Origin of the sequence: Streptomyces xylophagus, from assembly GCF_000716435.1 — a bacterium.
Classification (GTDB): Bacteria; Actinomycetota; Actinomycetes; order Streptomycetales; family Streptomycetaceae; genus Streptomyces; species Streptomyces xylophagus.
In genome coordinates, this window is record NZ_JNWO01000004.1 from 1 (window position 1) to 57,172 (window position 57,172).

Genomic DNA, 57,172 nt, shown 5'->3' on the forward strand with positions numbered 1-57,172 from the left:
CCCCCAGCAGCGGGCCCGCCAGGCCCCCCTCCCCGTGCTCCCCTACCGCAAGCCCACCAAGGGCCGCGACTACTGGGTGCTGAACGACGTGCTGCCCGACGTGGACGCCGTACGGGAGCGGTGTCTCGCCAAGGACGACTGGGTGAAGGGGTATCCGTACACGTCGGAGACCTGGCCGGGGCTGCGCACCATGCCGGGGCTGGAGCCGTCCGAGTTGGGGCGGATCGAGCGGCTGGTCAAACAGGCCACCGGGGCCAAGGAGTTGTGGGTGCAGAAGGCGCCCGGGGGCGGGACCCTCAACCACAACTGCATCCAGGTCGTGGGGGAGGGCGAGAGCGAGCCCCGGCCGCACACCGACTCCCGCGCCCTGTGCCGGTACGCCGCCGTGCTGTACCTCAACCCCTCTGTGCCGAAGGACTGCGGGACCAGTTTCTACCGGCAGCATCTGCCCGGCGGACGGCTCGGCGGCAATGTCGTGCAGGCTCCGCACAACAACCTCGTGGACGCCCTCGGGACGCGGTTCGTCGCGCCCGACGCCTTTGAGGAAGACGTGCGCGTGCCGCACAAGTACAACAGCCTGCTGCTCTACCACGCCAACCTCGTGCACAGCGCGACCAGTTACCACGGCAGCACGCTGGAGGAGAAGCGGATGACCGCCGTCTTCTTCTGGATGGCCTGACTCCGACTCCCTTTGGTGGGAGGGGACTTGCGGGACGGGTCAGTACCGCAGTGCCGTTCCGACCGCCGCCCGCACGCCGCCCGACAGGTCGCGGTTGCTGCGGGCGGTCGCCGTGGCGGACTTGCCGGCCGGGACGTCGGAGACGGTGACGACCACCGTGTCGAGCAGATTGCCGCCGGTGTCCTTGAACTCGACCTGTACGGCGAAGGACTTGGCCGAGCCGGCGCTGTTGTCGACGGTCACCTCGACGGTGCTGCGCCCGCCCGAGTCGGTGGCCGGCGAGCCGAGCTTCACGGCCTCCTTGGCGTCGACGCCGTTCTTCACCTCGTCGAGCCTGCGGCCGGCCTCGGCGGTCGCCGACGCGATCGCACCCGTGGCCTGCGCGCCGATGGACGCGACGGCGGACGCGGCCTTGCTCGCGACGGAGGAGGGACTGCTGTCGCCGGAACAACCGGTCAGTCCGGTGAGACCCGTCAGTCCGAGGGCGACGACCGTAGCGAGCGTCGCACCACCCCTGTTCCAGGCCATGTCGCCTCCATGAGTCGAGTCGCCGCTTCTCCGGGCCGTCCCTCAAGTGAAGGTCCGATGCCGTGCGCCCGCATGCCGGCGTCACCCGAACGGCGCGGCCCTGCTCGCGGACCCGGGCCATCGGGGATGCGCTGACAGGCAGTGGCGCGGAGGAGGCAGGGGTGACGGAACTCGACCGACTGCGGGCGAGGGTGGCCGAGCTGGAGGCGGGGCGGTCGCGGCACCGGGTGCGTTCGCTGGTCGCCGTCCTTCTGGTCGTCATCGGGTGTGTGCTCGCTCCGCTGGGCGCGGTGGCCGCGTGGACGGCGGACACGGTGGGCGACACGGGCCGCTACGTGAAGACGGTGGCGCCCCTCGCCTCCGACCCGGACATCCAGAACGCCGTGGCGAACCGGGTGACCACGGCCGTGATGGACCACCTCGACCTCACCGCACTCCTCTCCGGCGTGGCTTCCGCTGAACGCCCGCTGCTGGAAAGGGCGTTGGGGGCGCTGGGCGGTTCGCTGGAGGACGCGGTCCGCGCGTTCGTCCACGACAAGGCGCAAGCCGTCGCCGCGTCCGGCGCCTTCGCCACGATCTGGAAGGAGGCGAACCGCCGTGTCCACAGCACTGTGGAAAAAGCCCTGACCGGCAGCGGCGGCGGTGCGGTACGCCTCGACGACGGCGCGGTGACGCTCGACGTGGGTCCGGTCGTGGACCAGGTGAAACAGCGGCTGGTCGACGACGGGATGACGGTCGCCGGGAAGATCCCCGAGATCCACACGTCGATCACCCTGCTCAGGAACGACGACCTCGCCAAGTACCGGAAGTACTTCCGCCTCCTCCAACTCGCGGGCACCTGGCTGCCGTTGGTGGCCGTGGCGCTGGTGGCGGGCGGCGTACTCCTGGCGGTCCGCCGACGCAGGGCACTGGTCACCGGCGCCCTGGGGGTGGCCACCGCGACGGCCGTCCTCGGCATCGCGCTACGGATCTTCCGCGCCCTGTACCTGGACGCCCTCCCGGCGGGAGTCTCACCGGCGGCGGCCGCCGCGGTGTACGACGCGCTGACCCGCTTCCTGCACACGACGGTACGGATGGTCGTGGCACTGGGAGTGGTGGTCGCGCTGGGCGCCTGGCTGACGGGTCCGGGGCGCCGGGCGGGTCTCGTACGGCGGCTGTGGACGTCCGGGATCGGGGCGGTGCGGGCGACGGCGGACGGGGCGGGGCTGCGTACGGGGCCGGTGGGGCCGTTCGTGCGGCGGTACCGGGCGTGGATCGGCTGGGTGCTGGTGGGCGCGGCCCTGCTGGCGTATCTGCTGTGGTCGCGTCCGACGGGGTGGGTGGTGGTGGGGCTGGCGCTCGCGTTGGTGTTCGCGCTGGCGGTGGTGGAGTTCCTGGCGACGGAGCCGGGGCCGGGGCCGGGGGCCGCGCAGGGTGTCACCCGGATGGCGTAACTCCCCTGGTGGAGGCAGTGCCACGGCCGGATGGTCGAAGCACCGAAGCACCAAAGCGCCAAAGCACCCACGGGTGAAGCACCACGGACCACAGAGAGGTGGGGCACGGCCATGACGCAGCAGCCGCACTCGACACAGCAGCCGCACTCGACGTCCACCGGCGGCGAGGAGAAGTCCTCGGCCTGGAACGACTCCGGCGGTCGGCCCGGCCAGGCGCCCGGCACGCGCGGCCACGGCGCGCCCCCGTCCGGCGGCGGTCTGGCGGTCGGCGGTGCCGTGTTCGCCGGTGTCCTGATGCTGATGAACGGCGTCATCGCCATCCTCCAGGGCATCTCCGCACTCGCGAAGGACGACGTGTACACCCGCGTCGGCGACTACGTGTACAGCATCAACCTCACCGGCTGGGGCGTGATCCTCCTCTGCGTCGGCGCCGTCGGCGCGGTCACCGGCTGGGGCATCCTCCGGGGCATGAGCTGGGCCCGCGTCTGCGGCATCGTCCTCGCGAGCCTCAGCGCGATCCTCCAGTTCATGTTCCTCCCGTACGCCCCCATCTGGTCGGTCATCATGATCGCGGTCGACGTGTTCGTGATCTGGGCCCTGGCGGTGTACGACCCGGCGGCTTCGATGTCCGGGGCGAGGCGGTAGAGAAGGACAACGGTCGCCGTCGGTGTGCATGATGCCCCGATGGCCCGACTCCGCGACATCGTCATCGACTGCGCCCGTCCCGCCGCCACGGCCCGCTTCTGGGCGGCGGCGCTGGACGGGTACGCCGTAGCCCCTTACGACGAGGCCGAGTTGGCCCGTCTGCGCGCGCTGGGCGTCGCGGGCCCGGACGACGACCCGACGGTACTGGTCGAACCGTCCGGGGGCGGCCCGCGCGTCTGGTGCCAACTCGTACCGGAGTCCAAGTCCGGCAAGAACCGGCTCCACCTGGACCTGCTCGCGGAGGATCCGGAGGAGGAGACAGGGCGCCTGGTGGGACTGGGCGCGAGCGTCCTCGCCCGCCATGAGGACCACCACGTGCTGGCCGACCCCGAGGGCAACGAGTTCTGTCTGTTCCCGGCGCGATAGTCCGCAGGGGGTTCGGCTGAAGCCTCCGGATCTTACGGAACGCGGACGTTCCGCGCTCTGAGCCGGTGCGGGGCGGTATCGGTGGCCTGGTGGTGCGAGGCTGGCCGTATGCAGCAGTCGTACGAGAAGGTCGGGGAGGTCGACGGGGCCGTCGGCGCCCGGGTGCTGGTCGTGGATGACGATCCGACCGTCGCCGAAGTGGTCTCCGGGTATCTCGACCGTGCCGGGTATGTCGTGGAGCGGGCCGGGGACGGGCCGGAGGCGCTCGCGCGGGCCGATGCGCACTGGCCCGACCTGGTGGTGCTCGATCTGATGCTGCCGGGGATGGACGGGCTTGAGGTCTGCCGGCGGATGCGGGGGCGTGGGCCCGTGCCGGTGATCATGCTGACCGCCCGCGGCGACGAGGACGACCGGATTCTGGGGCTGGAGGTCGGCGCCGACGACTACGTCACCAAGCCCTTCAGCCCGCGCGAGCTGGTGCTGCGGGTGGAGTCGGTGCTACGGCGGTCCCGGTCGCCGGTGGGGTCCCCGACCCCGCTCGGGGCCGGCGGGCTGGCCGTCGATCCCGGTGCCCGGCGCGCCACCAAGGACGGTGTCGAACTCGCCCTCACCCACCGGGAGTTCGACCTCCTCACCTTCTTCCTCCGGCATCCGGGGCGGGTCTACGCGCGGGAGGACCTGATGCGGGAGGTGTGGGGGTGGGACTTCGGTGATCTGTCGACCGTCACCGTGCATGTGCGGCGGCTGCGCGGCAAGGTCGAGGACGATCCGGGGCGGCCCCGGCTCATCCAGACGGTGTGGGGGGTGGGATATCGCTTCGAGCCGACCCCGGCCGCCGGACCCTCGGCGGAGGGCTGATCATGCGCGACATGCTGCTCATCGCCCTGTTCGCCTTTCTCGGGGCCGCCGCGACCGGGGTGCTCGGTGTGGGCGCGCTGTGGTTGCTGCGCCGGCGTTCGCTCACCACGTCCGTGTCCGTGGTCGCCGCCGTCGCCGTGACCGCGATGCTCGCCGGGACACTGGCCGTGGCGCAGGCGATGTTCCTGTCCCGGCACGACCTGTCCGTGGTCACGACCGTGGTCGCGATGGCCGCCGTGGTCTCCCTGGCCACGGCCCTGCTGCTCGGCCGCTGGGTCGTCGCCCGGAGTCGTGAACTCGCCCGCGCCGCCCGCGACTTCGGCGACGACGGCGACTTCTCCGCCCCGCAGGGCGCCGCCACCGCCGAACTGGCCGACCTCAGCCGCGAGTTGGCCGCCACCAGCGCCAAGCTCGCCGAATCCCGGGACCGCGAACGGGCGTTGGAGTCGTCGCGACGTGAACTCGTCGCCTGGATCTCCCACGATCTGCGCACCCCGCTGGCCGGTCTCCGCGCGATGTCCGAGGCCCTGGAGGACGGCGTCGCCGCCGACCCCGACCGCTACCTCCGCCAGATCCGCACCGAGGTCGAACGCCTCAACGACATGGTCGGCGACCTCTTCGAACTCTCCCGCATCCACGCCGGCGCCCTCGCCCTCACCCGCTCCCGGATGTCCCTCTACGACCTGATCGGCGACGCCCTCGCCGGAGCGGACCCGCTCGCGCGCGAGCACGGCGTACGGCTGGTCGGCGAGCTGATCGAACCGGTGCCGGTCGAGGTGGACGGCAAGGAGATGAGCCGGGTGCTGGGGAATCTGCTGGTCAACGCGATCCGGCGGACACCTGCCGACGGCACGGTCGCCGTCGCCGCCGAACGGACCACCGAAGGCGTCGTCCTGTCGGTGACGGACGGCTGTGGCGGTATCCCGGAGGAGGATCTGCCGCGCGTCTTCGACACCGGGTGGCGCGGCACACACGCACGGACCCCGCCGGCCGGGGCCGGGCTGGGGCTCGCGATCGTGCGCGGCATCGTGGAGGCGCATCAGGGGCGGGCCGCCGTACGGAACGTGTCCGGTGGCTGCCGCTTCGAGGTGACGCTGCCCGCGGCGGAGGCCTGAGCCACCTCCGCGGAACCCCTAAACCCCGAGAAACCGCAGGTCAGATCACACGTGGCCGATGCCGCCCCCGCCGAAGGAACCGCTCCTTCCCGGCAGCCAGCGGTGTCGGCTCTGGTCCTTGCCCGTTCGGCTCCCGGAGTGGTGGAGCTGGTACGGCATCAGCCGCTCCTTCTCCTCCGAGGCGACGGGCATCTCGTCGGGCTCCCGCATCTCGCGCATCTCGTGGACCGCGCCGGTGGCGGGGAGGTGGGGCTGCTCCTCGGGGAGCGGCCGTGGAAGTTCCTGGTCCCGGACCTTCATACCGAAATGTATGGCCCAGACCAGCGCGCCTGCGATCACCAGGCCACCGAGGAAGGCGGCGGCCACGTCGAGATTGTTGTGCGACGACGCGGCCAGTAGTTCATACGCTGCCGTGCTCATACTCCGAGTATCACTCTTTCGGCGCAGATGTGGCGATGCGCGCCAAATAAGCGGCTATCTCGGCGGGGTCGGTGGTGAGCAGTGCGATGTGGTTGTCGGGGCGTACCAGGACGAGTGCCGGGTCCGTTACGCCGTACGCCCGCCGGGCATGTCCCTCGTGGTCGCGCAGGTCACCGGCGTCCACCGCGAACGCCTGCACCAGACCGTCGTACTCGGCCGCCAACTTGCCCACCGCGCCCGCGACTTCGGTGCCGAAGCCGAGCAGGGTGAAGCGCGGGTCGGCGTACAGCTGGAAGAGCCGGACCGGGCGGCCGGAGGCGTCCAGGCAGGGGGCGTCGGGGGCGCGGTCGCCGGGGCGCAGGACGTCGGGGTCTCCGGTGGTGGCGGAGGCGGAAGGGGTGGCCAGGGAACTCCAGCGGTATCCCGTGCCCATCGGGGGCGGGGCGGCGGCCTCGACGCCGGTGCCGGGTTCCTTGACCGCTTCCTGCACTCGGGCGTACAGCTCCGTGCTGATGCCCAGGGTCCAGGCGGCCACCGGGAGGCGCTCCTCCTCGTAGGTGTCCAGGAGTCCGGGGGCTGCCTGCCCGGCGGTCGCGAGGGCGAGCTTCCAGCCCAGGTTGTAGGCGTCCTGGATGCCGGTGTTCATGCCGAGTCCGCCCGCGATCGGATGGATGTGGGCGGCGTCCCCGGCCAGGAAGACCCGGCCGACGCGCATCCGGTCGACCATGCGGACGTTGACCCGCCAGAGGGAGAGCCAGGTGGGGTCGGTCAGCGTGATGCCGGGTACGCGCGCGTGCCGGTCGAAGATCCGCTGGAAGCTCTCCAGCGTCGGCGGCAACGGGTCGCCGTTCGCGTCGAGTTCGGGGCCGGCCTGGAACTGGAAGGAGTTCGTGCCGGGTATGGGGCACAGCATCACGCCCCCGTCCGACGTGAACCACTGGTGCCAGACGTCCCGGCTGATCCCCTCGGCCGCCACGTCACCGACGACCATCGACTGCGCCTCGTTGGTCGTGCCGTCGAAGCGCACCCCCATCGCCTTGCGCACCCGGCTGCGCCCGCCGTCGCAGCCGACGAGATAGCCGGCCCTGACATGCTCCCCGTCGGTGAGGAAGGCGGTGACACCGTCCGCGTCCTGCTCGAACCCGATGACCTCCGTGCCCTGTTCGACGCCGACCCCGAAGTCTGCGAGCCGCTCGCGCAGGAGTTCCTCCACCTGCCACTGCCCTATGAGGACCCCGCCCGCGTACGGCGCGTCCGGTGTCGGCCGGGCGTCCTCGAAGCGGTCGGTGTCGTTCACGTGCACGCCGTCGAAGTACTTGCGGTACCGCAGCCGCGTCCTCCCGGTGGCGAGGGCGCGCTCGGTGACACCGAGGTCCTCCAGGACCTCCAGGGTGCGCGGCTGCAGGCCCTTGCCCCGGGATTCCCGGTGCGGGACCGGGGCAGCGTCCACGATCCGCACCCCCGCACCGCGCCGGGCCAGCTCGATGGCGAGCGTGAGGCCGGTCGGCCCCGCGCCCACGATCAGGACGTCGTCGTCGCTCATGGCGGTCCCCTCGTCGTCGTTGCGTCCAGTCGCATCGAACTGCTTCCAGGGAACACCGAACGAAGAGAAAATGCAACCAGGTCTCAGAAGATTCTCGGTCTCATCAGAGTCCGAGTCTCACCTGCCTGGTAAAGTGATCGGCATGGACGAACCCGCCGGTCTGCGCGAGCGCAAGAAGGAACGCACGCGGAACCTCATCGCGCAGGAGGCCCTGCGTCTGTTCCGCGAGAAGGGCTTCGACGAGGTGTCCGTCGTCGAGGTCGCGGCGGCGGCCGAGGTCTCCAAGGCCACGCTGTTCCGGTACTTCCCGACCAAGGAGGACCTGGTCCTGCACCGCTTCGCCGACCACCTCGGCGAAGCTGCCCGCGTCGTGGGCGAGCGCCCGCCCGGCCAGACCCCCGCGGCCGCCCTGCGCGCCCACTTCCTGGCCCGCCTCGCCGCCCGCGACCCGATCACCGGCCTGAACGACCATCCCGACGTGCTCGGTTTCATGGACCTGCTGTACGGCACGCCGAGCCTGCAGACCGGCCTGGTCCAGCGCTACCGAAGCCAGGAGATCGACGCGCTCGCCGCCGCCCTCCCCGACTCCGGGGACTCCACCCCGTTCACCCGCCGCCTGGCCGCGACCCACCTGATCGCCGCACAGCAGGAACTCGCCCTGGAGAACTGGCGGACGATGGCCTCCGGCCGCACCGCCGACGAGGCGTACGCCGACGCCGTCACGGTCGCGGAGCAGGCGTACGCGCAACTCATGACGGGACTGGACACGGCGTTCTCGGCCATATGAGCGCCCATGTGAGAGCGCATGTGAGAGCCCGTTGCCGGGAGGGTGCGGTACCTCCCGGCAGGCTCGGCCCGCGTCAGTTCTGGTGGACGACGTTCCGGCCCGGGCCGCCGGACAGGACGTCCGTGCCCGTGCCGCCCCACAGCGTGTCGTTGCCGGAGTTGCCGTAGATGGTGTCGGCGCCGGCGTTGCCGTAGAGGACGTCGTTGCCCGTCCCGCCGTAGATGAAGTCGTTGCCGGCGCCGCCGCTGATCCGGTCGTTGCCGGCGCCGCCGGTCAGGCTCTGGTTCCCCGCGCCGGCGGTGATGACGTCGTTGCCTGCGCCGCCGTCGGCCGCGTCGCCCACGGTGGTGATGGTGTCGTTGCCGTTGCCGCCCTGGGCGATGGTCCCGGTGCCGGCGTGGAGGGTGTCGTTGCCGTTGTCGCCCCAGCCGATCGAGTACTTGCCGAGGGTGAGGGTGTCGTTGCCGGTGCCGCCCGAGACGTAGTTGCCGTCGACGCTGCCGTCGTCGGTGGACTTGTCGTTGCCGGCGCCCAGGTCGATCGAGGCGAAGTAGTACGTCTGGTCGGTCTTGTTGTGGTAAGTCAGGGTGTCGTTGCCGTCGCCGAGCTTCACCTCCAGGGTGGGGTACGGGTCCTGGCTGTCGAAGGTGGTGACCGTGCAGGTGACCTTGGTGTGGTCCGAGGCGGTCGGGTACGCGCAGCCGGCGCCCGGCTTGATCGTGACGACGTCGTCGATGACGTAGGTGATGGTCGAGAGGTTGGTCGTCGACGCGGTCACGACCGCCTTGTTGGTCTGGCCGGCGGCGGCCGTGTACAGCACCTCGTTGTCGCCGTTGCCGAGCGCGGCGGTGGCAGGGGCGGTGGCGGCGCCCGCGGTCCCGGCGAGGAACAGCGGTGCGGCCAGACCGGCGCCGAGGGCAAGGGTGACGAGGCGACCGAGAGGACGAGAGGACATCGCACAACCTCCGTGGAACGTAAGGGGAGTTGGCGGAAACCGAGGAGTTCGGGTTCCGGCACAGCGTCTGACCCTCCCCTCGGAGGCTTGGTTGTGCGTCCTCGCGCACGGGTGTCGTATCACCGTGAACTGTCAGCCGTGATTCAACGCGAATTCACGAAACGGCCCGCCGATCCACCACAACCATCGCTAGGGACGGGCGAGTTCGGCGGCGTCGCGGCGGAACGCCCAGCGCATCTCCGGTTCCATCGCGCACCGGAACGCCCGCCGGACCGGCGGTGTGCACAGGGCGGTCACGACGGCGGCGGCGACCACCGTCACCGTGATCTCGCCGAGGGGACCCCGCACCCACGAAGGGTCGTACCAGCCCCAGGACTTGGCGCCCTGCGCGACGAACCCGTGCAGGAGATAGCCGTAGAGCGTGCCCGCGCCCAGTGCGGTGAACCAGGTGCGGCGGCGCGGCACCCAGGCGAGGAAGCAGGCGACCAGGAGGGTCGAGCAGGCGAACAGGGCCAGCGTCATGACCGGTCCTTCCCAGTAGGGCACGCCGAGTTGCCGCGCGCTCGCGTTGTGGAAGAGCCAGGCGTAGTCGAAGCGCGGGACCGACCAGTAGGCCGCCGCGAGCGCGCACACGAACACCGGGACCGCCAACTGCCGTACCTCCGGCCGCCGTACGAGCTGGAAGTGCTCCGGCTTCAGGGAGAGACCGAGCACGAAGTACGGCAGGAACTGCAACACGCGTTGCAGGTCGAGGTCGTCGCCGATGGAGGGGGAGAGCGTCGCCAGCATCGCGATCGCCAGGGCGAGGGGCAGCGGGTGACGGACGTGGTTCCAGATCGGAGTCGTGAGGCGCCAGACGAACAGGGCCGCCAGGAACCACGTCAGGTACAGCGGGTCCAACAGGCTGATCGCGCGGTCGGGTTGGTGGTCGGTCCAGCGCGTGAACAGCGTGTACGCCGTCTCGAAGACGACGTACGGCACGACGATTCCCGTCAGCAGGCGCCTGATCTGCGGCGGGCTCGCGCGGAAACTCCGGGAGAAATAGCCGGAGATGACGATGAACGCCGGCATGTGCACGGCGTAGACGAGCGTGTACAGCGCGGTGACGCTGCGGCTGTCGGAGCGCAGCGGTTCCCAGGCGTGGCCGATCGCCACGAGGACGATCGCCAGGTACTTGGCGTTGTCGAAGAAGGGGTCGCGTTGCTTCCCGGGGACGGGCGCGGCAGCCGGGACGGCGGCCGGGGACAGCCGTACGGGGGTGTCGGCGGAGGCGGTGGGAGAAGCACGCATCCCGCTCGCCTCACCGCTTCCCGACGATCCAAACCCCTCGTTCATGTGACGTGTGTGACACGTGTGGCGCGTGCGTGACGTGTGTGACGCTCAGCCGAAGCGGCCCGCCACGTAGTCCGCCGTCCGCTGGTCCTTCGGGGAGCCGAAGACGTCGTCGGTGGCGCCGGCCTCCACGATCCCGCCGGGGGTGCCCTGTTCGGCGAGGAAGAAGGCGCACTGCTGGGAGACGCGGGCGGCCTGCTGCATGTTGTGGGTGACGATGACCACAGTGACCTGTCCGGCCAGCTCGTGGATCGTCTCCTCGACCCGGCGGGTGGAGGTGGGGTCGAGCGCCGAGCAGGGCTCGTCCATGAGCAGGACCCGGGGGCGTACGGCGAGCGCGCGGGCGATGCACAGCCGCTGCTGCTGGCCGCCGGACAGGGCGCCGCCGGGCTGCCGCAGCCGGTCGCGGACCTCCTTCCACAGGCCCGCGCGGGACAGGGACTCCTCGACCAGCTCGTCCTTCTCGCGCCGGCCCACCCGCGTGCCCGTCAGGCGCAGACCGGCCACCACGTTGTCGTAGATCGACATCGCGGGGAACGGGTTCGGCTTCTGGAAGACCATGCCGATACGGCGGCGGGCGTCCGTCAGCCGCCACGAGGCGTCGTAGATGTCCTCGCCCTCGAAGAGCACCTCGCCGCCGAAGGCCGCCGACGGGATCAGCTCGTGCATGCGGTTGAGGGTGCGCAGGAACGTCGACTTGCCGCAGCCGGACGGGCCGATGAGCGCGCTGACCTGGCCCGCGGGCATGGTCAGCGACACCTGGCCGAGCACCTGGTGGGTGCCGAACCAGGCCGAGACGGCGCGGGCCTCGAGCGTGGCGGGGGCGGTGGTCGCGGTGGTGACGGGCAGGACGGCGGTGTCGGTCTCGGTCATGTCGGGATCCCTCGGTTCACAGCAGGTTCGGCAGCAGTTCGGTGGTGCGCGTGGCGACCTGGAGGCCCAGGACCGCGACGAGCGGGGCGAAGACGATCCACGTCTGGTGACGGCCCCAGCGGTGCCAGGCCCATACGGCGGCTACGGCGGCCAGCAGCAGCGCCTGCAGCCACATCACCAGGGGCCACGGCACGCCGTCGGGACGGGCGAGGGGTTCCTCGGAGGCGGGCAGGGTGCCGGAGCGGATCACCGCGGCCGGGGTCGTGAAGGCGGTCGAGATCAGGTCGGCGTCGACGCGGAGGACGCCGGAGGGCATGTAGTGCGGGCCGGTGGCGGTGACCAGGACCAGGCGGCCCTTGCCCGAGGCGAGGGCGGCGGGTGCCGGGTCGCCGGCCCGGCGGACGTCGGCTACTTGGTAGGTCGCCTTGCCCTGGCCGGTGGTCACGGAGAACGTGACGCCGGCGCGCAGGTCGGCCAGCCGCCCGAACGGGCCGCCGTAGGCCGCCGCGCGGCCCATCAGCACGCTGGTGCCGGACTGGCCGGGCAGCGGGGTGTCACGGCGGTGGCCGGGGCCGTCGGTCAGGACGGTGGAGTCGGTGCCCTCCAGGACGACCTGGCTCAGACCCAGGGACGGGATACGGATCAGGGCGACCGGGGTGCCGGGCGCGAGGAGCCTGCCCTGCTGGTCGGTCTGGGACACCGGGGCGGTGCCCAGGGCGAGTTGACCCCGCAGCGCGTCGAACGAGGCGTGCTGCGCGGAGTGTTCCTGCGCGCCGCTGAACACCAGCAGCTGCGCGGTGATGCCGAGCAGGAGGGCGGCGAGGCTGAGCAGGCCGCCGCGGGCGAGGTGGCGGACGGCGGTGACGCTCCGCGCGCTCTGGACGCTCCGGACGAGCGTGCGCGGCACGGTCGGAGCGGGCCTGACGGGGGTGGCGACGGTCACGGCGGCCCGCCTCCTTTGCTGTCGTCGTCTGCTGTCGTCGTCGTAGGGGCCGCCGGGGAGACGGTGAGGTCTCCCCGGCCGCACGGTCGGTCAAGCGGTCAACTGCGGTTGGATCAGGTGGACTTGATGACGAAGTTGGCGCTGCTGCGCGCGTTCACCGTCGCCGAGCCGGCGTAGGAGGCGTGCAGGGTGTGCTTGCCCTTGGCGAGCTTCGGCAGGGTGATCGTGACCTTGCCGGCGCTCAGGGTGCCGGTGGCGAGGAGCTTGGTGCCCTCGTAGATCCGCACGGTGCCGGCCGGCGTGGTGCCGGTCGCGGTGACCTTGACGGTGACCTTCGCGCGGGCCGTGTGGGCGATCGAGGCGGGCGCGGTCTTGGTGACCGCCGGGGTCGCCTTGGTGATCTTCAGGGAGACGGTCGCGGAGGAGGCGTTGAGCTTGCTCGCCCCGGCGTAGGAGACGGTCAGGCTGTGCGTGGCGACCTTGAGGTGGTTCGACACGTTGACGGTGACCTTGCCGGAGCTGTTCAGCGTGCCGGTGCCGACGACCGTCGCGCCGTCCTTGACGGTGACCTTGCCGCTGGGGACGACACCGTGCGAGCCGGTGACGGTGACCGCGACCTTCGGGGTCGTGCCGTACGCGGTGGTGGCGGTGGTCGCCTTGGTGGTGCTCGCGTACTTGACCGCGCCGGTCCACGTGGCCGCCGTACCGGTGCCGTTGACGTTGTTGGCGGTGACCGTGGCGGTGTAGGTGCCGGTCGCGAGACCGGTGAAGGAGTACGACGTGGTGGAGGCCGGGACGTCCTTGCTGGCGACGACGCCGCCGTCCGCACCGAAAAGCGTGACCCGGTAGTCGGTGACCGGCATGGCCGGGACGAGGACGTTCGGGGTCCAGCCGATCTTGAGGCTCGCGTCGCCGACCGTGGACTTCAGGGCGGGCGCGTTCGGCACCGAGTGGTCGAAGGAGCTGGACTCCTCCAGGCCACCGAGCTTGGCGTGCTTGGCGACGGAGACGGAGCCGTTGTAGGACTCGTTGACGAAACCGAACTTGGCGATGACGGACTCGGCGGCGTCCGACGCCAGCTGCGCGGTGTGGCTGCCGCTGGTGACGAAGACGTCGTACAGGTCCTTGTCGTAGAAGATGCTGGTCGGGTCGATCGCCCGGCTCGGCACGACGTTGTAGACGTCGCGGCCGAAGGTGGCGTTCTCGTAGTAGGCGTTGACCGGGGCCAGCTTGCCGTTCACCGTGGTGACCGGGCTGGTGGCACCGTCGTCGCCGGGCAGCTGCACGGAGGCCAGGTGACCGCCGGCGGCCGCCGCCGTCTTGCTGTAGTCGGGGGAGACGCCGTTGTTCTGGGCGATCCAGGAACCGACGGAGAACGGGACGAGCGCGCCGTCCTCGGTGAGGGCCGCGTTGGCCTGGTTCTCCTGGACGACGCCGATGCTCACGGGGACGTCGTTGTCGGCCACGCCGATCGCGTTCAGGAAGAACTTGCGGGTGCCGGAGTTCTGCTGCGGGATCTTCGGGTGCACGGTCTGGCCGTTCACCACGGTCAGGCGGCCGATGTAGATGTCGTGCAGCTGCTGCACGGTCAGGGTGTCCAGGCCCGAGCCCTTGACCGCGACGCCGACCGCGTCACGCGCCATCGGGATGTAGGTGAGCGAGGTGCCGGAGCTGGACGGACCGCCGGAGGAACGGGCGAAGTCGACCTGGCCCTTGACCGAGGCACCGGACGAGTCCAGGTCGCCGGTGAGCGACTCGCTCAGGGCGGTCCGGCCGGAGCCGGAGCCGTTCGGGCGCAGGAAGGTCGTGCCGCCGGAGCGGGTGGTGATCTTCGTGCCGGTGGCGCCGGTGCCCGGCTCGATCGCGTCGTAGGACGCGATGCCCGCGCCGTTCGCCGACTTCACGCCGGTGGCGGAGTAGCTGGTGCCGTTGACGGTGTCACCGGCCAGGGCGTTGGTGACGTCCTGGGTGGTGTCCGAGCCGACGCCGACGAGCTGGCGGAAGGTCCCGGCGGGAGTGGGGTCGGCGGACGCCGGGCTCGCCAGAGCCAGCGTGCCGGACACCACGGCGGCGGCGACCATGGCCGCCGAGAGGCGCATTCTGCGCATTGCGGTTCTCCAGAAGGTGTGCGAGGTGACGTGCCATCGGATGGATCAGGTGAATCTGAGATGGTGGTGCGAGCCGCCCGCCCCGACTGCCTTTCGGGGCGGACGGCGGTCTATGGGGAGTTCTCAACTCCGGTAGGGGTAGTGCTTTTAGGGGCGCGGGGAACTGCGCGACCAGCCACGACGGGCCCGCAGCCGACGAACAACCGTCTGTGCCGAGGCGAGAGACAACCGCCCCCCGCCGGCGAACGGCGCACCAACACCGGCGAAAGCACCAAGCGCCGCACCAACCGGCACCGCATAGCGCAGCGGACTCGCAGGGTCAGCAGGCGTGGTGCCGGCCGCCGTAGTCGCAACGGCCTGACCTCCGTCGTACGACGCCGACGCGCTGGGCGAGACACTGGCACCGGCGCCCGCGCCACCGGCACCCGTACCGGCACCGCCCGCCGTGCCACCGGTCCCCCCGGCGGAGCCACCCGCGCCGCTGCCCGAGGTGGAGGTACCGCCGCCGTCGGCCGAGCCCCCGCCCGTGGACGTCGGACCGGTGTAGGCGACGAGCGCGTCGGCGGCCTTGCCGGCCTGGGCGCGCAGCTTCTTGGAGAGCGGGGCGTATCCGTACGGCAGCCTGCCCGGATCGGCCCCCTGGGTCTGGCCGGCGCCGGAGGCGTACCGCAGCAGCGCCGCGTAGTCCTGGCGCGCGGCCTTGCTCACCTTGCCGGGCCGCACCGCCGCGTACACCAGCTCGGTCAGCGGATACGCGCCCTTCGCCGTGGCGTTCGCCGGGGTGACCTCGGGGACGCCCGAGCCGGTGGCGGTCGCGGCCGCCGCGGTCAGCGCGGCCGTGGTCGGGGCGACGTACTTGCCCGCGCTGTTCTGCAACTGGGCGGTCTGCAGGCCGTAGCGGGCGGCGGAGGCCGCGTCCGTGACCGTGATGACGAAGCGCGAACCGACGATCTGCGGGCCGGAGTTCTTGTACGCCGGCGGAGTGGCCAGCGGGTCCCAGGTGGACTTCCACAGGGTGTCCGCGCGGCGGGCGTGCAGGGCGCCGGCGTGCATGTCCTCCACATAGGGGTGGAAGTCGATCATGCACTGCTTGTTCGTCGCGGGCGCGCCCGAGCCCGGCGGGATCGTGCACCACGGGTCGCTCTTCGGGTAGTCGTCGGTGCTCGACGGGTCGAAGGCGGTGCCGGTCGGGTTCAGGTCCGCGTTGGTGCTGTAGTACGGGTTGACCCGCATGCCGTCGTCGTCGGGGACACCGGAGAGGAACTGCCGGGAGTCCCTGTCGGCGAGGATCCACTGCCAGATCGCACGGGCGGTGTCGGAGTGGCCCAGCGAGGTCAGCAGATCGGTGTCGGTGGCCGGGGTCTCGGCGACCGACAGATAGGCGAACTCCGGGTTCAGCGCGATGAATTCGGGGTCGGTGGCGAGCCCGGAGGGGTTCTTCCGCGCCCAGCCGTACCCCTTGACCGCCGTGCCGCTGATGACCGAACCCCAGGTGGAGCTGCGGTACGACTCGGTGAGCAGCTTGGCGACCAAGCGGGCGTTCAGCTTGATGGACTCGATCTTGGTGCCGTCGAGTTTCTCCTCGGACGCCGGTGCTCCGGACGAGGATCTGCGTTCGATCGTGAACCCGATGACGGCTCCGGAGAGGGCGACCGGCGCGTACGTCGTCGTACCCGGTGGCGCTGTCGTGCCCGTGTCTGCCCCGAGCCTGCGGGTGGTGAACGCGAGGCCCGTCGAACCGTCCGCGATCAGCCGGGACCGGGTGTCCGGTTCGCCGAACTCGGTGTAGCTGTACACCTTGCCGGCCGCACAGAGCTTCGCCTGCCAGCTGGTCATCGCGTCCGCCACCAACTCGCTGCCGGTGGTGGGGCGTTCGTCGGCGCCCAGGGGGCAGTTGGTGCCCACGCTGTTGAAGTCCAGCTTGACCGCGATCCGGTTCTGCCAGTTGGTGGAGGAGACCGGGGAGCCGGCGTTGACCTGGCTCTGGTCCGCGTACGGCTTTCCGTCCAGGTCCAGATGACCCTGCGGGACGATCACCAGCCAGCAGGAGCGGGGTTTGGTGACGCCGGCGGTGGTGACGGGTACGCCGCAGCCGAGGTGGGGGGCCTCGTTGGCCGTCTGGACCTCGAAGAACTCCTTGCCGGTGCCGTCGGCGCCGGTGCGGGCGAAGTCGACCTCGTTGGTGGTGTTGCGGCTGAAGAACTTGTTGTTCTGGGTGCCGGTGGTGATCGTCGTGCCGTCCACCGACTTGAAGGGGACCTCGCCGGGGGCGTTCGGGTTGGCGGCGCCGTAGCGGTTGTCCTGGCCGTAGTTGGTGGGGTCTGCGCTGTAGAAGATCTGCCGGGTGTCGTCCTGGCCGTTGCCCGGCCAGCTGCTGCGGTCGGTGGTCGGGGAGGCGCCGTACTGGCACTGGGTGCGGGACGGGCCGGGGTTGGCGGGGACGGTGCCGTCGTCGTCGCCCCAGCACTGCATGATCTGTACGAAGTCGGTGTTGAACTGCGTGCCGGCGAACGTGGTGGGGGTGCCGCCTGTCCAACTCACGCTGATGGCCTGGCTGGTGAGGTGGGTCGTCTGGTCGACGGTGAACTTCATGTCCTTGAACTCGCCTCGGCCGGAGACGGTGACGCTCGCGTTGGCCGGGGCGGCTGTGGCGGGCGGGGCGGACTGTCCTACGGCGAGGCCGGCCAGGGCGCCGATGGCTCCGCCGGCGATCAGGCGGACCAGCAGCCTCGGCTTCGCCATCGCCTTCCGATTTCCCACCCGCACCGCCCGTGATGCTTTCGTCGTCGGGTGCGGGTGGCCCCTGTGGGGCGGAATCGCCGTCGGCGGGTGCGGGTGCTTCGTGGTTTCCGCGCGCGCTCTCCGTGTCGGCTTCGCCGCCACTGCGTGCGCTGGGCGTGGCGGGTTCGTCGTCGGGTGCGGGTGGGCCTTGTGGGGCGGATTCGCCGTCTGCGGGTGCGGGTGGGCCCCGTGGGGCTCGTTCGCCGTCTGCGGGTGCGGGTTGTCGGGCGTGGTGGTCATCGCGAACTCCCCTCGTCCTTGCGGTCGTTGGTGCGGGACGTGATCAGGCGGGAGGCGATCGACGGGAGTAGGAGGAGGCCCAGGATCAGGACGGCTGCCAGGAGCATCAGGGTTTGGGTGGTGGTCCAGCCGTGTTGCGTGGAGACCGCTACCGGCTGGGCGAGGGCGATCGTGCCGTCCGCCGCGGCTGCGGCCGTGCCGGTGCCCGTGCTTGTGCCGCCGGTGCCGGTGCCGCCCGAGGTCAGGGCCTGGCCGGTGTCCGGGTCGACGGACGGTGGTGCGGAGTTGCCGCCCGTGGTGTCACCCGTGGTGGTGCCGGTCGCGGTGCCGCCCGTCGTGCCGCCGGACGTGGTGCCGCCCGAACCGGTGTTGCCCGTCGTCGACTTGGCGCCGCCGCTGCCCGTCGTGCAGGCCGTCGCGCCCTGCTTGTCGCAGGGCGAGGGGTAAGGGGCCGTCTCCGCCAGCTTGTTGCGGCCGTCGGTGGTGAAGGTCGGGTTGTTGCAGTTCTTGATGTTGATGTTCTGCGCCCGCACACCCGGGATGCGGCGGATCTGGTCGAAGCCGGCCTTCACCAGGTTGATCGGGAGGGGCGAGTAGCCGAGCGACGGCGCCTGTTGCTGGCCCTGGCACATGAAGTAGTAGGAGAAGGCGCCCAGCGTCTTGCCCTTGTCCTTCGTGAACGTGCCCTGCACCTTCAGCGGCAGGATCATGTACGAGTAGCTGGAGAGCGGGTAGTTGCGCTTGTCGGTGTCGTTGTAGACGCCGTTGAGCTGCTGGGTGAGGTAGTCGGCGGAGCTCTTGTTCGTGTTGATCTTCGCCTTGAGCAGCGAGACCGCGACGTTCTTCGGGGTCGGCTCGGTGTAGTAGCCCGCGTGGTTGAGGACCTTGGCCACCGGATAGTGCGCGTTGAGGGCGTAGGAGTAGTTGACGTAACCGATCGCGCCCTCGCCGTAGTTCTGGGCGATGTAACCCGCCACGCCCAGGTCGCCGGACTGGGCGATCATGCCGGAGACGGTGGGGTAGTACGAGGTCTGTCCGCAGGCGCCGGAGCGGCCCACCTTCGCGCAGTACGCGTTCCAGAGGGACTTGTGCTGGGCGGCCATCCACATCGTGAACTGGGCGGTGGAGCCGGAGCCGTCGGAGCGGACGACGGGGACGATGGTGCGGTGGGGGAGCGCGAGGCCTGGGTTGTCGGCCTTGATCACCGGGTCGTCCCAGGTCTTGATTGCCCCCGTGAAGATCTTGGTGACCACGGCGCCGGAGAGGCGGAGGTTGGTGACCCGCTTGCCGTTGACGGTCAGGTGGTACATGAAGACGGTGCCGCCGGCCACGATCGGCATGTAGGCGTACGAACCCGAGCCGGGGCGTTCCGCTGCGCTGCCGTCGGTGGGGTGGGTCTGGAACGGGATGTCCGACACCGCGAAGTCGACTGTGCCGCTGAGGAATTGGCGGCGGCCGTCGGAGGAACCGGTGCCGGCGTAGCTGATCCGCATGCCGTACTGGTTGACCGCGCGGCGCCATTCGTCGACGGCGTTCTCCGCCCAGGTGGAGCCGGCGCCGGCGATGGGGGTGTAGGTGTCGGCGGCGGCGGGTCCGGCGAGTGGCCCTGCCAGTAGGGCGGCTAGGGCGGTGATGACCCCGGCCAGGGTTCCCAGTGCGCGTAGGCGGCGGAGAGGGGCGGTGAGGTGGCTGGGCATCAGTCGGTCGTCTCTCCGGGTGCGGGCGCGGCTTCGGGTGCGGGCTGGTGGGTGGAGTCCCGGCCTCCGGCCGGGTTTTCGTTCCCACCCGCACCACCCGTGATGGGTTCGTCGTCGGGTGCGGGTGGCCCCTGTGGGGCGGACTCGCCGTCGGCGGCCGCGGGTGCTTCGCCGCTTCCGTGCGCGCCCTCCGTGTCGGCTTCGCCGCCACTGCGTGCGCTGGGCGTGGCGGTCTCGTCGTCGGGTGCGGCCGGCCCTTGTGGGGCGGACTCGCCGTCGGCGGCTGCGGGTGCTTCGCCGCTTCCGTGCGCGCCCTCCGTGTCGGCTTCGCCGCCACTGCGGGCGCTGGTCGTGGCGGTCTCGTCGGCGGGTGCGGGTGGCCCCTGTGGGGCGGACTCGCCGTCGGTGGGTGCGGGTGGTTCGGGTGTTGGGGTGGGCGGGGTTGTCGGCGATTCGTGGGGAGGCGCGTCGAACAACGACAGGCCCGGCCGCCGGAGTTCGGCGAACCGGGCCGCGTCCCGGCGGGAAGCGCGGGCTGTGCGGCGGGCCTGGCTGCGGGTCTGTTGGCCTGGGCCCCGGCCGCCGATGACGCGGGCGATGACGAACAGGACCAGGACCAGGGCCATCAGGACCGCCGCCGCGCCGAAACCGCGGGCGATCATCGCCGGCTCGGGGGAGCGGACGAAGCTGAAGACCGCGAGCGGCAACGAGATCATCGGGCCGTGCAGCGGGTCGTAGTTCGTCGCGGCTGTGAAGCCTGCCGTGAGCAGGACCGGGGACGTCTCGCCGATGCCTCGGGCCGTGCCGAGGATGACCGCCGTGGCGAGTCCGGAGCGCGCGGTCGGCAGGACCACGTGCCAGACCGTCCGCCAGCGCGGCGCGCCCAGCGCCTCCGCCGCCTCGGTGAGCGTGCCGGGGACCAGCCGTAGGACTACGTCCGCCGCCCTGATCACGATCGGCAGCATCATGACGCTGATCGCGAAGCCCGCCGCAAGTCCTGATTTCTCCATGCCGAGTTGGAGGACCCAGACGGCGTAGACCATGAGGCCGGCCACGATGGACGGCAGCGCGGTCATCGCCTCGACGATGGTGCGGACGAAGCGGGAGAAGCGGCCGGGGATCTGGTTGAGGTACACCGCGCAGGCCAGGCCCAGCGGGACGGTGATCAGCAGCGCGATGGTGATCATCAGCAAAGTGCCGATCATCGCGTGGGCTATGCCGCCTACGCCGAGCGGGTCGAGCGGGCCCGCCGCCTGCATGTCCTGGTGGAAGAAGTTGAGGTAGGTGAGTGCTTCGCGGCCTCGCCAGAGGGTGAAGCCGACGACCATGGCGAGGGCGGAGAACAGTAGGCCTGCCGCCGTCCACAGGACCACCGTCATCACCCGGTCCCGTACCGCCTGGCCGTTCTCCTCCAGGCCGGTGAGCACGCCGTAGACGACGAGGAAGACGGCGTACCAGGTGACGGCGAAGCCCAACGCCCCTGAGAAGGGGGCCAGTTCACCGAACAGGAGCACGCTCACGCACAGGCCGGATATCGCTGCTCCGCACAGCGCCAGCACCCCGGAGCGGGTGGGACCGCCGATCCGCCGTGGAACGTCCGGGAGTTGGGCGGTCGCGGGCTCCGCCTCGACGGGTGCCGCGAGTTCTTCTACGACCGTCATCTCATGCCTCGCTCTGCGCGCCGGACCGCGAGCGGGCCGCGATCGTGGAGGCGGTGAAGTTGACCGCCAGGGTGAGCAGGAACAGCGCCAGGCCCGCCGCCATCAGCGCTGACATGCCGAAGGAGGAGGCGTCGCCGTAGTGCAGGGCGATGAGGGAGGAGACCGAGTTCGAGCCGGTCTGCAGGATGTGCGGCTGGATCACGAAGACCGGCGAGATGATCATGTAGACGGCGATCGTCTCGCCCATCGCCCGGCCGAGCCCCAGCATCGTGCCGCCGATCATGCCGCCCTTGCCGTACGGCAGGACGACCGCGCGGATCATGCCCCAGCGGGTGGCGCCGAGCGCGTAGGCGCCCTCGCGTTCGCCGGCCGGGGCCTGGGCGAAGACCTCGCGCATCACCGAGCACTGGATGGGCGCGACCATCAGCGCGACGACGATCCCGGCGACGAACGCGGACGCGGTGTACACGCTCGCGGAGGCGAGCGGATCGCCCGGGTGGGTGCCGTCGACCTTGAAGAGCGGGAACCAGCCGAACCAGTCGGACAGCCAGCGCGACAGGCCGATCACGTGCGCCTGGAGGAAGAAGAGACCCCAGAGGCCGTAGACGACCGAGGGGACGGCCGCCATCAGGTCCACCAGGCTCACCAGGGTGCGGCGCAGGCCGCGCGGGGCCACGTCCGAGATGAACAGCGCGGTTCCGACCGCGAGTGGTACGGAGAGGGTGACCGCGACCGCGGCGATCAGCAGGGTGCCGGTGAGCACGGCCGCGATGCCGAACTTGTGGACGTCCGGCTGCCATTGGGCCGTCGTCAGGAACGACGGTCCGGTGGCTCGGAGCGCCTGCGCCGCCCTCAGTAGCAGGAACAGGCCTACGGCGGCCATGATGCCGAGGACGACGACCCCGGTGGCCGTCAACTGGTAGCGGAAGACGCGGTCACCGAGGCCGCGAGCGGCCGGTGGCCGCCCGGGCGGCGGATCGAGCACGGGTCCGTGCGGATCGAGCACGGGTCTGTGGGGCTCCGGTCTGCCGGAACCCTCCTGCGCGGACACCACGTGTCCCCCCACATACGGAAACGATTCGTCCCGCGACTCCGGCTGGATGCCGCGCGGAGTGAGTCAATGGCCGGATTCTTTCGGCGCAGAGCTGTGAATGTGGAGGGTTGGTGAACGGTCCATGTCACTTCGGTGAGGCTGCTGTGAGAAAGCGTCTCTGGGCAACTGTCGGAGAAGGGAGGAGGGAAGCGCCTCACGATCGGCCCCGAAAGCGCCGCCCGCACCTTGCTTCCCCCGGGCAACCTGGCAGGCCGCAACACTGCCGGAGATCGCACAAGCGCTTGCCGCACGGGCCCTGGCACAGTCGCCGGTATGACCGAAGTCCGTGACGTGATCTGCCGCCCCGGTTCGCCGCGCGCCCTGTGGTTCTTCGCCACGTGCACGGCGGCGGGGGCGGTCGCTGCGGCGGGGTGGGCCGTGTATCGCGGGCCGTACGTCCCGTGGTTGACGGTCGCCGCGTCGCTCGTGCTCATCGGCCTCTTGACGGTCCACCTGGTCACGGCCCGGGTCGACGCCGACGCGCGCGGTCTGCGGTCCCGGACGCTGCTGCGCCGCTGGAGTGTCTCGTGGGACGAGGTCGCCGATGTGCGGGTGCGGCTGAGACGGTCCAACTTCGCGCGGGGGCAGGAGAGTTGTCGTGTGGGTGTAGTGCTGCGCGACGGGCGTGAGCGGGTCCTGCCCCTCCCCCTCGGGCGGTCTCTCCCCGACCCTGAGGTGCAGGAGAAGCTGACCGCGCTGCGCGCGCTGCACAGTCATCATGGTGTACCGGTGTCGGACCACCTCGTGGTCGTCAGCGGCCGTACCGCCGGGCGCGGTTGGGCCGGATCAACTGCCCTGTGCGTGCTGCTTCTTGTGTGCGCGGGTGCGGTCGGGTGGTTCGTGCCGGGGGCCGCGGCCACCGAGCGGGCGTGGCACGCGGCCAAGCCGTGCACCGAGGCTACGCCCGCCACGCAGGTCCGGGAGTGCGTGGACACCCTGCCGGCCGTGATCGAGCGGACCGACGTCAACGAGGCCCGGCACGACAGCTGGTTGTACTTCACCGACGGCCGGCCCCTCACCCGCCTTCCGGTGTCGCGCGAGGCGGCTGAGGGGTTCCGGCCCGGCGACCGGGTCCGACTGACCGTCTGGCGCGATGAGGTGATGGCGGTCTCCGGCGCGCACTACGTGTGGCACGACGGCGTCACCCACACCGGGGGCGTCGCCGACATCGCGGCCCTCTTCGTCCTTGCCGCGGGTTACCCCGCCGCGCTGACCCTGCTGACCCTGCGCGGACGCCGCCTGCCCGCCGACGAAGTCCTGCCGTCCGCAGGCCCGTTCACGTTCGTCCTCGCCGGTACGGCCCTGTGGCTGTTGCCGCTCTGCTATCTGTATCCCACGCGTCTGCTCTCCTCCCTCGTGGCGATCGCCTGGGGAGTCGCGGGTGTGCTCGCCACGTCGGCCCTGTTCACCCGGGCCTGGCGCGCCACCCGGCCGCGGACGCCCCAACAGGTGGCGGTGGACGACGAGTTGGCGGGGGAGGTGTTCCTGGCCGCCCGCTTCCTGGACCACACCGACTACAACCCGCACGGCTACGGCACCCACATCGCCCTCGGCGACGGACCGCCCGCCGTGGCCCCCGGCCCCGGCCGGTTCGCCGCGCGCCGGATTCCCGTGGAGCGGCTCACCGTCAGGAACGTACGGCGTGCGCACGGCGGTGACGGCGAGACCGTCCCCCGGCACTGGAACGTGGCCGAACTCGACGACGGGGGCCGCCGGGTACGCCTCGCCGCCGCACCGGCGGACCTGGCCCGCATCCTGCGCGAGCTGGCGAGTGAGCGGCACCTGGCGGGCGAGCGGGACTGACGGTTGGGCGCGACTGACGGTTGAGTGGGACTGACGGCTGAGCGGGAGCTGTCGTCGTTCTGTGGCCTTCTTTTTGCCGGGCCATGACGAGGGTGGCCAGCTGCGGGAGTTATCGTCCGACCTGCTTGTTCACACTTTCAACAGGAGCTTCATGCGCCTCAAGCAGGTCTCGCTCACGGCGGCGATATCGCTCGTCGCCGGGCTGACCACCGCCGCGGTCGGCCTCACCGGCCCCGCCGCCTGGGCCGACAGCACGGCCGCGCTGCCGTTGTCCCACTACGCGCACATGCTGGTCGACACCGCTCACCAGCACATTTTCTTCAGCCAGGGCGCCGGTTCGACCGGCATCGTGGTGACCGACCTGGCGGGCGACCCCGTCACCACCCTCACCGGTGAACAGGGCGCCACCGCCCTGGCGTTGTCCCCGGACGGCGGCACACTCTACGCGGCCCTCGCCGACGGCGACGCGGTCGCCGCCATCGACACGGCGACGCTGACCGAGTCCACGCGCTACCCGACCGGCACCGGCAGCGGGCCGGTCTCCGTCACGGTGGCGGGCGGCAAGGTCTGGTACGGCGCCACGGTGGACGGCCACGGTGCCGTCGGATCCGTCGACCCGTCCGCCGCCGCACCGGTCGCGACACCGGTGGCCGTGTTCTCCAACTGGCCTTCCGCACCGCAGGGATTGGCGACGGGCGGTGGCGTCCTCGCGGCCGGGGAGACCAGCCAGTACGACACCGACGTGGCCACCTTCGACGTCTCCTCCGGCACGGCGGCCGCCATGACCGAGATAGGGGTCTCCCCCGGTCCGGCGACCGGCTTCCGGGTCACCGGCGACGGCAAGAAGGTGCTGATCGCGGCCACCGGCGACGTCGCCCTGCGGGCCTACCGCACGGCGGACATGATGATGGCCAACCCCTCCGTGTACTACACGGGCGGCATCCCCTCCGCGCCGAATTCGCTCGCCGTCGACACCGACGGCACGATCGCCGTCGGCAGCACCACGGGCTCGGCGCCCGGCCTGTACCTCTACGCCGGCTCCCAACTCCGTGAGAACTACGTCCCGTTGGCGTCCGGGACGCTGGCTCCCGACGGCCTGGAGTGGGGCGGGGACGGTACGACGCTCTACGGTGTCACCCAGGACTCCGCGGGCGCCTACACCCTGAACGTGCTGGCCTCTCCCAAGCTCACCGACACCCAACTCGCCCTGAGCGTCTCGGGATACGCGGTCCCCACCAGGGAGTTCACGCTCAACGGCACGTTCACCACCAACGGCTTCGTCCCGGCCGGCGCGAAGCTCCAAGTCACCCGCGACGGCGTCCAGTTGCCCGACGTCACGCTCGGCGCGGACGGCACGTTCGCGGTCAAGGACACCCGGGCCGACGAGGGCACGTACACCTACGAGGTGTCGTACGACGGCGACGCGACGCACCGGCCCGCGACCGCCTCGATGAAGCTGGATGTGGCACGGCTGGCGACCGACCTCGAGTTCCAGGAGTTCAGCTCGGCGACACCCCACTCGGTGGTCCTCACCGGCACTCTCGGCACGCGGGACCTCAGCACCTTCCCCCAGGGCACCACCGTTCAGGTGACCCGCACGAACGCGGACACCCAGGAGTCGGTCCCCCTTCCGTCGGTCCCGGTCGATCCGGCCACGGGCGTGTTCACGGTCACCGACGCCCCGGACGCCGCGGGGTGGTTCACCTACGGGCTCTCCTACGCGGGCGACGCGGCGCACCAGCCGTCGGTCAACGCACCGTCCGTGATCGTCAAGCCGTACACCCCGGCCCTGACCCTCAAGGCCCCGGCGACCGCCACCCGCGGCGCCGCCCTCACCTTCGGCGGCACGCTGGGCGACGCCCCGTACACCGCGGGCGAGACGGTCACCGTGTCCCGCACGGACGCGGCCCACCCGACGACGCCGGTCACCTGGACGACCCCCGTCGGCACCGACGGGAAGATCACCGTCAAGGACACCCCGACCATCGGCGGCGCCGACACCTACACGGTGAGCTACCCGGGCGACGCCGCGCACGAGGCGGCCACCGCGTCCGCGACCGTCCAGGTGTCCCGCGCCGCGACGACCGTGTCCGTCACCAGCAACGTGTCGACGTACACGTACGGCGCGACGGCCACCGTCACCGCCCACCTGGGCACGACGTACAACAGTCGTACGGTGTCGATCTGGGCGACGCCCGCCGGTGGCAGGAAGACGCTGGTGAAGACCGCCGCCGTGGACAGCAAGGGCAATCTGAGGGCGACGTACAAGGTCACCCACAACACCACCTTCACGGCGTCCTTCGCCGGCGACTACCGCTACGCCCCGGCGACGGCCACGCACGCCGTCCACGGACAGGTCAACATCGCGGAGAGGCTGGGCAGTTACTACACCAGCACCAAGTACGGCACGGTCACCTACCGCGTCTACCACCACACGGTGAAGCCGCAGGTGGTCGGCACCGTGACGCCGGACAAGTCCGGGCAGTGCATGCGGTTCCAGGCCCAGGAGTACTACAGCAAGGCCTGGCACACGCTGACCACGTCGAGCTGCTTCTCCATGACCGCCGACAGCGTCGGGGTGACCCTGCTGAGCCTCACGCACGCGGTGGGCCAGAAGTTCCGGGTGCGTACCGAGTACGTGGCCGGCACCAAGGACACCACCAACGTGAGCACGTGGGGCGGCTGGCTCTACCTGACGGTCAGGACCTGACCGTCAGCTCTCCTTCGGCCCGGCCTGCTGGACCACCTCGAAGGTCCACAGCGTCGCGTCCGTCGCGGCGGGCTTCGGCCGCTCACCCTGCGGGGCGCCCTCCTTGGGGCCGCCGCGGTGGGCGGCCTGGCCCATCCCGGACATCCAGTTCTGGAAGTCCTCCTCGGCACGCCAGCGCGTGTAGACGAGGTAGGTGTCGGTGCCCTCGACGGGCCGCAGCAGCTCGAACCACTCGAAACCGTCCGAGCCGTCCACCGTCCCGGCCCGGTTCGCGAACCGCTTCTCCAGCGTCTCGCGCTGCTCTTCGGGGACGGTGAGTACGTTGATCTTCACGATGCTCATGGGCCCATTGTCACAGTCGCCGCCGGGCTCGATTCGTCGCGGGTCACCCGCCGCACCAGGTCCACCCAGGTGGCCTGGAGACGGGCTACGGGGACGCCGCACCCGACGTGCAGATAGTCCCCCGTCTCGAAGTTGGCGAAGGCGAGCAGCGCGTGGGCCAGCATGTCGTGGTCCCCGTCGACTCCCGCTTCCGCCACGAGGGTTGAGACGTGGTGGTGGAAGGCGCGTCCGGTGTCGGAGGCGTGCCGGCGTTCGTGGAGGACCTGGCGGCCCAGCGCGGCGCCGAGGTCCGCGTCGGCGGCGACGCGCGCGATCAGGGCACGGCCGAACGCGGTCAGCCGGTCCCTCGCGGCGGCCCCCGGTCCCAGGGGCGGCGGACCCGAGGTGTACGCCTCGTGGAAGTCGGCCTCGGCCTCGCCGAGCAGCGCGAGCAGCAGCCCGTCGCGGTCGCCGAAGCGCCGGAAGAGCGTGCCCTTTCCCACCCCGGCCGCCTCCGCGACCTCGTGCATCGTCACGTGCTCCGCGCCCCGCTCGGCCACCAGCCGGGCGGCGGCCTCCAGCAGCCGGACCCGGTTGCGGGCGGCGTCGGACCGCTCGGCGGGGACGTCCTCGGGTGTCACGCCCGGACGCCGCTGAGCTGCGCGAGGACGGTGTCGTAGGAGCCGTTGGCCTCCGCTTCGCGCACGAACCGGGCGCGTTCCACGACGAGTTCCCTCGCGTCGGGGTTCTCGCGCAGCAGGTCGAGGGTCTCGGTGAGGAAGTCGTCCAGCGGCATGGAGTTCTCGTCGTCCTGCTGGCCCAGCAGGGTTGTGCGCACGCCGGGCGGCGCGACCTCGATCACCTGGACGCCGGTGTCGGCCAGTTGGACGCGCAGGCTCTCCGAGAAGGAGTGCAGCGCGGCCTTGGTCGCGTTGTAGGTCGGGGTGACCGGCAGCGGGACGAACGCCAGCGCGGAGGTGACGTTCATGACGGCCGCGTCGTCCTTGCCGGTCAGCAGCGGCAGGAAGGCGTACGTCATCCGGATCGTGCCGAGCAGGTTGACCGTGACGTGGTCCTCGGCGACCGGGAGGGAGGCCGGGTCGAGGAGGTTCTCGCGCAGCATGATGCCGGCGTTGTTGACCAGGACGTTCAGCTCCGGGTGCGCGGCCCGCACCTGCTCGGCGGTGCGGGTGATCGACGCCGGGTCCGTGACGTCGAGGACGAGCGCCTCGATGCCCGGGTGCTCGGCCGCGATCTCGTCCAGCAGCTCCTTGCGCCGGCCGGCGACGATCACCTTGTTGCCGGCCTCGTGCAGGCGCAGGGCCAGGCCGAGGCCGATGCCCGAGGTGCCGCCGGTGATCAGGATCGTGTTGCCGGTCATCTTCATGGGGGTCTCTCCTTGGGGATTTCTCCTCGGGGGGGCGCTGCTCCGACCGTAGGAGCGGTCTCGCGGGGGCGGGAGAGGAAGGCTTATCCATGGATCGGGGATCCCTGGCTGGGTCGGCGGAAAGCGGCGACGATGGAGGTCACGGACGGGAGAGGGCGATGGCGGGCATGGAGAAGAAGGCGCTGGCGGAGTTCCTGCGCCGGCGGCGCGAGGCGCTGCGCCCCCATGACGTCGGGCTGGTCGAGGGCCCGCGCCGGCGGACCCGGGGGCTGCGCCGCGAGGAGGTCGCCCAGCTCGCCGGCATGTCCACCGACTACTACGCCCGCCTGGAGCAGCAGCGCGCCCCGCAGCCCTCCGTGCAGATCACCACCGCCCTCGCGCGGGCCCTGCGGCTGACCCCGGACGAACGCGACCACCTCTTCGCGCTCATCGGCCACAACGCCCCGGTCCGCTTCCAGCGCTCCGAGCACGTCAGCCCGACGCTGATGAGGGTCCTGGAGCGCCTGAACGACGACACCCCGGCGATCGTGCTGACCGACATGGCCGACACCCTCGCCATGAACCCGATCGCCACCGCACTCCTCGGCGACCAGACACGGCACACGGGACTGGCGCGCAGCGCCTACTACCGCTGGTTCACCGACCCCGCCGACCGGCTGGTGTACCCGGCGGAGGACCACCCCCGGCACAGCCGCACCCAGGCGGCCCGGCTGCGCGCCGCGCTCACGGCCGACGGCGGCGACCCCCGGGCGGCCCGGATCGTCGCCGAACTCCGCGAACGCAGCCCGGAGTTCGTCCGCGTGTGGGAACTCCAGGAGGTCGCCCAGCGGTACGGCGAGAGCAAGACGATCCTGCATCCCTCCCTCGGCCGGATCGACGTCGACGCCCAGGTCCTGTTCACCGAGAACCGCGCCCAGACCCTGGTGGTCATGACCGCCCGCCCCGGCACCGAGAGCCAGGGCAAGCTCGAACTGCTCTCCGTCATAGGGCACCAGCAGCTCACGCCCTGACCTCACCCTTCGACGCGCCGGGCCCGCCCGTCCGCGCGGAACGTGCGCCGGTACGTCTCCGGCGGCACCCCTCCCGAACTGCCGCCACCAGCACGGGAGTCGGCTCCTCAGCGACCTCGTGGCAGGCCGGGACGACGACCGTACGGGCGCCCGTGAGCGCGTCGAACCCGACCCGCACCGCCCGTCTGGAGTGCTCACCCTCGGCGTTCTCACCGACGCCCGCGACGTCCTCGCGGCGCTGGATCTTTCGGGTGATCTGTCGGCAACATAACAGACGTAACGTTTCCTCACTTCGGGCGCTGAGCTGGGCTTTTGTGGAAAATCGGCCGGAACTGTTCAAGTGTTCGGATCGCGTCACGTTCCCGACCCGATCTTGATCCGATCTACAGTCGTGCCGCTCGTCCAAGATCACTTCCGAACGAGGCGTGTGTGACCCTCCGACTGCCCAGCGCAGCCCCCCACTTGACGACGCCGCAGACGGCCGTCCTCGAGAGCATCGCCGGTTTCGTCCCGCCGGACGCGGTGGCGAACGACGCCCTGCCCGCCGCGTGGGGCGTCGACGACGCCTGGGTCCGCAGACGCACCGGCATCGGCGAACGCCACCGAGCGGCACCGGGCGTGGCCACCGGCGACCTCGCGCTGGAGGCGGCCCGCCGCGCACTGGCGGTCGCCGGCCGGCCCCTCGTGGACGCCGTGATCGTCGCCACCTCCACACCGGACCGCCCGATGCCGGCCATGGCACCCCGCCTCGCCACCCGCCTCGGACTCGGCGGGACCGCCGCATGGGACGTGTCCGCCGCGTGCAGCGGATTCGTCTACGGCCTCGCCGCCGCCGTCGGCGCCCTGAACTCGGGGTGCGCCGACCGTGTCCTGCTGGTCACCGCCGAGGTGTACTCGACGCTGCTCGACCCGCGGGACCGTTCCGCCGGAATCCTGTTCGGCGACGGCGCCGCGGCGGTCGTCCTGCGGCGCGGTGAGCGGGGCGAGCCGGGGAGCGTGCTGGCGCTGGACCTCGGCAGCGACGGCTCGGGCGAGGATCTGATCCAGGTGCCCGGTGGCGGTGCGCTGGAGCGTGCCCGCTCCGACGAATACGCCCCGGACGACCGTTATTTCCGTATGCGGGGACGTGAGGTGTTCCAGCACGCGGTCACCCGTATGACCCAGTCCGCCCAGACCGTGCTCAAGCGCGCGAGCTGGGCGGCCGAGGACGTGGACCGCTTCTGCGCCCACCAGGCCAACGCCCGCATCCTCTCCGCCGTCGGCGACCGCATCCCGGTACCGCCCGACCGCCACATCACCAACATCGAGCGGGTCGGCAACACCGGCGCCGCCTCCATCCCCCTGGCCCTCGCCGACGCCGCCGCGTGGGGCGAACTCCACGCCGGTCAACGGGTGTTGCTGACGGCCTTCGGCGCGGGGCTGACCTGGGGCTCGGCGGTCCTGGTATGGCCGGAACTGCCGAGCGTGCCGCGCATCGAGGCCGTCGACCTGGCGGTGGATGCGGGCGCGGACCTGGTGGTGGATGCGGGGGCCGACCTGGCGGTGGTGGCCGGCGCGGACCTGGCCGCCGACGCCGTTGCCGACCTGGCAGTGGGGGCTGCCACCGACTCGGCTGTGGGTGTCGCTGCCGACCCGGCTGTAGATGCTGCCGTCGGTGCGGTCGACGACCTTGCCGTGAGTGCCGCTGCCGAAGCGATCACGGATGCCGTCGCCGATCCGACCGTGGGTACCGCTGCCGATCCGGCCATGGGCGCCGTTGCGGACCCGGCCGCCGGTACCGCTACCGACCCGGCGCTGGATGCCCACCCCGACCCGGCCGAGGACTCCGCCCCCGACTCCTCCGTACAGATCCCGATCGTCTGAGACCTCGCCCGTCCCCGGGCGGCCCCGCTTTCCGACCGGCGTTTGACCTGCTCGAAACAGGTCAAGCGTCCCGATTTCCGCGCTTGTCGCGCTCGTCGCGCCCGTCGAAAGGAACGCCATGTCCCCCGTGCAGACCGCCGTGACCGCCGTACTCACCCAGAAGTTCGAGGTCAGCCCCGAGAGCATCCGGCCGGAGGCCACCCTGGAGAGCCTCGACCTGGACTCCCTCGCGCTGGCCGAACTCGCCCTGGCGCTCCAGGAGGAGCTGGGGGTTCCGGTGGCGGAGGAAGAGGCCGCCAAGAACAGCACCGTGGGTGGACTCGTCGCCGCGCTGAACGCCAAGCGGGCGTGATGCCGGCATCCCGCACGCCCGTCTCCGTCACCGGCCTGGGGCTCATCACCCCGGCCGGGGTCGGCCGTGAGGAGACCTGGGAGGGGGTCCTGAGCGGGCGGTCCCGCGCGGACACGGACCCCGAACTCAAGGGCTGCGCCGTCGACTTGTCCTGCCGTATTCCCGTCATGACCCCGGAACAGGCCCGGATCGGCGGCGGCAAGGCCTGGCGCATGGGCCGCTTCAGTCAGCTCGCCGTGCTCGCCGCGCGCGAGGCGGTCGCGGACGCCGGGCTCGACCCCGCCGGGTGGGACGGTGCGCGGGTCGCCGTCGTGATCGGTTCGGGTCTCGCCGGGGCCATGCACCTGGAGGACCAGACGCTCCGCCATCACCAGGGCGGCCCCGACCTCGTGTCGCCCGCGCTCGTGCCCATGCTGATCTCCAACATGGCCGCTGGGGAAGTGTCGTTGGACCTCGGCGCCCACGGCCCGTCCATGGCGACCGAGACCGCCTGCGCCTCGGGGGCCAGCGCCCTGGCCGTCGCACGCCAGTTGCTGCTCGCGGGGCTGTGCGACATCGCGGTGGCGGGCGGCACAGAGGCGGCTGTCACCCCGGTGATTGCGTCCGGCTTCCAGCGGATGGGCGCGCTGTCGACCCGTGTCGACGAACCCGGCGCGGCCTCCCGGCCCTTCGCGGCGGACCGGGACGGGTTCGTGATCTCCGAGGGCGCCGCCGTACTCGTCCTGGAGCGGGAGGCGGACGCATTGGCTCGTGGACAGCGGCGGTACGCCCGGCTCGCGGGAGTCGGCCAGACCTCCGACGCGTATCACCCGACTGCCCCTGATCCCAGGGGAGTTCATGCCGAGGCCGCGTTGCGGGTGGCGCTGGCGGAGGCGGGACTCGGCCCTGTCGACGTCGATCACGTCAACGCACACGGCACCTCGACCCTCCTCAACGACCTGACCGAGGCCGAGTTGATCGGGCGCGTGCTGCGGCGGCGGCCAAGTGTCACCGCCGCCAAGGGAGTTCTCGGGCACAGCCTCGGCGCGGCCGGTGCGATCGAAGCCGCGCTCACCGCCCTCACCGTGCACCGCTCCACCGTGCCGCCGATCGCCAACCTCACCCCGGACAACCTCCCTTTCGACCTGGACTGCGTGACCGGCGCGCCCCGCCCACAGCGCGTCCGGGCCGCCGTCAGCCACTCCTTCGGCTTCGGCGGCCACAACGTGGTCCTGCTCTTCACCAACGAGGACTGACGACCGGGGACTGACGACCGAGGGCCGAGGGCTGTCGGCCGAGGACCGAACAGAGGCCGGCCTTGACCGAGGAAGGACCAATGACCGTTCACAGCACCATCGTTCACGCCACCGTCCACATCCCCGAGGGACGCCAGAGCGTGACCGCCGTGGAGGACCGGTTCCGCGCGGCCAGTCCCGCCGTACCGCTGTCGCGCGGAGTGCTCCAGCGCATGTACGGCCTTGCCGAGCGCACCGTCGCCGACGACCGGGAGCAGCCCTCCGACCTGGCCGTGCACGCGGCCCGGCGCCTGTTCGAGGACACCGGCACCGATCCGGGCGGCGTCGACCTGCTGCTCTACGCCGGCATCCTCGCCGACATGGAGGAGCCGGCCACCGCCCATGTCGTCGCCGACAAACTCGGCCTGGGCTGCCCGGTGTTCGACCTGAAGAACGCCTGCAACGGAGTCCTCAACGCCCTGGAGGTCGCCGACGCGTTCATCCGGGGCGGCCAGTACCGCCGGGTGCTGGTGACCACCGCCGAGGTCAGCACCCGGGAGAGCCGCTGGCAGGTGGACGACCCGGCCGACCTGCTCACCGCGCTGCCGAGCCTCAGCACCGGTGACATGGGCTCGGCCCTGCTGGTGGAGGCGGGTGAGCGGCCCGGCATCCTCGGCTCCCGGTTCTTCGCCAACTCCTGGGGCTGGCGGGCGGCGACCCTGCCCAACCCGTACGCGCAGCACCGCACGCTCGGCCATCTCCGTATCGACTCCGCCCAGTTGGTGGGCTCCTTCGACGGGCTTCCTCGCAAAGTACGGGGTGCCCTACGGGAGTTGGGCGTCAACGGCGACGACCTCGACCTCGTCTGTGTGCACCAGCCGTCGGTGCCGTTCACCAAGGTCGCCTGCGACTGGATCGGCGTCGACCCGAGCCGCGTCCTGGCCACCTTCCCCACTCACGGCAACGTGGCGACCAACACCATCCCCCTGCAACTTGCCGCCGCCCTCGACAGCGGACGCCTCCAACGCGGCGACCTGGTCGGCATGTTCGGCTTCGCGAGCGGCGCCAGCGCGGGAGTGGTCGTCTGCCGCTGGTGAACCACGACAACGCCCCGGCCCACGGCACCGTACGAAGGTGAAAGCACCATGACCACGACTCCCACCCCCCGCATTCCGCCCCTTCCACCCGCCGAATGGCCCCCGGTCCTACGGGCGTTGCTCGCCGACTCCCACCAGGACGGCCCCGGCCGCGAGAACCTCTTCGGCACCCTCGCCCACCACCCCGCCCTGGCCCACGCCTGGCTCTCCCTCGCCCGCGTCCTCACCCACGAGGGAACCCTCGGCCACCGCAGACGCGAGCTGATCATCCTGCGCGTGGCCCACCGGCTCGACGCGCCCTACGTCCACCGCCGGCACCGCACACCGGCCGCGGACGCCGGGCTGACGGACGTCGAGATCGACGCCACGGCGGCCGGACTCGACGCCCATCCCTGGGCGGAAGAGGACAGCGCCCTGCTGGAGGCGGCCGACCTGCTCGCCGTCAACTCCCCGGTTCCCGACGGCCTTTGGGGCCGTCTCGCCCGGTCCCTCAGTCCCGGTCAACTCGTCGAACTCCTGGTCCTGGCGGGCCAGACCGCCACCATGTGCGCCACGCTCAACACCCTCCGCACCCCCTCCGACCGGCAGCCCTCCCTCCTCGTACTCCTGGACCGGGAGCGCTGTTGCAGCGCGGGCCAGTGCGTCGGTGCCGCGCCCGAGGTGTTCGAGCAGGGCGAGTCGGACGGCCTGGTCGGCCTGCTCGTACCGGAGCCGGATGCCCGGTACGCCGACGAGGTGCGCTTCGCCGCCGACCTGTGCCCCAGCGGAGCCATCACGCTCGTCGACCACGAGGAGGCCACCCACCCATGACCGTCACCAGCCCCTCCATGACCGTCACCCCCCTCGATCTCCCTGCCCCTTACGGAAGTTGCCCCTTCGATCCGCCGCCCGCCTACACCGCCGCCGCCCGCGAGGCCGCCGTCACCCGTGCCGTGCTGCCGGACGGCACCGCCTGCTGGCTGGTCACCGGCTACGACGAGGTGCGGGCCGTGCTGTCCGACGCCCGGTTCAGCGCCGACGCGCGCACAACCGGCTTCCCCTTCCTCTCCGCCGGACAGCGTGAACTGGCCACCGCCAAGCCGAGTTTCATCCGCATGGACGACCCCGAACACGCCCGGCTGCGCCGCATGGTCAGCAAGGACTTCCTGGTCAAGCGCATCGAGGAACTCCGCCCTGGCATCCAGGACATCGTCGACCGGGCCGTGGACCGCATGACCGAGGGACGCACCTCGGCCGACCTGGTGGCGGACTTCGCCCTGCCGATCCCGTCGCTGGTCATCTGCCTGATGCTCGGGGTGCCGTACGAGGACCACGACCTGTTCCAGTCGCTCAGTCGCACCCTCCTCGACAACCGCACCACCCGACCGCAGGCGGAGCAGTCGCACGCCCAACTCATGGGGTATCTGGCGGAGTTGGCCGAGCGCAAGCGACGGCACCCCGCCGACGACATCCTCAGTCGGCTCGCCGCCCGCGACGACCTGACCGCCCAGGAGACGGCGTCGCTCGGCTTCCTGCTGCTGGTCACCGGGCACGAGTCCACCGCGAACATGACCGCCGTCAGCGTGCTCGCCCTGCTCCAACACCCGGCGCAGAGGGACCTGTTGCGCGCCGCACCGCACCTGGTCCGCGGGGCCGTGGAGGAGCTCCTGCGCCACCTCACGATCATCCACCTGGGCCTGGGCCGCGCGGCGACCGAGACCGTGCGGGTGGGCGAGGTGACGATCCCGGCCGGCGAGGGGGTGATCTGCATGCTGTCCACGGCCAACCGCGACGAGCAACTCTTCGGTTCCGCCGATGACTTGGACCTCACCCGGGACGCCCGCCGCCATGTCGCCTTCGGCTACGGCATCCACCAGTGCCTGGGCCAGACCCTCGCCCGCGTGGAACTCCAGACCGTCCTCACGACCCTGCTCCGTCGCCTGCCGACCCTGCGCCTCGCCTCGCCCGGAGATCAACTCGCCTACAACCGGGAGAACATCGTGTACGGGCTGCGCGCCCTCCCGGTGACCTGGGCCTGACCCGGTCAGAAGACCCGGCCGAGGTCCTGCCGCACGATCGTCCGCATGCTGTGCTCGGCGAGCGCGGCGATCGTCATGGACGGGTTGCAGGCGCCGGTGGAGCCCGGGATGCGGGCGCCGTCCAGGACGTAGAGACCCTTGTGGCCCAGGACGCGGCCGGTGAGGTCGACGGCGTCTCCCATCGGGACACCGCCCAACGAGTGCCAGGTGGACGGGGCTTGGGCGTTGGTGTCGATCATGATGCCGCCGCCGGCGGTCGCGATGTCCTGCATACGGGCCGCGATCAGGGCCTGCAGTTCGGCGTCGGTGTCCGTCGGCCAGGTGAGGACTGCGTCGTCGCTGTCGGCGTCGTAGGCCCAGGTGCCCGCGCCGTCGACGATGCCGAAGCCGACCACCGTCAGGGCGGTGACGCCGGGCTGCTGGATGGGTGATCCGGCGTGCACGACGGTGAGCGGGATCGCGCTGTTCGGGTCGCGTCCGCCGACGCACGCCGGGCCGCCCTGCTGGGTGCCCGCGTCGCCGGTCGGGTTGATCCAGGCCCAGATCCGGTCGCCGTTGTTGCCCCAGCCCGTGCCGATGGCGTCGGGGAGGTCCGGAATCAGGCCCTTGGCGCGGGACTTGACCAGGAGGCGCGTGGTGCCGGGCGAACCGGCGTTGAGGAACACGGCGTCCGCGGTGATCCGGATCTGCTCCTGCACCGCGCCCGCTGTGTCGATCCGGTCGACCGACAGCACCCACTTCTTGTTCGCGTCCATCGCGAGGTCGCGCACCACGTGCAGCGGTGCCACCCGCACCAGCCCGGTGGACTCCGCCTGCGCGAGATAGGTGACGTCGATGGAGTGCTTGCCGCCGTTGTTGACGCCGAAGGCGATGTCGCTGGTGGTGTACGTCGGGTCGTACAGACCCTCCAACTCGCCCCGGACATACGCCCAGTCGATGGGCAGCGGCACCTTGAACGGCGTCAGACCCGCCTTCGGTGCGATGTCCTGGAACAGGCGCGAGGACTTGTAGGGGTCCGAGGCGAGGATGTCGTAGGGGACGGTGGAGATGCCCAGCATGCGGGCGACGGTGGGGTAGGCCCAGAGGTCGAGGTCGTCGTAGAGGCCTGCCGCCTGGGGGATGGAGGTGGCGAAGTCGGCCTTCGTGGGTTGCAGGGTCATGCCGTGGTACATGATCGATCCGCCGCCGACCGCCGCCCCGCACATGGCGGTCATGCCGTTTCCCACGACGGCTTCGAGCACGCCCGTGTACGGCGTCCAGGTCTGGTCGCCGCCGCCGACGATGGCGTGGTCGGTGAGCCAGGCGGAGCGGTTGTCCATGTTGGCGAAGCGGCAGAACGTGGTCGCGTCCGGGCCGGTCGGCCAGCGCAGTCCGCGCTCCAACACCAGGGTGGAGACGCCGGCTTGGGCCAGGCGTAACGCGGTGACGCCACCGCCGAAACCGGTGCCGACGACGACGGCCCGTTCGCGAAGTTCCGTGCCGGCGGCCCGGGTTGAGGCGGCGGCCCGGGTCTGTCCGGTGGCGGCCAGGGCGACCGCCCCGAGGGCCGTCGCACCGAGCAGGCTGCGGCGGCTGAGGGTGGGGTGGGGGGAGGTGTGTTCGGGCATGGGGGGACTCCGGCAAGCCGTAGGGGAGTGCGAGTCGCCGGGAGCGTAGCGTGGATGAGCATGTCATTGTCAACAAACGGAAATGTAATTCTCGGAAGGGAGAGTCTCGCTACCGTAGAAGAGTGTGGTGGTTCGGGGTGGGTCCCTCTGAAGTCCCGTGAATCCGATCAGCGCCAAGTGGCCTCTCTGTACACTCCGTTACCCGTCAGGACCGTGAGTGAGGGGTGGGGCGGTGCGGGTGACACCAGCGGCCGGGGACAGGATCGACGGCCGGTATCTCCTGCACGAGCCCATCGGCACGGGCGGGATGGGCGTCGTGTGGCGGGCGTGGGACGAGCGGCTGCAGCGGTGGGTCGCGGTCAAGTGCGCACGCCTGGACGACGATCGGGCCACCCGGCGGCTGATGGGCGAGGCCCGCAACGCCGGTCGGCTGCACCACCCGAACATCGTGGCCGTCTTCGACTACGTCGACGAGGGCACCACCTGCTGGATCATCATGGAGTACGTCCCCTCCCGCAGCCTCGCGCAGATCATGGCGGAGCGCGGCCCGTTGGCGCCCGAGGAGGCCGGGTCGATCGGCTGTCAGATCGCCGACGCGCTGGTGAAGTCCCACAGCGCGGGTGTGGTGCACGGCGACGTGACGCCGGAGAACATCCTCGTCACGGAGGAAGGGGTCGCGAGACTCACGGACTTCGGGATCTCCCGGGCGCTGGGGCACGACGTCACGCAGAGCACCACCGGCACGGTTCGCGGCAAACCCCGTTATCTGGCGCCCGAGTTGGCCAAGGGGCAGGCCGCGGGCGAGAAGGCGGACGTGTTCTCCCTGGGCGCCTCGCTGTTCGCGGCGGTCGAGGGGCAGTCGCCGTACGGGGAGGCCGAGCATCTGATGACCTACCTCGCCCGTGCCGTCGAGGGGCACATCGAGCCCGCGCGCCGGGCCGGTCAACTGGCCGAGCCGCTCGCCGCGTTACTGGCGGTGGAGCCCGGGGACCGGCCCGACGCCGCGCGGGCGCGGAAGCTGCTGACGCGGGTCGCACCACCGCCCGCGCACATCCAGGAGCGGCTGGACGACCGCCGCACCCTGGACCTCGCGTCCTCGACACTCCGGCTGGGACGGCTCTCCCGCCGCACCCGGGACGTCCTCACCCTCCCGCTGCCGAGGCGGGTACGCCGCCGCCCCCTGGCGATCGCGGCGGTGGCGCTGGTCACGACGGGTGCGGTCGCCGCCGGGCTCGTCCTCCTCGACCCGTGGGGCTCGAAAGGCGCGCAGCACAAGGGAGTTGACCTCGCCGACGCGAAACCCTCGGCCTCCGCCCGGGCCGGGACCATCGGCGACGAGCGTACGGCGGACCCCTGCGCCCTGATCGACGCCGCCTCGCTCAGCCGCTTCGGCCACACCGTGCTGGACCCGGACTACGGGGAGATCGACCGGTGCGACGTCCTGGTGCGCAACACCAGCGGTGACGACACCGCCGACGTCCAGGTCAACCTCGACTCGGACCGGGACGACTTCGACGACATCCGCTCCACCCGTCTGGTCGGCGGGCTCACGGTCGTGACGCTCGACCGGGACGGGAAGAGCTGCGAGCGGGCCGTCCTGACCCCCGACGGCAAGCAGATCCGCGTCGACGGGCGGCAGTTGGCGACCGCGTCGCCCGACCCGTGCCAACTGGCCGACGCCGCCACCGATCACGTGGTCGGCGTCCTGGCCGACGGCCCGGTGCCGAGGCGCGCGTCGGCACCGGACGCGAACTCCCTGGCCCGGCTCGACGCCTGCACCCTGCTCGACGCCACCGCCCTCGCGCGACTGCCCGGCGTCCAAGTCGCCAACCAGGACCGGGGGTTCGGCTCCTGGGACTGCGACTGGTCCAGCGACGACGGCAAGCGCGAGGTGGAGATCCAGTTCAGCCGGGACAACTCGCTCGACGCCGACGACGGACACCCGGTGGACGTCGCCGGCGTCAGGAGCTACTCCGTCGCGGACGAGGCGGAGGACGACAGCTGCACCGTACGGACCCCGCACCGCACCTACCCGGACTCCGTCGGCGAGAACACCACCGAACTGTTCCATCTGACCGTGTACGCACCGCAGCCGAGCAGGCAACTGTGCGACACGGCAGCGGAGTTGGCCGGGACTGTCGTGGGGAACCTCGCGAAGCGGCTCCCGGTGCGGTGACGACGCGCCGCCGAGCGGTCAGGGCTGTACCGGCATGGTCCAGCAGTTGGAGACGGTCGGCCTGCCGGCGAGGCGGTCGGTGAGCCAGGAGATGGCGTCGCCCTGGTCGGTCAGCAGGGGTGCGAAGTGGTTGAGGAGCGCGCTGCCGACACTGGGCAGGACGACCGCCTTGTACGTGACGTCGGCGCCCTTCGCGCACCAGTCGAGGGCGAGTTGGCGGGCCTGCGCGTGCGGGACGAGGTTGTCGCTGACGCCGGTGGCGAGGCGGACGGGCCCCGACGGCTTCAGCGTGCCGATGCGCTGGCTGTCGAGGAAGGCCCGCAGCGCGGGAGTCGAAGCGATGATGGCGCTGATGGACTGGCCGTCCGTGGTCCAACTGGTGCTCTGCGCATAGGCGTAGCCGAAGAGCGCGTCGCCGACGCACATCGTCGACAGGTCGGTGAGCGCGGCCTTTCCGGCGTCGTTGAGATGCGCCTCCGCGAGGGGCTTCAGCGCCGGGTCGGACTGGAGGAAGCCGTTGAGCGACCAACCCAGCGCACCGGCGAGTTCGCTGCCGTCGATGGCCTTGGTGACGGAGGTCAGGTCGGCGGGCGGGGCTCCGGCGTAGGTCCCGGAGAGGGTGACGTCGGGGGCGTAGGAGGACTGGAGTTCGGCGGCTGCGGCGGTCGCCCCGCCGCCCTGGCTGTAGCCGTACAGCCCGACCGGCGAGTCGGCGGTGACCGAGGTGCCGGAGAGCGAACGGGCGGCGCGTACGGCGTCCAGGACCGCGTGCGCCTCGTCGATCCGGTTGACGTAGGTGTGCAGCCGGTCCGTCGCGCCCAGGCCGACGTAGTCGGTGACGACCACGGCGACGCCCTCGGCGAGGAGGCGGTAGATCGCCAGGTCCTCGTAACCCACCGACAGGGTCTGGCTGTTGACGGCCAGGGGGTGTTCCAGGCCCATGGACGCGGAGCACTGGTCGCCCTGTCCCAGCGTGCCGGGGGCGACCGCGACGAGGGGGCGCGGGCCGGTGCCGGACCAGTCGGCGGACGGTTCGATGTAGGCGCCGGTGACGGCGACGGGCTGCCCGTTCGAGTCCGTGGACTTGTACATCAGGCGGGTCGCGGTGCCGGGCAGGGTGCCGTCGAGGCCGGGCAGGCTCAGGGCGAGGGGGAGGGGCTCGCTGCGGACGAGGGCGCCGTCGGCGGCGGGCAGGGTGGTGGGCGGGTTGTAGAACGCCGGGATGGTGACGCCTCTGGACACGACCTCGTCCGACGCGCCGGCGACGGTGGCGGTCGTGACGACGAGGGCTTGAGCGCCGAGGCAGGCGGCTGCGGTGACTGCGGCGGCGAGCAGGTTTCGTTTGCGTGCGGGCATGGCGAACCTCCTGTGGAGCGGCCGTCCGGAGAATGGTTCGCCTGGAACTTACCTGCGGGTAAGTTACTCGTGATACCTGTCGGTAGGTTACGTTTCGGTAATGTGACGGGCTGTCAACTCGCGGCGACCAGCTCCAGGAACCCGGCGACGGCCTCCGGCTCGCTGACCATCAGGTCGTGACCGGTGTCGATGTCCCACAACCGCCCTGCCGCGCGCGCCGGTTCGAGGTCCGCCGGGTCGCGGTACGGCAGGGTCGCCGTGCAGACGATCTGGGACTGCGGAAGCGCCCGCACCCCCGCCTCGTGCGTGAGCCGCAGCGGCTGCTCGAAGCACTTCCAGGGGTGCGGCGTGATCTTCGGCGCCAGCCAGGCGATGTCGTCCGGATCGGTCAACCCGTAGGAGGGCATGGGCCCTTCGCCCGGGAAGTTCACCAGCTCCACCCCGTCGACCTCCCGCCCCATGGCGCGCGAGGCGGCCATCAACTCCGGTGCCAGATCGGCGAGGGACTGCCCGTTCGCCGGGGTGGCCGCGTCCAGGTAGACGAGGTGCCCGACGCGGTCGAGGGCGCGGTCGGCGGCGCCGGTGATCACCATCCCGCCGTAGCTGTGCCCGACCAGGATCGCGTCGAACAGCCCCTCGTACCGCAGGAGTTGGACGACGTCCGTGATGTGGGTGTCGAGATCGATCCCCGGCCCGAGCAGATGCGCCCGCTCGCCGAGCCCGGTCAGCGTCGGGGCGTACACGTCATGACCGGCCGCACGCAGGAGTCGCGCGACGCGCTGATAGCACCAACCGCCGTGACTGCCGCCGTGCACGAGAACGTACGTGGCCATGCGGGGGCCTCCTGTTGTCCGGCGCGGGTCGCGCTCAGCTCGTAAACGACAACTGTCGGATAACCATCAGGTGTTGGAGAGAATACTGTTGCCGCATGCCAGCGCAACCCCTTGAACCGCACGGCCTCCCCGACCCCCGGGTCCTCCGCTCCCGCGCCGCCCTCGAAGCCGCCCTGCGCGAACTGGTCACCGAGCGCGAGCTGCGCCAGATATCCGTCGCCGACCTCACCAAACGCGCCGGCGTCAACCGCTCGACGTTCTACGAGCACTACGTCGACGTCCACGACCTGGCCGTCGCCGCGTGTACCGCGACCTACGACCAGTTGGTCGCCGTAGCCCCCATCCCGCACGGTCAACTGGCCCCGGACGGTGGCCCGTTGCCGAACCCCATGCCGGCCCTGTTCACCCATGTCGCCGAGCACGCCCCGCTATACCGGGCCCTCCTCTGCGACGAGGGCAGCGCCCGCATGATCAACCACCTCCTTCACCGCATCACCCTCGCGGCCCGCGTCAGCCGCGGCCTGCCCACGGAGACCGGGGCCACCGACCCGGTCTCCGCCTTCCTCGCGGGCGCCGTCCTGGGCACGGTCATCGACTGGCTGCGACACGACTGCCCCGGCACACCGGAGGAGATCGGCGCGGCGATCTGGCCGTATGCGCTGGCGTGCGCGGAGGTGTGACGGGGGTCCGGTGCGGCTCGGCGAGGGTGCCGTCGGTGGGCAGGCGAGGCGCGATGGGGAGTGCCGGGGTCGCGACGCCCTACTGTCATCGGCATGACGGAGCCAACGGAGCCAGTGGCAGGGGCAGACACCCCTACCGACCCGCACGAGAACGTCCCGCACGAGAAGGCCCCGAGCGTGACGCGCCTGATCGCTCTGTCCGACGGTATATACGCCATCGCGATGACACTGCTCGTCATCAATGTCACGGTCCCGGGGCATCTGGACGCCGCCGCGTTCCACAAGGCCCTGAACGACGCGCTGCCCAGTCTCGGCGCCTTCGCCCTGAGCTTCACCCTCATCGCCGGGTTCTGGCGTGACCACCGCCGCATCCTGACCTCGCTGCCCACGGAGACGATCGTGGTCACCCGCCTGGTCCTGCTCGGCCTCGGCCTGGTCGCGCTGCTGCCGTTCCCCACCGGGTTGCTGGCCGAGTACGCCTCGCAACCCGATGCCGTGGCCCTCTACGCGAGTGCCATGGCCGCGATCCACGCCGTGCACGCGACCCTGCTGCTGCTCACCCAACACCGGGTGCACCCCTCGCCCGAATCACCCGCCGCGGTGGCCCGCCGCCGCTTCACCGCCCAACTCGCCGCCAGCGTCCTGGTGTTCGGCGTGTCCATCCCGCTGGCCTTCGTCAACACGGAGGCGGCGATGTGGTTCTGGCTCACGCTCGTCCCGGCGCACTACCTTCTCCGGCGGCGTCTTCCCGGCCGATTCCTGCGCCGATGACAGGGCTCAAGTGGTGGCAGCGGGTGGTGCTGGTCGTGTGCCTGTGCGCGCTCACGCTGCCGCTGTGGTTCGCCGCGAGGAACGCCTACCGGTTCGTCGACGGCCACCGGACGATCACGGACGGGTATGTGCACTGCGAGGGCAACGACCGGTGCCGGGGCACCTGGAGTCTGCCCGGCGGACGGCACGGGCGGGGTGAGATCGAGGGTCTGGCCTTCGAGTACGACGAGGAGCAGGTGACGGGCATACCGCTCTACGCCGGCCGGGACTGGGCCGTGTCCGACCGCTCCAGCCTGGCTGTCCGCGCGGCGCTGGAAGCGGGCGGGGCTGTGATCGGGATGGTTGTGGTGCTCTCGGTGGGCTGGGTCAAGTCCAGGCGTCTTTGACGGTGTTGGGGTCGGCTTCGGGCCGCGATGCCGCCACCGGCACTCCTGGCGCGGCCCCGGTGCGACATCTTGCCCGGCTACCGTGCGCCCAGGTGAGGACAGGCGCGAGAGGGAATCGGTGATGGACAACCCGGGAGCTCCGGCGGAAGCGGGCGCCCTGAAGCGTCGGCTGGGTGTGTCCGACGCGGTGGTGATCGGCCTGGGTTCGATGATCGGGGCCGGGATCTTCGCGGCGCTCGGCCCTGCCGCCGGTGCCGCCGGTTCCGGGCTGCTGCTCGCTCTGGGCCTGGCCGCGGTCGTGGCCTACTGCAACGCGACGTCCTCGGCGCGACTGGCCGCTCTCTATCCGCGGTCCGGCGGTACCTACGTGTACGGACGCGAACGCCTGGGCGACTTCTGGGGCCACCTGGCCGGCTGGGCGTTCGTCGTCGGCAAGACCGCCTCCTGTGCGGCCATGGCCCTCACGGTCGGCGCGTACCTGTGGCCCGGACAGACACACGCGGTGGCGGTGGCCGCCGTAGTGGCGCTGACCGCGGTCAACTACACCGGAGTGCAGAAGTCCGCCCTCCTCACCCGCGCCGTCGTCGCCGTCGTCCTGGCCGTGCTCGCCGCAGTGATCGTCACCACTCTGACCTCCGCCCACGCGGACACCGCGCGGCTGGGCATCGGCCCGGACGCCACCGTCGGCGGGGTGCTCCAGGCCGCGGGCCTGCTGTTCTTCGCCTTCGCCGGCTACGCCCGCATCGCCACCCTCGGCGAGGAGGTCCGCGACCCCGCCCGCACCATCCCGCGCGCCATCCCGATCGCGCTCGGCATCACCCTCACCGTCTACCTCCTCGTCGCCGTCGCCGCCCTGAGCGTGCTGGGCCCGGGCGGGCTGGCGGACACCACCGCCCCGCTGTCGGACGCCGCGCGGGCCGCAGGCGCAGACTGGCTGGTGCCGACCGTCCGCGTCGCCGGCGCGGTCGCCGCGCTCGGCTCCCTGCTCGCGCTGATCCTCGGCGTCTCCCGCACCACCCTGGCCATGGCACGCGACCACCACCTGCCCCACGCCCTGTCCGCCGTCCACCCGCGCTTCGGCGTTCCGCACCGCGCCGAACTGGCCGTCGGCGCCGTCGTCGCCCTGCTCGCCGCGACCACCGACGTACGCGGCACGATCGGCTTCTCCTCCTTCGGAGTCCTGGCCTACTACGCCATCGCCAACGCCTCCGCCTGGACCCTCTCCCAGGAAGAGGGCCGCCCGAACCGACTGATCCCCGCCACCGGCCTGACCGGCTGCACGACCCTCGCCTTCGCCCTGCCCCTGAGCACCGTCATTTCCGGCACGGCGGTCCTGATCCTGGGGGCCGCGGTCTACGGCCTGCGCAGGACCAGAGCCAGGGGCACCGGTTCCGGGGACTGATTCCGCTCAGACCGTGAGCGCGCACACCACCGAAGCCACGCTGACCACCACCCCCGCCTCCACCAACGTTCCGTCTCCCCGCACCCCCAACACCGCGACAGTCCCGCTGTGTTGGTTCGCGACCAGCAGATGCCCGGGCGCAGAGGCAAGCCCGCGAGGCCAGTTGCCCCCGCTGGGAACCTCACCTAGAGGCTCAAGGGCCGTGCCCGCGATCCGGAACGCGGACACCGTGTCCGCACCCCGGTTCGTGACCCAGACGTAGCGCCCGCAGTCCGAAGTGACGATCCCGCCGGGCTGGTTGGGGATGTCCGCTACGGCCGTCGCCGGCACCCGGGACAGTTCGTGCAGGGTGCCGGTCTCCGCGTCGTAGCGGTGGCAGGTCACCGTGGAGGAGAGTTCGTCGGCGCTGAGGACCAGGTCGCCGGACGGGGTGAAGGCCAGGTGGCGGGGGCCGGAGCCCGGACGGAGTTGGGAGGTGGCGACGGGCTTCAACTTGCCGGTCTCGAAGTCCAGTTGGTACGTGAAGACCGTGTCCGCGCCCAGGTCGGTGGCCAGGATGTAGCGGCCGGCGGGGTCGGTGAGGACCTGGTGGGCGTGGGTGCCCTCCTGGCGGCCGGCCACCGGACCCGATCCCTTGTGCTCGACCACGTCCGTGAGGTCCGAGAGGCGGCCGTCGCCGTCCAGGCGGTGTACTGCCACCGTGCCGGGGAGCGTGTCCGTGCCGTAGTTGGCGGTCAGGAGGAAGTCGCCGCCCGGGTGGACGGACACGTGGCACGGGTTCGCGCCGCCGCTGGTCACGGCTGCTCCCAGCGGAGTCGGCGCCGCGTCCTCCCGCAGCGCGAACGCGCTCACCGCGCCCGGCGTCGACTCGTGCGTCGTGTAGACGACGGGGAGTGTCGGGTGCGCCGCGAGGTACGAGGCACCGCTCGCCGCCACCGCGTCCACGACCCGAAGACCGCCCTCGGGCGTCCGACGCAGCGCCGTCAGGCCTACGCCCTCGCCGCCCGTGTCCGGCGTGTACGAACCCGTCAGGACGACAACCTGCCTTGCGATACCGCTACTTGTACTTGTACTTGTGCTTGTCATTGGGCGTTCAGTCCTCAGCGGGGGGTGTCAGCGGAGTACGTCGTCGTGGTGGTCCGGCAAGGGGAGTTCGGCGCGCCGGGGCAGGCCCTCCCAGTCGCCCTCCGTGCCGACCGCGAACGCACCCAGCCGCGCGGCCGTGTCGAGGCGGACCGACGCCGGTGCGCCGGCGAGGAGTTCGGCCAGGTAGCCCGCGACGAAGGCGTCCCCGGCGCCGACCGAGTCGTGGACGCGGGCGGGCAGGGCCGGTTGGCGGTGGGGGCGGCCGTCGAGGAGGGCGAACGCGCCTTCCGCGCCCAGCTTGATCACCGCTCCGGACGGGCCCAACTCGCAGATCCCCTTGGCGAGTTCCTCGGGTTCGTGACGGTCAGGTACCGCGAGCCGGGCCTCGTGCGGGCCCGCGAACACGAGGTCGCTGTCGTGCAGGAGGGGCAGCACCGCGGTACGCGCCTCGTCCTCGTTCCACAGCAGCGAACGGAAGTTGATGTCGAGGGAGACCAACACACCGGCGCCGCGCGCGATGTCCACCGCCCGGCGGACCGCGCGTGCCGGGCCCTCCCCCAACGCCGGTGTGATGCCGGTGATGTGGAGGATCGCCGCCCTCGCCAACGTCTCCTCCGGGATGTCCTCGGGGGCGAGGCGGACGCCCGCCGTCGCCGTCCGGTAGTAGCGCATGCGGTGGTGCGTGCTGGTGCGTTTCTCCTTCAGGAGGAGGGAGGTGGGGGCCGGGTCGCGGACCGCGAGGGTGGTGACGCCCTCGGCGCGCAGCTCTCGCAGGACCAGTTCGCCCAGTTCGTCCTCGCTCACGCGGCCGATCCAGGTGGCCCGGCCGCCCAGGCGGCTGACGCCGATGGCCACGTTGGACTCGGCGCCGGCGATGCCGAGGCGGAGGGTGGTGCCGAGGGTGAGCGGGCCGGGGCCGGCGGCGGACAGGACGCCGAGGGTCTCGCCCACGGTGACGAGGTAGGGCTCGTCGCTGTCGGCAGGCTTGCGGGTGTTCACAGGTGCTTCTCCTCGGGCCCGGTGCCGGGCCTGACCGTCGCCAGCAGTGCGCGTGCCCGTGCCGTCAGGGCGTTCAGTGCCTCCGGGACGGGGTCCCGGTCGGCGTCGCGCAGCAGCGGGGAGCCGACGCCCACCGCGAGTGCCCCGGCGGCGATGTACTGCCCGGCCGCTTCGAGGTCCACGCCGCCGACCGCCATCAGCGGTATCTCCGGTAGCGGGGCGCGGAGTTGGCGCAGATGGGTGGGGCCTCCGGTGCAGGCCGGGAAGAGTTTCACGGCCGCCGCGCCCGCCCGCCAGGCCGTGGTCACCTCGGTCGCCGTCCAGGCTCCCGGGTAGAAGGGGATGCCCTGGTCGGCCGCGGTACGGATGACGTCGGGTTCTACGTTGGGGGCGACCAGGAACTCGGCCCCTGCGGCCAGCGCGTCCCGGACGTCGCCTGCGGTGAGGACCGTACCGGCGCCGACCGAGACCGCGGCGCCGAGTTCGTCCTTGATACGGGCGATCGCGTCGAGCGCACCGGCGGTGGTGAGGGTGACCTCCAGGCAGGTGACCCCGCCGGCTGCGAGGGCACGGGCCGCGGCGGGCAGCCCGGAGGCGTCGGCCGACCTGAGGATCGCCATGACCCGGGTGCTGGTCAACTGCGGGGTGGGCAGCGGCCGTTGAGAAGACTGATCGTCCGTCACTTGACCGCTCCCGCCGACATGCCGGCGACCATCTGCCGCTGGAAGAAGATGAAGATGACGAGGAGGGGCAGCACGCCGAGCAGCGCGGCCGGGAAGAGGGTGGTCGGCTGCACGGTGTGCGGGTCGATGAAGGAGTACGCGTTCACCATGACCGTGCGCTTGCCCGGGTCCTGGAGGAACACGAGCGGGACCAGCAGGTCGTTCCAGATCTGCAGGGAGATGAAGGTCAACAGGGTGCTGGTGACCGGCCGTAGCAGCGGCAGGATGATGACGAAGAACGTGCGCAGCGCGCCGCAGCCGTCGAGGGCCGCCGCCTCCTCCAGGTCGGTCGGGATCTGGCGGATGAAGCTGGTGTAGAAGAACACGGCGAGCGGCAGGTTGATCGCGGTGTAGATCAGGACGACGCCCGCGTACGTGTCCAGCAGGTTCAGGTCGCGCATCAGCAGGTACAGGGGTGCCACGACGACGAACACGGGGATCGACGTGCCGAGGATGAAGAGGCGGTACACCGCCGTCGACCAGCCCGCGGTGATGCGGGCCAGCGGGTAGCCCGCGAGTGCGCCGAGCACGGTGATGAGCACGCACGAAAGCCCGGTGATCAGCAGGGTGTTGAGGGTGCTGGTGCCGTAGTGGATCTGGCTGAAGGCGTGCGTGAAGTTCTTCAGGGTGAAGGAGTGCGGGATGCCCAGCGGGGAGCGCGCCACGTCCGCCGCCGTGCGCAGCGAGGTGACGATCGTGAAGACGAACGGCAGCACGAACAGGACCGTGCCGAGGCAGAGCACCACCGTGCCCAGGCCGGTGGCGAGCCTGCGCGGGGTCCACGGAGCGGAGGTGTGGGGGCGGGCCGGAGGGCGGGGCCGGGGCGTGTCGCGCTTCCCGGCCGGGCGGCTGATCTCCGGTGCGGAGAGGGGTGAGGTCATGGGGTGATCCGTCCGATTCCAACGGTGCCGACGGGGAACTGCCCCGCGTGCGTACGTACTTGAGGGCGTCCGTACGTGGTCATACGCGCCGTTCGCGCAGCCTGAGCAGGGAGTTGGTCGCGCTGGACAGGACGACCACGGTCACCAGGAGCAGCACCGCGATGGCGACGCCGTAGGCGAACTTCCCGCCGCCGAAGATGTTGCGGTACACGAGCAGGGTCAGGGTGTCGGTGGCGCCGGCCGGGCCGCCGTTGGTCAGGACGAGCGGGAACTCGAAGACCTTGAGCGAACCGATCAGGCTGAGCGTCACGTTGACGGTCAACGCCGGTGCCAGCAGCGGCCATTCGACGCTGCGGAAGCGCCGCCAGCCGCTCGCGCCGTCCAGGGCGGCGGCCTCCAGGAGTTCGGTCGGCATGCTCATGTAGCTGGCGAGGAAGATCGCGCACGAGTAGCCGGTGAACATCCAGATGTTGACGGTGGCGACGGAGTACAGCGCGGTGGAGGGATCGCCGAGCCACACGTGCTGGAGACTGCCCAGGCCGACCCCGTCGAGCAGCGCGTTGAGGCCGCCGTTCGGCGCGAAGAGGTACGACCAGATGAACGCGGCCATCAGCGGCGAGATCAGCGTGGGGGTCAACAGGACGACGTTCAGGGCCCTTCGGACCCTCGGACGGCGGAACAGCATCGACGCGAAGAGCAGCCCGAGGCCGTTCTGCACGACGACGACCACGACGGCGTAGAGGACCGTGTGCCACAGGGCCGCGGAGACCTGGGAGTCGTCCGCCATCGCCTTGTACTCGTCCATGCCGACGAAGTGGGAGATCGGGCCGCCGACGCTGTCCGTGAGGCTCAAGTACACGCCTCTGAACAGCGGATACAGGACGAAGAGCGCGTACACGGCGATCGCGGGGAGCAGGAAGGCGGCCATGGTGGCACGCCGTCGGTGGAACACGGGGGATCAACCTCCTTGGCCGACAGGCCCCTTGGGGGAGTGGGTGGGACGGGGGTGGGCCGGCCGGCTCGGTCAACCGACCGGTGTTCGACTCACCGGACGGCCCAACTACCCCACCGATACGGCTACTTGGCGGACGCCGCCGTCTGGATGTCCTTCAGCGTCTTCGCCGCCGAGGACTGGCCCAGCAGGAACGCCTGGATCTTGGAGCCGGTGTCGGTCTCCGACTGGGATCCGTACCAGGTGTTGGAGGGCAGCACCCGGTAACGGCCCTCCTTGAAGGCGGTGTTGAAGATGGTCGTCTCCGTCGAGTCGGGCGTGGTGCCACCGGTGAACGGGGACTCGGCGTGCTCGGCGTCCAGGTACTTCGAGAGATTCGCGCTCTGCGACCAGAACTTCACGTACTCCTTCGCCGCATCCGCGTGCTGCGACTGGGAGTTGACGCCCCACGCCGTGCCGGAGAACAGCATCGCGTTCGGCTTCGTGCCCGCGGCGCCGCCCGGCCAGGGCGCGAACGAGACCGGGAAACCGGCCTTCTTGATGTTGGAGACCTGCCAGGCACCCTGGTACCAGAAGGCGCTCTTGCCCGCGCTGAAGTCCTGCGGGCCCTGCGACCACTCGTCGACGCCGAGCTCGTTCTTCCAGTTCACGAAGCCCTTGTCACCGAGGGTCTTGAGCTGGTCGAGCGGCTCCTTCCAGTCCGGGTCGAAGGAGGCCTTGCCGGCGAGGAAGTCGGCGTCCCACTGCTTGTTCTTCTGGTAGACGGTGGTCGAACCGCTCGCCTGGAAGATGGAACTGCCGGTCCACGCGGACTTGTCGGGCAGCGCGATGGGCGTGATCCCGGCCTTCTTGATCTTCGCGAGGTCGGCGAGGAACGTCGGCCAGTCGGCGGGGACTTCGGTGATCCCGGCCTTCTTCAGCAGGTCCATGTTGGCGTACAGACCGATGCCGATCAGCTCCATCGGCATGGCCAGCGTCTTGCCACTGCTCTGCGTGAACGGCTTCGCCGCCGAGGATATGGAGCTGACCCACGACTCGTTCGACAGGTCCGCGAGGTAGCCGGAGGCGCCCCACTTCTTCATCTTGTCCGCGTCGACCATGATGACGTCGCCGGCCTTGCCGCCGAGCAGCTCGGGCTGGAGCTTCTGCGTGTAGGTCGGGTCCGCGGTGGTGTACTTGAAGTCGATCTTGATCTTCGGATGAGCCTTCTCGAACGCCTTGTTGATCTCGGCGATGTTCGCCGGTTCGGCGCCGCCGCCCTTCCACGCCTCGACGTGCAGCGTGACCGTTCCGTCCGCCGAGGTCGAGTCGGACCCGCCGCCACAGGCGGCGAGCGATGTCGCCAGGGCGGCGACCGTGGTGGCGACCGCGAGCAGTCTCCCGGAGCGCTTCATTGCACACCTCACCCATCATCGGCGCATGCCGATTTCGTCGTGCTTGCAGGGGTTTACTACAGAGAGTTGCGAATCCTCCGCGACGACCGAGTCCCATCGGCTGTGCGGGGATCGCCGGATATGCCAGGCCTGAATGGATATATCACTGAAATCCATCCAAGGAAACCGGTTGACCAACGACTTCGGCGAACGCTAGGTTGCGGCGCCAGAAGGTGTCAAGAGGTCAAACGCAACACCGCATGCCGAACGCCACACCCCGGGCGAATGCGGCAGTCGGGCAGGATTCGCATGACGGTCGGAGCGGTCGACAGCGTCGTTGGCAGGGAGGACTCGCGTGGCTGAACAGCCCGTACGGGCAAGGCTGGTGGACGTCGCACGGGAGGCGGGAGTCTCCAAGGCGACGGTGTCCAAGGTGCTCAACGGACGGCAGGACCTGTCCGTCCGGCCGGAGACCAGACAGCGCGTCCACGAGGTCGCCGCCGCCCTGGGCTACCGTCCCCACTCCGGGGCCCGCGCCCTGGCCGGGGCCAGCACCCACGCCCTGGCCCTGCTGGTGCCGGCCCTCAACAACCCGACGTACGTGACCATTTCGCGAGGTGCCTACCAGCGCGCCCGTGAACTGGGCTATCTCTCCCTGCTCGCCGAGGACTTCGACGGCCAGGAGGCCGACGACACCTTCAACGACCTGGTCAAGGAAGGGCGCGTCGACGGTCTGCTGATCGCCTCCGCCCGCCCCCATCACCCCCTACTGGAGACCCTGAGCCGCAACCCGGTTCCGCACGTCTTCCTCAACCGCGCCGTCAAGGACTCGGGCCGCAACGTCACGATGGACGTGGCCCGTTCCAGCGTCACCGCCCTCGACCATCTCCACGCACTCGGTCACCGGGTGATCGGCCATATCGCCGGCCCCTCCGGGATCACCCCCAGCGAGGACCGCAGGGACGCGTTCCTACGGCACTCCGCGTCACTGGGACTGGCCGCGGCACCGGTCGCCTCCGGCGACTTCACCGAGGAGGGCGGCGCCACCGCCGCCCTCGAACTCCTCACCCCCGCCGAGGGAAAAGCACAGGTCACCGCGCTGTACACCAGCTCGCTGGCCCAGGCCATCGGGGCGATGCGGGCCATCCACGAGCGCGGCCTGCGCATCCCCGAGGACATCTCCCTGGTCGGCAACGACGACCTCCCCGTCGCCGCCTACCTCACCCCACCGCTCACCACGGTCGCGATGCCCCTGCACGAGCTCGGCACCGCCGCGGTGGACGCCCTGGTCGCGGAGATCCAGGGCAAGCCACCGGGGGACGTGATGGTCCCGACCGAGCCGCGGTTGGTATTGCGGGGGTCCACGGCACGGCCTGGATCCGGCGGGGCGAGCTGACCCTGTAGGACCCGTAGGCCCCTGCTGCGCGAGTGCGGCTGGACCCGTAGGACCCGTAGGACTTGTACGCCCCGTAGGACCCGTACGACCTGACCGGACGGGTCGGCCCGAGCCGTAGGCCGACCCGGAAGGACGCCCCCGAGGACGGATGACCGGACGGGCCGGTCACGCCGAGAGGATCGCCATGAGCCGCACCACCCCCGAGAGCCACCCCGGACGTCACCCCGACAGCCACCCCGACCACCGCCCCGCCGCCCGCTTCACTGGCCGTACCGCCCTCCTCACCGCCGCCGCCTCCGGCATCGGGGCCGCCACCGCCCGGCGGCTCGCCGACGAGGGCGCGTCCGTGCTGGTCACCGACGTGGACGCGGCGGGCGCCGAGCGGGTGGCCGAAGAAGTCCGCGCCAAGGGCGGCGACGCCCGCCCCCTGGGGCTCGACGTCACGAACCCCGAGGCCTGGCCTGAGGCGATCCGGACGGTCGAGGAGTGGACGGGACGCCTCGACCTGCTGCACCTCAACGCGGGTCGCAACCTCCCCGGCGCGATCCACGAACTCGACGACACCTCCTGGCACAACCACCTCCGCCTCGCCCTCGACTCCGTCTTCTACGGCGTCCGGGCCGCCGTTCCGCTGCTCTCGGCGGCCGGTGGCGCGGTGGTCGTCACGGGCTCCGTGCACGCGGTCATCGGCTTCAGCGGCTTCCCGGCGTACGCGGCGGCCAAGGGCGGAGTCAGCGCGCTGGTACGGCAGTTGGCGGTCGAGTACGCGGGCCGGATCAGGTTCAACGCGGTCGTGCCCGGGGCCGTGGACACCGGTCTGTGGACCGACGCGCCGGACGAGTACCGGGTCCAGACGGCGGCCCGTACCCCGGTCGGGCGGCTCGGCGAACCCGAGGACATCGCCGCCGCCGTCGCCTTCCTCGGCTCCGACGACGCGTCGTTCATCACCGGCCAGAACCTGGTCGTGGACGGCGGGCGCAGCATCAGCTCGCAGGAGTAGGCCCCTGGCCTTCCTGTTTGCCTCTCACTTGTCTCCCCCTTGTCTCCCCCTTGTCTCTCCTCCCCCCTCCTCCCTGCCCCTCTCCGTACCCGTACTCGCCATACCCGTAGGACCCGGAGGTCCGCAGCATGAAAATCACCGGATACGAGCTGTTCCTCGTCGAACCGCGCTGGCTCTTCCTGCGCGTCGACACCGACGAGGGGATATCCGGCTGGGGCGAGCCCATCGTGGAGGGCAAGGCCCACACCACGGCCCGGGCGGTCGAGGAGATGTTCGACTACCTGACCGGCCAGGACCCCGCCCGCATCGAGGAACACTGGCAGATGCTCGCCAAGGGCGGCTTCTACCGCGGCGGCCCGGTCCTCAGCAGCGCCCTCGCCGGCATCGACCAGGCCCTGTGGGACATCGCCGGCAAGACCCACGGCGTCCCCGTGCACCAACTCCTCGGCGGCCACGTCCGCGACCGCGTCCGCATCTACGGCTGGCTCTACGGCGAGACTCCCGAGGAACTCGCCGAGTCGGCCGCGGGCCAGGTCGCCAAGGGCCTGACCGCCGTGAAGATGAACCCCTGCGCCCAACTCGAGCCGCTCGCCACCCCTGCCGCGATCGACGCGATCGTGGCCCGGGTGAGCGCCGTACGGGAAGCGATCGGCCCGGACCGCGACCTGGCCCTGGACTTCCACGGCCGCTTCAGCGGAGCGATGTCGAGGCGCGTACTGCCGTACCTGGAACCGCTGTTGCCGATGTTCGTCGAGGAACCGGTCCTCCCGGAGTTCACCCGCGACCTCGGCGACGTCGTCCGTGCCACCTCCATCCCCATCGCGACCGGCGAACGCCTCTTCTCCCGCTGGGACTTCAGGGAGGTCCTCGGCGCCGGCATCGCGGTCGCGCAGCCCGACATCAGTCACGCGGGCGGCATTTCGGAGACCCGCCGTATCGCCGCGATGGCCGAGGCCTACGACGTGCTCGTCGCCCCGCACTGCCCGCTCGGTCCCATCGCGCTCGCCGCGAGCCTTCAACTCGACTTCGCCGTACCGAACTTCCTCATCCAGGAGCAGTCCCTGGGCATCGGCTACGGCGACAGCAGCGGCCTGCTCGGGTATCTGGCCGACGCCTCGCCGTTCGAGGTCCAGGACGGCTACATCCACCGCCTGACCGCCCCCGGCCTCGGCATCACGGTCGACGAGGACAAGGTCCGCGCCGCCGCCGAACGCGGCCACCGCTGGCGCAACCCGGTCTGGCGCAACGCGGACGGCTCACTGGCGAGTTGGTAGTACGCGACCTCAACGGCCCGTAGGCAACAGGTCGTTGGCTCCGCGCTGCCCCGACGCCGTCGAATCCGACGTCGGGACAGCACCACACGCTCCAGGCGCACCGGCGGCAACCGGTCATCGCGCCTGGTGAAGAGGGGAATCTCGCCGCACGCAGCGGCAAGGGACACATCCACCCATCCAAGGAGCGCGCAATGAAGCGTCGCAGATTCGGTTCTCCCGGCAGACCACTTTCCGCCACCCGCCGAAGGCCGGGGATCCTCGCCCTGCTCGCCGCGCTGGCGGGCGCCCTGCTGGTCCCCGTCGCCGCGACCAACGCGGCGGCGGCAGGCACGAGTTACTACGTCGACTGCTCGGCCTCCGCCAACGGCACCGGCACCAGCGCCAGTCCCTGGAACTCGGTCGCCGGCGTCAACAGCACCACCTTCACCGCGGGCGACAGCATCCTCTTCAAGGCCGGCACGACCTGCACCGGCCAACTCACGCCCGGCGGTTCGGGCTCCTCCGGCAGCAGCAACATCTCCATCGCGTCCTACGGTTCGGGCGCCAAGCCGATCATCGACGCGGCGGGCGCGACGGGCGCGGTCATCCACCTCCTGAACCAGCAGTACTGGGACATCGGCGGCCTGGAGCTGATCGACAACGCCTCGTCCCCCGCCTACCGTTCGGGCGTCCTGGCCGAGAACAGCTCCGGTGGCGTCCTGAACCACATCCGCGTGCACGACATGTACATCCACAACATCGCGGGCTACGGCGGCGGTTGGTACGCGACGAACGCGGGTGTCGGCGTCCAGACCGACCACACCACACCCGTCTCCACCTGGAACGACGTGGTGGTGGAGAACAACACGTTCGACCACGTGGACCGCATCGCGGTGGCGGTGACCCCGGACGCGGACGGCCAAGGCACAGGCCTCACCACTGGCACAGTCATCCGCAACAACACGATGACGTACGACGGCGCGGACGACATCCTGGTCGTCAAGAACGACGGCGCCCTGATCGACGGCAACAAGGCGGGCTACGGCGGCGCCAAGTCGACCTGCCCGCCCTCCGGTCAGTACTGCAACGGCGCCTCGGCCGGCATCTGGATGTCCGGCAGCAGCAACACCGTCGTCCAGAACAACGAGGTCTACTGCCACATCAACGGCGCCGACGGCACCGGCTTCGACGTGGACTGGGGCAACCACAACACCACGTTCCAGTACAACTACAGCCACCAGAACCTCGGCGGCTTCCTGCTGGTGATGCCCCCCTTCACCATCGCCAACGAGCCCACGTCGACCGTCCCCAGCGACGGCACGGTGGTCCGCTACAACATCAGCGAGAACGACGGCAGCAACTCCGGCTGCCCGACATCGGGTACGCAGACACACGGCGGCGGAGTCCTCCACTTCGTGGGCGGAGTCCCGAACCAGAGCGGCAGTTCGTCAGCCGTCCCCCTCTTCTACAACAACACGTTCTCGGTCAGGGACGGCCTGAGCACCCCGATCCTCTACTCCCGCTCGGGCACGTCGATCAGCGGCGCGTTGTCCTTCCAGAACAACGCCGTCTTCAACTACGGCTCCGGCAACTACTTCACCACCACCGGTACTTCGACCTACTCCAACAACCTCTTCTACGGCAACCACCCGTCCCGCGAACCGGCCGACGCGGCCAAGGTGACGGCGGACCCGGAGTTCCGCAACGCGGGCAACGCCAACACCTCCTCGTCCTACACGGGCAAGAACGCGTACCAGGTGCACCCGTCGTCACCGGTGATCCGGGCGGGCGCGGTCATCGCGTCCAACGGCGGCTACGACGCGTTCGGCAACGCGGTCTCCGCCACGGCCGCCCCCAACATCGGCGCGTACAACGGCACCGGCGGCAACCTGCTGTCCAACGCGGGCTTCGAGACGGGCAGTCTGTCCCCGTGGACGCAGGCGAGCGGCACGGCGTCATCGGTGGCGGCGGCCAACTCCCGTACGGGAGCTGACGCGTTGACGACGGCGGCGAGCGGCAGCGGCGCCAACCAGGCGCTGACCGGCCTGACCCCGTCCACGACCTACCTGCTGACGGGCTGGGCGAAGGTGGCGACGGCCGGCGAGACCCTGGCCATCGGCGTGAAGAACTTCGGCGGCACGGAGACGTACACGAACATCGCGACGTCGTCGTACTCGCAGGCGGCGATCCTGTTCACCACGGGCGCGTCGTCGACGTCGGCGACGGTCTACTGCTGGAAGAACGCGGGCGGGACGGGCGCGGGCTACTGCGACGACCTGGCGGTGGAGCCGCTGTCGTCGGCCACGAACGCGGTCACCAACTCCGGCTTCGAGACAGGCGCGTTGACTCCGTGGACCCAGAGCACGGGTACGGCGTCGAGCGTGGTCGCGTCCAACTCCCGTACCGG

At 71.0% G+C, this 57,172-nt stretch carries 49 protein-coding genes and 1 pseudogene (1 of these 50 cut by a window edge); 26 read left to right on the top strand and 24 right to left on the bottom strand.

Going from position 1 to position 57,172, the window contains the following annotated elements:
* Positions 1-34 precede the first annotated feature (34 nt).
* Positions 35-679: a DUF6445 family protein gene (locus OO70_RS09470; RefSeq protein ID WP_063749704.1), complete on the top strand. Its 645-nt coding sequence runs from the start codon at positions 35-37 to the stop codon at positions 677-679.
* A gap of 39 nt (positions 680-718) precedes the next feature.
* On the opposite strand, the gene OO70_RS09475 is transcribed toward OO70_RS09470, so the two are convergent.
* Positions 719-1,207 carry a hypothetical protein gene (locus tag OO70_RS09475; protein ID WP_051741003.1) on the bottom strand — a complete coding sequence of 163 codons (489 nt, stop codon included), beginning with the start codon at positions 1,205-1,207 and terminating at the stop codon, positions 719-721.
* A 161-nt stretch (positions 1,208-1,368) separates the two neighbouring features.
* Here OO70_RS09475 and OO70_RS09480 point away from each other — a divergent pair, with 161 nt between their 5' ends.
* The 5 genes from OO70_RS09480 (at position 1,369) to OO70_RS09500 (ending at position 5,684) form a co-directional block, all read left to right on the top strand.
* Positions 1,369-2,640 carry a hypothetical protein gene (locus tag OO70_RS09480; protein WP_234336801.1) on the top strand — a complete coding sequence of 424 codons (1,272 nt, stop codon included), beginning with the start codon at positions 1,369-1,371 and terminating at the stop codon, positions 2,638-2,640.
* A 111-nt stretch (positions 2,641-2,751) separates the two neighbouring features.
* Positions 2,752-3,285, top strand: coding sequence for a DUF7144 family membrane protein (locus tag OO70_RS09485; RefSeq protein WP_043666997.1), 534 nt, complete (start codon positions 2,752-2,754; stop codon positions 3,283-3,285).
* 39 nt (positions 3,286-3,324) lie between these two features.
* Positions 3,325-3,711: a VOC family protein gene (locus OO70_RS09490; RefSeq protein WP_043666998.1), complete on the top strand. Its 387-nt coding sequence runs from the start codon at positions 3,325-3,327 to the stop codon at positions 3,709-3,711.
* 108 nt (positions 3,712-3,819) lie between these two features.
* A complete protein-coding gene (locus tag OO70_RS09495) occupies positions 3,820-4,569 on the top strand; it encodes a response regulator transcription factor (RefSeq protein ID WP_043666999.1) in 750 nt (249 codons plus the stop codon).
* A gap of 2 nt (positions 4,570-4,571) precedes the next feature.
* A complete protein-coding gene (locus OO70_RS09500) occupies positions 4,572-5,684 on the top strand; it encodes a sensor histidine kinase (RefSeq protein ID WP_043667000.1) in 1,113 nt (370 codons plus the stop codon).
* A 45-nt stretch (positions 5,685-5,729) separates the two neighbouring features.
* On the opposite strand, the gene OO70_RS09505 is transcribed toward OO70_RS09500, so the two are convergent.
* Positions 5,730-6,104, bottom strand: coding sequence for a DUF6479 family protein (locus OO70_RS09505; protein WP_043667002.1), 375 nt, complete (start codon positions 6,102-6,104; stop codon positions 5,730-5,732).
* A 10-nt stretch (positions 6,105-6,114) separates the two neighbouring features.
* A complete protein-coding gene (locus OO70_RS09510; RefSeq protein WP_043667004.1) occupies positions 6,115-7,647 on the bottom strand; it encodes an FAD-dependent monooxygenase in 1,533 nt (510 codons plus the stop codon).
* 142 nt (positions 7,648-7,789) lie between these two features.
* On the opposite strand from OO70_RS09510, the gene OO70_RS09515 reads away from it, so the two are divergent.
* Positions 7,790-8,434 (top strand): TetR/AcrR family transcriptional regulator, encoded by a 645-nt coding sequence (locus OO70_RS09515; RefSeq protein ID WP_043667005.1) that lies wholly within the window; start codon positions 7,790-7,792, stop codon positions 8,432-8,434.
* Positions 8,435-8,507: 73 nt separating this feature from the next.
* Here OO70_RS09515 and OO70_RS09520 read toward each other — a convergent pair whose 3' ends face one another.
* The 9 genes from OO70_RS09520 to pstC form a co-directional block, all read right to left on the bottom strand.
* Complete coding sequence (locus OO70_RS09520; RefSeq protein ID WP_043667006.1) at positions 8,508-9,389, bottom strand: calcium-binding protein; 882 nt, start codon at positions 9,387-9,389, stop codon at positions 8,508-8,510.
* A 189-nt stretch (positions 9,390-9,578) separates the two neighbouring features.
* On the bottom strand, positions 9,579-10,679 hold the full coding sequence (locus OO70_RS09525) for an acyltransferase family protein (RefSeq protein ID WP_043667008.1): 1,101 nt from the start codon (positions 10,677-10,679) through the stop codon (positions 9,579-9,581).
* Between the two features lie 90 nt (positions 10,680-10,769).
* Positions 10,770-11,594, bottom strand: a complete 825-nt coding sequence (locus OO70_RS09530; protein ID WP_043667009.1) for a phosphate ABC transporter ATP-binding protein — start codon at positions 11,592-11,594, stop codon at positions 10,770-10,772.
* 16 nt (positions 11,595-11,610) lie between these two features.
* Positions 11,611-12,537 (bottom strand): sortase, encoded by a 927-nt coding sequence (locus OO70_RS09535; protein WP_051741005.1) that lies wholly within the window; start codon positions 12,535-12,537, stop codon positions 11,611-11,613.
* Positions 12,538-12,650: 113 nt separating this feature from the next.
* A complete protein-coding gene (locus OO70_RS09540; protein WP_106971646.1) occupies positions 12,651-14,645 on the bottom strand; it encodes an Ig-like domain repeat protein in 1,995 nt (664 codons plus the stop codon).
* 147 nt (positions 14,646-14,792) lie between these two features.
* A complete protein-coding gene (locus OO70_RS09545; RefSeq protein WP_051741007.1) occupies positions 14,793-17,387 on the bottom strand; it encodes a hypothetical protein in 2,595 nt (864 codons plus the stop codon).
* A gap of 275 nt (positions 17,388-17,662) precedes the next feature.
* Positions 17,663-19,363 carry a phosphate ABC transporter substrate-binding protein PstS gene (locus OO70_RS09550; RefSeq protein WP_043667012.1) on the bottom strand — a complete coding sequence of 567 codons (1,701 nt, stop codon included), beginning with the start codon at positions 19,361-19,363 and terminating at the stop codon, positions 17,663-17,665.
* Entirely contained in the window at positions 19,363-21,024 is a 1,662-nt protein-coding gene (pstA, locus tag OO70_RS51775) for a phosphate ABC transporter permease PstA (protein ID WP_063749699.1), read from the bottom strand. The genes OO70_RS09550 and pstA overlap by 1 nt, the downstream gene beginning before the upstream one ends.
* Position 21,025: 1 nt before the next feature.
* Positions 21,026-22,030 (bottom strand): phosphate ABC transporter permease subunit PstC, encoded by a 1,005-nt coding sequence (pstC, locus tag OO70_RS09560; protein ID WP_234336802.1) that lies wholly within the window; start codon positions 22,028-22,030, stop codon positions 21,026-21,028.
* Between the two features lie 360 nt (positions 22,031-22,390).
* Between pstC and OO70_RS09565 the strand changes: the two genes are divergently transcribed.
* Positions 22,391-23,920: a PH domain-containing protein gene (locus OO70_RS09565; RefSeq protein WP_043667015.1), complete on the top strand. Its 1,530-nt coding sequence runs from the start codon at positions 22,391-22,393 to the stop codon at positions 23,918-23,920.
* A 151-nt stretch (positions 23,921-24,071) separates the two neighbouring features.
* Entirely contained in the window at positions 24,072-26,630 is a 2,559-nt protein-coding gene (locus OO70_RS09570) for a YncE family protein (RefSeq protein ID WP_043667017.1), read from the top strand.
* 3 nt (positions 26,631-26,633) lie between these two features.
* Here the strand turns inward: OO70_RS09570 and OO70_RS09575 are convergent, their stop codons facing one another.
* The 3 genes from OO70_RS09575 to OO70_RS09585 are packed head-to-tail and all read right to left on the bottom strand — an operon-like array spanning position 26,634 to position 28,338.
* Positions 26,634-26,972: an antibiotic biosynthesis monooxygenase family protein gene (locus OO70_RS09575; protein WP_043667019.1), complete on the bottom strand. Its 339-nt coding sequence runs from the start codon at positions 26,970-26,972 to the stop codon at positions 26,634-26,636.
* Positions 26,969-27,592, bottom strand: a complete 624-nt coding sequence (locus OO70_RS09580) for a TetR/AcrR family transcriptional regulator (RefSeq protein WP_043667021.1) — start codon at positions 27,590-27,592, stop codon at positions 26,969-26,971. Before OO70_RS09580 ends, OO70_RS09575 begins: the two co-directional genes overlap by 4 nt.
* The gene (locus tag OO70_RS09585) at positions 27,589-28,338 is read right to left on the bottom strand and encodes an SDR family oxidoreductase (protein ID WP_043667023.1); all 750 of its coding nucleotides are present in this window, start codon (positions 28,336-28,338) and stop codon (positions 27,589-27,591) included. The genes OO70_RS09580 and OO70_RS09585 overlap by 4 nt, the downstream gene beginning before the upstream one ends.
* A gap of 167 nt (positions 28,339-28,505) precedes the next feature.
* Between OO70_RS09585 and OO70_RS09590 the strand changes: the two genes are divergently transcribed.
* The 8 genes and pseudogenes from OO70_RS09590 to OO70_RS09620 all read left to right on the top strand — a co-directional run bounded on the left by OO70_RS09590 (position 28,506) and on the right by OO70_RS09620 (position 35,892).
* Positions 28,506-29,348, top strand: coding sequence for a helix-turn-helix transcriptional regulator (locus OO70_RS09590; protein WP_043667672.1), 843 nt, complete (start codon positions 28,506-28,508; stop codon positions 29,346-29,348).
* A 118-nt stretch (positions 29,349-29,466) separates the two neighbouring features.
* Positions 29,467-29,619, top strand: coding sequence for a hypothetical protein (locus tag OO70_RS54445; RefSeq protein ID WP_158711429.1), 153 nt, complete (start codon positions 29,467-29,469; stop codon positions 29,617-29,619).
* Positions 29,620-29,777: 158 nt separating this feature from the next.
* Positions 29,778-30,836: pseudogene (locus tag OO70_RS09595) on the top strand (beta-ketoacyl-ACP synthase 3); the annotation flags it as partial.
* 493 nt (positions 30,837-31,329) lie between these two features.
* Entirely contained in the window at positions 31,330-31,563 is a 234-nt protein-coding gene (locus OO70_RS09600; protein ID WP_043667024.1) for an acyl carrier protein, read from the top strand.
* Positions 31,563-32,798, top strand: a complete 1,236-nt coding sequence (locus tag OO70_RS09605) for a beta-ketoacyl-[acyl-carrier-protein] synthase family protein (RefSeq protein WP_043667026.1) — start codon at positions 31,563-31,565, stop codon at positions 32,796-32,798. Before OO70_RS09600 ends, OO70_RS09605 begins: the two co-directional genes overlap by 1 nt.
* Positions 32,799-32,878: 80 nt before the next feature.
* Positions 32,879-33,874: a 3-oxoacyl-ACP synthase III family protein gene (locus OO70_RS09610; RefSeq protein WP_043667027.1), complete on the top strand. Its 996-nt coding sequence runs from the start codon at positions 32,879-32,881 to the stop codon at positions 33,872-33,874.
* A gap of 48 nt (positions 33,875-33,922) precedes the next feature.
* A complete protein-coding gene (locus OO70_RS56820; RefSeq protein WP_043667028.1) occupies positions 33,923-34,684 on the top strand; it encodes a ferredoxin in 762 nt (253 codons plus the stop codon).
* A complete protein-coding gene (locus tag OO70_RS09620; protein ID WP_043667030.1) occupies positions 34,681-35,892 on the top strand; it encodes a cytochrome P450 in 1,212 nt (403 codons plus the stop codon). The genes OO70_RS56820 and OO70_RS09620 overlap by 4 nt, the downstream gene beginning before the upstream one ends.
* Before the next feature lie 5 nt (positions 35,893-35,897).
* On the opposite strand, the gene OO70_RS09625 is transcribed toward OO70_RS09620, so the two are convergent.
* Complete coding sequence (locus OO70_RS09625) at positions 35,898-37,499, bottom strand: GMC oxidoreductase (RefSeq protein WP_043667032.1); 1,602 nt, start codon at positions 37,497-37,499, stop codon at positions 35,898-35,900.
* A gap of 232 nt (positions 37,500-37,731) precedes the next feature.
* On the opposite strand from OO70_RS09625, the gene OO70_RS09630 reads away from it, so the two are divergent.
* Positions 37,732-39,675 (top strand): protein kinase domain-containing protein, encoded by a 1,944-nt coding sequence (locus OO70_RS09630; protein WP_043667033.1) that lies wholly within the window; start codon positions 37,732-37,734, stop codon positions 39,673-39,675.
* An 18-nt stretch (positions 39,676-39,693) separates the two neighbouring features.
* Here the strand turns inward: OO70_RS09630 and OO70_RS09635 are convergent, their stop codons facing one another.
* Positions 39,694-41,031, bottom strand: a complete 1,338-nt coding sequence (locus tag OO70_RS09635) for a lipase family protein (protein WP_043667035.1) — start codon at positions 41,029-41,031, stop codon at positions 39,694-39,696.
* Positions 41,032-41,144: 113 nt separating this feature from the next.
* On the bottom strand, positions 41,145-41,864 hold the full coding sequence (locus tag OO70_RS09640) for an alpha/beta fold hydrolase (RefSeq protein WP_043667037.1): 720 nt from the start codon (positions 41,862-41,864) through the stop codon (positions 41,145-41,147).
* Between the two features lie 95 nt (positions 41,865-41,959).
* On the opposite strand from OO70_RS09640, the gene OO70_RS09645 reads away from it, so the two are divergent.
* From OO70_RS09645 to OO70_RS09660, 4 genes are all read left to right on the top strand, one after another.
* Positions 41,960-42,544 carry a TetR/AcrR family transcriptional regulator gene (locus OO70_RS09645; RefSeq protein WP_043667039.1) on the top strand — a complete coding sequence of 195 codons (585 nt, stop codon included), beginning with the start codon at positions 41,960-41,962 and terminating at the stop codon, positions 42,542-42,544.
* A 93-nt stretch (positions 42,545-42,637) separates the two neighbouring features.
* On the top strand, positions 42,638-43,315 hold the full coding sequence (locus OO70_RS09650) for a TMEM175 family protein (RefSeq protein ID WP_051741009.1): 678 nt from the start codon (positions 42,638-42,640) through the stop codon (positions 43,313-43,315).
* Complete coding sequence (locus tag OO70_RS09655; protein ID WP_063749700.1) at positions 43,312-43,701, top strand: hypothetical protein; 390 nt, start codon at positions 43,312-43,314, stop codon at positions 43,699-43,701. The genes OO70_RS09650 and OO70_RS09655 overlap by 4 nt, the downstream gene beginning before the upstream one ends.
* Before the next feature lie 121 nt (positions 43,702-43,822).
* Positions 43,823-45,103, top strand: coding sequence for an APC family permease (locus OO70_RS09660; protein WP_043667041.1), 1,281 nt, complete (start codon positions 43,823-43,825; stop codon positions 45,101-45,103).
* A gap of 6 nt (positions 45,104-45,109) precedes the next feature.
* Here OO70_RS09660 and OO70_RS09665 read toward each other — a convergent pair whose 3' ends face one another.
* The 6 genes from OO70_RS09665 to OO70_RS09690 form a co-directional block, all read right to left on the bottom strand.
* On the bottom strand, positions 45,110-46,189 hold the full coding sequence (locus tag OO70_RS09665; RefSeq protein WP_043667043.1) for a lactonase family protein: 1,080 nt from the start codon (positions 46,187-46,189) through the stop codon (positions 45,110-45,112).
* A 27-nt stretch (positions 46,190-46,216) separates the two neighbouring features.
* A complete protein-coding gene (locus tag OO70_RS09670) occupies positions 46,217-47,188 on the bottom strand; it encodes a sugar kinase (RefSeq protein ID WP_051741012.1) in 972 nt (323 codons plus the stop codon).
* Positions 47,185-47,871, bottom strand: a complete 687-nt coding sequence (locus OO70_RS09675; RefSeq protein ID WP_078651323.1) for a bifunctional 4-hydroxy-2-oxoglutarate aldolase/2-dehydro-3-deoxy-phosphogluconate aldolase — start codon at positions 47,869-47,871, stop codon at positions 47,185-47,187. The genes OO70_RS09670 and OO70_RS09675 overlap by 4 nt, the downstream gene beginning before the upstream one ends.
* A complete protein-coding gene (locus tag OO70_RS09680) occupies positions 47,868-48,791 on the bottom strand; it encodes a carbohydrate ABC transporter permease (protein ID WP_043667045.1) in 924 nt (307 codons plus the stop codon). Before OO70_RS09680 ends, OO70_RS09675 begins: the two co-directional genes overlap by 4 nt.
* A 79-nt stretch (positions 48,792-48,870) precedes the next feature.
* Positions 48,871-49,743: a carbohydrate ABC transporter permease gene (locus OO70_RS09685; protein ID WP_043667046.1), complete on the bottom strand. Its 873-nt coding sequence runs from the start codon at positions 49,741-49,743 to the stop codon at positions 48,871-48,873.
* 125 nt (positions 49,744-49,868) lie between these two features.
* Positions 49,869-51,137, bottom strand: coding sequence for an ABC transporter substrate-binding protein (locus OO70_RS09690; RefSeq protein ID WP_043667047.1), 1,269 nt, complete (start codon positions 51,135-51,137; stop codon positions 49,869-49,871).
* 334 nt (positions 51,138-51,471) lie between these two features.
* Here OO70_RS09690 and OO70_RS09695 point away from each other — a divergent pair, with 334 nt between their 5' ends.
* From OO70_RS09695 to OO70_RS09710, 4 genes are all read left to right on the top strand, one after another.
* The gene (locus OO70_RS09695; protein ID WP_043667051.1) at positions 51,472-52,512 is read left to right on the top strand and encodes a LacI family DNA-binding transcriptional regulator; all 1,041 of its coding nucleotides are present in this window, start codon (positions 51,472-51,474) and stop codon (positions 52,510-52,512) included.
* A gap of 184 nt (positions 52,513-52,696) precedes the next feature.
* A complete protein-coding gene (locus OO70_RS09700) occupies positions 52,697-53,512 on the top strand; it encodes an SDR family NAD(P)-dependent oxidoreductase (protein ID WP_234336803.1) in 816 nt (271 codons plus the stop codon).
* Between the two features lie 128 nt (positions 53,513-53,640).
* A complete protein-coding gene (gene dgoD, locus OO70_RS09705) occupies positions 53,641-54,786 on the top strand; it encodes a galactonate dehydratase (protein ID WP_043667058.1) in 1,146 nt (381 codons plus the stop codon).
* 191 nt (positions 54,787-54,977) lie between these two features.
* On the top strand, positions 54,978-57,172 hold the 5' portion of the coding sequence (locus OO70_RS09710; RefSeq protein WP_043667060.1) for a right-handed parallel beta-helix repeat-containing protein. The gene runs 310 nt beyond the window's last position; only the first 2,195 of its 2,505 coding nucleotides appear in the window; its start codon is at positions 54,978-54,980; its stop codon lies off the right edge, out of view.

Excerpts from the sequence above, each read along its gene's own strand:
- OO70_RS09515 (WP_043667005.1), top strand. The coding sequence starts at position 7,790 with ATGGACGAACCCGCCGGTCTGCGCGAGCGCAAGAAGGAACGCACGCGG.
- OO70_RS09620 (WP_043667030.1), top strand. The coding sequence starts at position 34,681 with ATGACCGTCACCAGCCCCTCCATGACCGTCACCCCCCTCGATCTCCCT.
- OO70_RS09605 (WP_043667026.1), top strand. The coding sequence starts at position 31,563 with ATGCCGGCATCCCGCACGCCCGTCTCCGTCACCGGCCTGGGGCTCATC.
- OO70_RS09485 (WP_043666997.1), top strand. The coding sequence starts at position 2,752 with ATGACGCAGCAGCCGCACTCGACACAGCAGCCGCACTCGACGTCCACC.
- OO70_RS09520 (WP_043667006.1), bottom strand. The coding sequence starts at position 9,389 with ATGTCCTCTCGTCCTCTCGGTCGCCTCGTCACCCTTGCCCTCGGCGCC.
- OO70_RS09600 (WP_043667024.1), top strand. The coding sequence starts at position 31,330 with ATGTCCCCCGTGCAGACCGCCGTGACCGCCGTACTCACCCAGAAGTTC.
- OO70_RS09490 (WP_043666998.1), top strand. The coding sequence starts at position 3,325 with ATGGCCCGACTCCGCGACATCGTCATCGACTGCGCCCGTCCCGCCGCC.
- OO70_RS09575 (WP_043667019.1), bottom strand. The coding sequence starts at position 26,972 with ATGAGCATCGTGAAGATCAACGTACTCACCGTCCCCGAAGAGCAGCGC.
- OO70_RS09645 (WP_043667039.1), top strand. The coding sequence starts at position 41,960 with ATGCCAGCGCAACCCCTTGAACCGCACGGCCTCCCCGACCCCCGGGTC.
- OO70_RS09495 (WP_043666999.1), top strand. The coding sequence starts at position 3,820 with ATGCAGCAGTCGTACGAGAAGGTCGGGGAGGTCGACGGGGCCGTCGGC.
- OO70_RS09635 (WP_043667035.1), bottom strand. The coding sequence starts at position 41,031 with ATGCCCGCACGCAAACGAAACCTGCTCGCCGCCGCAGTCACCGCAGCC.
- OO70_RS09680 (WP_043667045.1), bottom strand. The coding sequence starts at position 48,791 with ATGACCTCACCCCTCTCCGCACCGGAGATCAGCCGCCCGGCCGGGAAG.
- OO70_RS09550 (WP_043667012.1), bottom strand. The coding sequence starts at position 19,363 with ATGCCCAGCCACCTCACCGCCCCTCTCCGCCGCCTACGCGCACTGGGA.
- OO70_RS09590 (WP_043667672.1), top strand. The coding sequence starts at position 28,506 with ATGGAGAAGAAGGCGCTGGCGGAGTTCCTGCGCCGGCGGCGCGAGGCG.
- OO70_RS09475 (WP_051741003.1), bottom strand. The coding sequence starts at position 1,207 with ATGGCCTGGAACAGGGGTGGTGCGACGCTCGCTACGGTCGTCGCCCTC.
- OO70_RS09650 (WP_051741009.1), top strand. The coding sequence starts at position 42,638 with ATGACGGAGCCAACGGAGCCAGTGGCAGGGGCAGACACCCCTACCGAC.
- OO70_RS09700 (WP_234336803.1), top strand. The coding sequence starts at position 52,697 with ATGAGCCGCACCACCCCCGAGAGCCACCCCGGACGTCACCCCGACAGC.
- OO70_RS09545 (WP_051741007.1), bottom strand. The coding sequence starts at position 17,387 with ATGGCGAAGCCGAGGCTGCTGGTCCGCCTGATCGCCGGCGGAGCCATC.
- pstA (WP_063749699.1), bottom strand. The coding sequence starts at position 21,024 with ATGACGGTCGTAGAAGAACTCGCGGCACCCGTCGAGGCGGAGCCCGCG.
- OO70_RS09665 (WP_043667043.1), bottom strand. The coding sequence starts at position 46,189 with ATGACAAGCACAAGTACAAGTACAAGTAGCGGTATCGCAAGGCAGGTT.
- OO70_RS09525 (WP_043667008.1), bottom strand. The coding sequence starts at position 10,679 with ATGCGTGCTTCTCCCACCGCCTCCGCCGACACCCCCGTACGGCTGTCC.
- OO70_RS09500 (WP_043667000.1), top strand. The coding sequence starts at position 4,572 with ATGCGCGACATGCTGCTCATCGCCCTGTTCGCCTTTCTCGGGGCCGCC.
- dgoD (WP_043667058.1), top strand. The coding sequence starts at position 53,641 with ATGAAAATCACCGGATACGAGCTGTTCCTCGTCGAACCGCGCTGGCTC.
- OO70_RS09510 (WP_043667004.1), bottom strand. The coding sequence starts at position 7,647 with ATGAGCGACGACGACGTCCTGATCGTGGGCGCGGGGCCGACCGGCCTC.
- OO70_RS09540 (WP_106971646.1), bottom strand. The coding sequence starts at position 14,645 with ATGCGCAGAATGCGCCTCTCGGCGGCCATGGTCGCCGCCGCCGTGGTG.
- OO70_RS09530 (WP_043667009.1), bottom strand. The coding sequence starts at position 11,594 with ATGACCGAGACCGACACCGCCGTCCTGCCCGTCACCACCGCGACCACC.
- OO70_RS09505 (WP_043667002.1), bottom strand. The coding sequence starts at position 6,104 with ATGAGCACGGCAGCGTATGAACTACTGGCCGCGTCGTCGCACAACAAT.
- OO70_RS09565 (WP_043667015.1), top strand. The coding sequence starts at position 22,391 with ATGACCGAAGTCCGTGACGTGATCTGCCGCCCCGGTTCGCCGCGCGCC.
- OO70_RS56820 (WP_043667028.1), top strand. The coding sequence starts at position 33,923 with ATGACCACGACTCCCACCCCCCGCATTCCGCCCCTTCCACCCGCCGAA.
- OO70_RS09625 (WP_043667032.1), bottom strand. The coding sequence starts at position 37,499 with ATGCCCGAACACACCTCCCCCCACCCCACCCTCAGCCGCCGCAGCCTG.
- OO70_RS09660 (WP_043667041.1), top strand. The coding sequence starts at position 43,823 with ATGGACAACCCGGGAGCTCCGGCGGAAGCGGGCGCCCTGAAGCGTCGG.
- OO70_RS09690 (WP_043667047.1), bottom strand. The coding sequence starts at position 51,137 with ATGAAGCGCTCCGGGAGACTGCTCGCGGTCGCCACCACGGTCGCCGCC.
- OO70_RS09610 (WP_043667027.1), top strand. The coding sequence starts at position 32,879 with ATGACCGTTCACAGCACCATCGTTCACGCCACCGTCCACATCCCCGAG.
- OO70_RS09655 (WP_063749700.1), top strand. The coding sequence starts at position 43,312 with ATGACAGGGCTCAAGTGGTGGCAGCGGGTGGTGCTGGTCGTGTGCCTG.
- OO70_RS09585 (WP_043667023.1), bottom strand. The coding sequence starts at position 28,338 with ATGAAGATGACCGGCAACACGATCCTGATCACCGGCGGCACCTCGGGC.
- OO70_RS09570 (WP_043667017.1), top strand. The coding sequence starts at position 24,072 with ATGCGCCTCAAGCAGGTCTCGCTCACGGCGGCGATATCGCTCGTCGCC.
- OO70_RS09640 (WP_043667037.1), bottom strand. The coding sequence starts at position 41,864 with ATGGCCACGTACGTTCTCGTGCACGGCGGCAGTCACGGCGGTTGGTGC.